Source organism: Candidatus Saccharimonadales bacterium (assembly GCA_035697325.1).
Classification (GTDB): domain Bacteria; phylum Patescibacteriota; class Saccharimonadia; order Saccharimonadales; family Saccharimonadaceae; genus JALRBM01.
Genome location: DASSDB010000002.1, coordinates 55382 through 110874 on the forward strand (window position 1 = coordinate 55382; position 55493 = coordinate 110874).

At 47.6% G+C, this 55493-nt stretch carries 66 protein-coding genes and 1 tRNA gene (2 of these 67 running past the window's edge); 19 read left to right on the top strand and 48 right to left on the bottom strand.

All coding sequences use genetic code 11. From position 1 onward, the window contains the following. Window positions 1–1891, bottom strand: partial view of a hypothetical protein gene (locus VFH06_00640; protein ID HET6746596.1) — the 5' portion only. 38 nt of this gene lie to the left of the window's left edge; 1891 of the gene's 1929 nt are visible here — the first part of the coding sequence; the start codon lies at window positions 1889–1891; its stop codon lies off the left edge, out of view. Between the two features lie 158 nt (window positions 1892–2049). Here VFH06_00640 and VFH06_00645 point away from each other — a divergent pair, with 158 nt between their 5' ends. From VFH06_00645 to VFH06_00660, 4 genes are all read left to right on the top strand, one after another. Then, on the top strand, window positions 2050–2643 hold the full coding sequence (locus VFH06_00645) for an IS1595 family transposase (GenBank protein HET6746597.1): 594 nt from the start codon (window positions 2050–2052) through the stop codon (window positions 2641–2643). A 113-nt stretch (window positions 2644–2756) separates the two neighbouring features. Continuing rightward, entirely contained in the window at window positions 2757–2987 is a 231-nt protein-coding gene (locus VFH06_00650) for a hypothetical protein (protein ID HET6746598.1), read from the top strand. A 100-nt stretch (window positions 2988–3087) separates the two neighbouring features. Further along, complete coding sequence (locus VFH06_00655; protein HET6746599.1) at window positions 3088–4248, top strand: methyltransferase domain-containing protein; 1161 nt, start codon at window positions 3088–3090, stop codon at window positions 4246–4248. Beyond that, complete coding sequence (locus VFH06_00660) at window positions 4245–4652, top strand: PPC domain-containing DNA-binding protein (GenBank protein HET6746600.1); 408 nt, start codon at window positions 4245–4247, stop codon at window positions 4650–4652. Before VFH06_00655 ends, VFH06_00660 begins: the two co-directional genes overlap by 4 nt. Window positions 4653–4707: 55 nt before the next feature. On the opposite strand, the gene VFH06_00665 is transcribed toward VFH06_00660, so the two are convergent. The 3 genes from VFH06_00665 to VFH06_00675 form a co-directional block, all read right to left on the bottom strand. Further along, window positions 4708–4983 (bottom strand): DUF3892 domain-containing protein, encoded by a 276-nt coding sequence (locus tag VFH06_00665; protein ID HET6746601.1) that lies wholly within the window; start codon window positions 4981–4983, stop codon window positions 4708–4710. 317 nt (window positions 4984–5300) lie between these two features. Then, entirely contained in the window at window positions 5301–6008 is a 708-nt protein-coding gene (locus VFH06_00670; GenBank protein ID HET6746602.1) for a hypothetical protein, read from the bottom strand. Continuing rightward, window positions 6005–6220, bottom strand: coding sequence for a helix-turn-helix transcriptional regulator (locus VFH06_00675; GenBank protein HET6746603.1), 216 nt, complete (start codon window positions 6218–6220; stop codon window positions 6005–6007). Before VFH06_00675 ends, VFH06_00670 begins: the two co-directional genes overlap by 4 nt. A gap of 384 nt (window positions 6221–6604) precedes the next feature. Between VFH06_00675 and VFH06_00680 the strand changes: the two genes are divergently transcribed. The 4 genes from VFH06_00680 to rpsT all read left to right on the top strand — a co-directional run bounded on the left by VFH06_00680 (window position 6605) and on the right by rpsT (window position 8432). Then, window positions 6605–7048, top strand: a complete 444-nt coding sequence (locus tag VFH06_00680; GenBank protein ID HET6746604.1) for a hypothetical protein — start codon at window positions 6605–6607, stop codon at window positions 7046–7048. Then, entirely contained in the window at window positions 7035–7418 is a 384-nt protein-coding gene (locus VFH06_00685) for a JAB domain-containing protein (GenBank protein ID HET6746605.1), read from the top strand. Before VFH06_00680 ends, VFH06_00685 begins: the two co-directional genes overlap by 14 nt. 63 nt (window positions 7419–7481) lie before the next feature. After that, on the top strand, window positions 7482–7712 hold the full coding sequence (locus tag VFH06_00690; protein HET6746606.1) for a hypothetical protein: 231 nt from the start codon (window positions 7482–7484) through the stop codon (window positions 7710–7712). Window positions 7713–8042: 330 nt separating this feature from the next. After that, a complete protein-coding gene (gene rpsT / locus VFH06_00695; GenBank protein HET6746607.1) occupies window positions 8043–8432 on the top strand; it encodes a 30S ribosomal protein S20 in 390 nt (129 codons plus the stop codon). 33 nt (window positions 8433–8465) lie between these two features. Here the strand turns inward: rpsT and holA are convergent, their stop codons facing one another. Beyond that, a complete protein-coding gene (holA, locus tag VFH06_00700; GenBank protein ID HET6746608.1) occupies window positions 8466–9380 on the bottom strand; it encodes a DNA polymerase III subunit delta in 915 nt (304 codons plus the stop codon). A gap of 55 nt (window positions 9381–9435) precedes the next feature. Here holA and VFH06_00705 point away from each other — a divergent pair, with 55 nt between their 5' ends. Then, window positions 9436–9993, top strand: coding sequence for a hypothetical protein (locus VFH06_00705; protein HET6746609.1), 558 nt, complete (start codon window positions 9436–9438; stop codon window positions 9991–9993). Here VFH06_00705 and VFH06_00710 read toward each other — a convergent pair. From VFH06_00710 to VFH06_00750, 9 genes are read right to left on the bottom strand one after another with little or no spacing between them, the layout of a single operon-like run. Then, complete coding sequence (locus VFH06_00710) at window positions 9980–10831, bottom strand: hypothetical protein (protein ID HET6746610.1); 852 nt, start codon at window positions 10829–10831, stop codon at window positions 9980–9982. The two genes, VFH06_00705 and VFH06_00710, sit on opposite strands and share 14 nt — an antisense overlap. A gap of 1 nt (window position 10832) precedes the next feature. Beyond that, the gene (locus tag VFH06_00715) at window positions 10833–11438 is read right to left on the bottom strand and encodes a hypothetical protein (protein HET6746611.1); all 606 of its coding nucleotides are present in this window, start codon (window positions 11436–11438) and stop codon (window positions 10833–10835) included. A 9-nt stretch (window positions 11439–11447) separates the two neighbouring features. Then, window positions 11448–12173 carry a hypothetical protein gene (locus VFH06_00720; protein HET6746612.1) on the bottom strand — a complete coding sequence of 242 codons (726 nt, stop codon included), beginning with the start codon at window positions 12171–12173 and terminating at the stop codon, window positions 11448–11450. A gap of 13 nt (window positions 12174–12186) precedes the next feature. Then, complete coding sequence (locus VFH06_00725) at window positions 12187–13119, bottom strand: hypothetical protein (protein HET6746613.1); 933 nt, start codon at window positions 13117–13119, stop codon at window positions 12187–12189. 39 nt (window positions 13120–13158) lie between these two features. Beyond that, window positions 13159–14346: a hypothetical protein gene (locus VFH06_00730; protein HET6746614.1), complete on the bottom strand. Its 1188-nt coding sequence runs from the start codon at window positions 14344–14346 to the stop codon at window positions 13159–13161. Window positions 14347–14350: 4 nt separating this feature from the next. Beyond that, entirely contained in the window at window positions 14351–15064 is a 714-nt protein-coding gene (locus tag VFH06_00735; protein HET6746615.1) for a hypothetical protein, read from the bottom strand. After that, entirely contained in the window at window positions 15064–15270 is a 207-nt protein-coding gene (locus VFH06_00740) for a hypothetical protein (GenBank protein ID HET6746616.1), read from the bottom strand. The genes VFH06_00735 and VFH06_00740 overlap by 1 nt, the downstream gene beginning before the upstream one ends. Before the next feature lie 53 nt (window positions 15271–15323). After that, window positions 15324–16379, bottom strand: a complete 1056-nt coding sequence (locus tag VFH06_00745) for a hypothetical protein (protein HET6746617.1) — start codon at window positions 16377–16379, stop codon at window positions 15324–15326. A gap of 13 nt (window positions 16380–16392) precedes the next feature. Then, window positions 16393–17511 carry a hypothetical protein gene (locus tag VFH06_00750; protein ID HET6746618.1) on the bottom strand — a complete coding sequence of 373 codons (1119 nt, stop codon included), beginning with the start codon at window positions 17509–17511 and terminating at the stop codon, window positions 16393–16395. A 27-nt stretch (window positions 17512–17538) separates the two neighbouring features. Here VFH06_00750 and VFH06_00755 point away from each other — a divergent pair, with 27 nt between their 5' ends. Further along, window positions 17539–18738, top strand: a complete 1200-nt coding sequence (locus VFH06_00755; protein ID HET6746619.1) for a hypothetical protein — start codon at window positions 17539–17541, stop codon at window positions 18736–18738. On the opposite strand, the gene mutM is transcribed toward VFH06_00755, so the two are convergent. Genes mutM through VFH06_00775 form a run of 4 tightly spaced genes read right to left on the bottom strand, consistent with a single transcriptional unit; the run spans window position 18739 to window position 21241 of the window. Further along, entirely contained in the window at window positions 18739–19605 is an 867-nt protein-coding gene (gene mutM / locus VFH06_00760) for a bifunctional DNA-formamidopyrimidine glycosylase/DNA-(apurinic or apyrimidinic site) lyase (GenBank protein HET6746620.1), read from the bottom strand. Window positions 19606–19607: 2 nt separating this feature from the next. Further along, entirely contained in the window at window positions 19608–20042 is a 435-nt protein-coding gene (dut, locus tag VFH06_00765) for a dUTP diphosphatase (GenBank protein ID HET6746621.1), read from the bottom strand. Then, window positions 20039–20617: an HAD-IA family hydrolase gene (locus VFH06_00770; GenBank protein ID HET6746622.1), complete on the bottom strand. Its 579-nt coding sequence runs from the start codon at window positions 20615–20617 to the stop codon at window positions 20039–20041. The genes dut and VFH06_00770 overlap by 4 nt, the downstream gene beginning before the upstream one ends. A 24-nt stretch (window positions 20618–20641) precedes the next feature. Continuing rightward, window positions 20642–21241: a hypothetical protein gene (locus tag VFH06_00775; GenBank protein HET6746623.1), complete on the bottom strand. Its 600-nt coding sequence runs from the start codon at window positions 21239–21241 to the stop codon at window positions 20642–20644. A 259-nt stretch (window positions 21242–21500) separates the two neighbouring features. Here VFH06_00775 and VFH06_00780 point away from each other — a divergent pair, with 259 nt between their 5' ends. Beyond that, a complete protein-coding gene (locus VFH06_00780) occupies window positions 21501–21779 on the top strand; it encodes a hypothetical protein (protein ID HET6746624.1) in 279 nt (92 codons plus the stop codon). 144 nt (window positions 21780–21923) lie between these two features. On the opposite strand, the gene VFH06_00785 is transcribed toward VFH06_00780, so the two are convergent. Then, a complete protein-coding gene (locus VFH06_00785; protein ID HET6746625.1) occupies window positions 21924–22427 on the bottom strand; it encodes an HIT domain-containing protein in 504 nt (167 codons plus the stop codon). 211 nt (window positions 22428–22638) lie between these two features. On the opposite strand from VFH06_00785, the gene VFH06_00790 reads away from it, so the two are divergent. Further along, window positions 22639–23058: a hypothetical protein gene (locus VFH06_00790; GenBank protein ID HET6746626.1), complete on the top strand. Its 420-nt coding sequence runs from the start codon at window positions 22639–22641 to the stop codon at window positions 23056–23058. 46 nt (window positions 23059–23104) lie between these two features. Here the strand turns inward: VFH06_00790 and polA are convergent, their stop codons facing one another. Then, the gene (polA, locus tag VFH06_00795) at window positions 23105–25654 is read right to left on the bottom strand and encodes a DNA polymerase I (protein ID HET6746627.1); all 2550 of its coding nucleotides are present in this window, start codon (window positions 25652–25654) and stop codon (window positions 23105–23107) included. Between the two features lie 34 nt (window positions 25655–25688). Here polA and VFH06_00800 point away from each other — a divergent pair, with 34 nt between their 5' ends. Next, window positions 25689–26261, top strand: a complete 573-nt coding sequence (locus tag VFH06_00800) for an AAA family ATPase (GenBank protein HET6746628.1) — start codon at window positions 25689–25691, stop codon at window positions 26259–26261. Between the two features lie 83 nt (window positions 26262–26344). Here the strand turns inward: VFH06_00800 and VFH06_00805 are convergent, their stop codons facing one another. The 4 genes from VFH06_00805 to dnaG form a co-directional block, all read right to left on the bottom strand. Continuing rightward, window positions 26345–26527 carry a hypothetical protein gene (locus VFH06_00805; protein ID HET6746629.1) on the bottom strand — a complete coding sequence of 61 codons (183 nt, stop codon included), beginning with the start codon at window positions 26525–26527 and terminating at the stop codon, window positions 26345–26347. Between the two features lie 171 nt (window positions 26528–26698). Continuing rightward, on the bottom strand, window positions 26699–28033 hold the full coding sequence (locus VFH06_00810; GenBank protein HET6746630.1) for a hypothetical protein: 1335 nt from the start codon (window positions 28031–28033) through the stop codon (window positions 26699–26701). 55 nt (window positions 28034–28088) lie between these two features. Next, window positions 28089–29081, bottom strand: coding sequence for an RNA polymerase sigma factor RpoD (gene rpoD, locus VFH06_00815; GenBank protein ID HET6746631.1), 993 nt, complete (start codon window positions 29079–29081; stop codon window positions 28089–28091). Continuing rightward, window positions 29074–30816, bottom strand: a complete 1743-nt coding sequence (dnaG, locus tag VFH06_00820) for a DNA primase (protein HET6746632.1) — start codon at window positions 30814–30816, stop codon at window positions 29074–29076. The genes rpoD and dnaG overlap by 8 nt, the downstream gene beginning before the upstream one ends. Window positions 30817–30889: 73 nt before the next feature. On the opposite strand from dnaG, the gene VFH06_00825 reads away from it, so the two are divergent. Continuing rightward, window positions 30890–31459 carry an alpha/beta hydrolase gene (locus VFH06_00825; GenBank protein ID HET6746633.1) on the top strand — a complete coding sequence of 190 codons (570 nt, stop codon included), beginning with the start codon at window positions 30890–30892 and terminating at the stop codon, window positions 31457–31459. A gap of 95 nt (window positions 31460–31554) precedes the next feature. After that, window positions 31555–32160, top strand: coding sequence for a hypothetical protein (locus VFH06_00830; protein HET6746634.1), 606 nt, complete (start codon window positions 31555–31557; stop codon window positions 32158–32160). On the opposite strand, the gene VFH06_00835 is transcribed toward VFH06_00830, so the two are convergent. From VFH06_00835 to VFH06_00845, 3 genes are read right to left on the bottom strand one after another with little or no spacing between them, the layout of a single operon-like run. Continuing rightward, a complete protein-coding gene (locus VFH06_00835) occupies window positions 32157–32498 on the bottom strand; it encodes an MmcQ/YjbR family DNA-binding protein (protein ID HET6746635.1) in 342 nt (113 codons plus the stop codon). The genes VFH06_00830 and VFH06_00835 overlap by 4 nt on opposite strands. Further along, window positions 32495–33037 (bottom strand): oligoribonuclease, encoded by a 543-nt coding sequence (orn, locus tag VFH06_00840; protein ID HET6746636.1) that lies wholly within the window; start codon window positions 33035–33037, stop codon window positions 32495–32497. Before orn ends, VFH06_00835 begins: the two co-directional genes overlap by 4 nt. A gap of 43 nt (window positions 33038–33080) precedes the next feature. Next, window positions 33081–33398 carry a hypothetical protein gene (locus VFH06_00845; GenBank protein HET6746637.1) on the bottom strand — a complete coding sequence of 106 codons (318 nt, stop codon included), beginning with the start codon at window positions 33396–33398 and terminating at the stop codon, window positions 33081–33083. A gap of 326 nt (window positions 33399–33724) precedes the next feature. Between VFH06_00845 and VFH06_00850 the strand changes: the two genes are divergently transcribed. Continuing rightward, window positions 33725–33862: a hypothetical protein gene (locus VFH06_00850; GenBank protein ID HET6746638.1), complete on the top strand. Its 138-nt coding sequence runs from the start codon at window positions 33725–33727 to the stop codon at window positions 33860–33862. A 7-nt stretch (window positions 33863–33869) separates the two neighbouring features. On the opposite strand, the gene msrB is transcribed toward VFH06_00850, so the two are convergent. The 20 genes from msrB to VFH06_00950 form a co-directional block, all read right to left on the bottom strand. Further along, on the bottom strand, window positions 33870–34262 hold the full coding sequence (msrB, locus tag VFH06_00855) for a peptide-methionine (R)-S-oxide reductase MsrB (GenBank protein ID HET6746639.1): 393 nt from the start codon (window positions 34260–34262) through the stop codon (window positions 33870–33872). A 4-nt stretch (window positions 34263–34266) separates the two neighbouring features. Continuing rightward, the gene (locus VFH06_00860; GenBank protein HET6746640.1) at window positions 34267–34668 is read right to left on the bottom strand and encodes an MscL family protein; all 402 of its coding nucleotides are present in this window, start codon (window positions 34666–34668) and stop codon (window positions 34267–34269) included. A gap of 8 nt (window positions 34669–34676) precedes the next feature. Next, entirely contained in the window at window positions 34677–36329 is a 1653-nt protein-coding gene (gene argS, locus VFH06_00865; protein ID HET6746641.1) for an arginine--tRNA ligase, read from the bottom strand. A 90-nt stretch (window positions 36330–36419) separates the two neighbouring features. Next, entirely contained in the window at window positions 36420–36701 is a 282-nt protein-coding gene (locus VFH06_00870; protein ID HET6746642.1) for a hypothetical protein, read from the bottom strand. A 70-nt stretch (window positions 36702–36771) separates the two neighbouring features. After that, the gene (locus VFH06_00875; protein ID HET6746643.1) at window positions 36772–36894 is read right to left on the bottom strand and encodes a hypothetical protein; all 123 of its coding nucleotides are present in this window, start codon (window positions 36892–36894) and stop codon (window positions 36772–36774) included. Between the two features lie 50 nt (window positions 36895–36944). Then, on the bottom strand, window positions 36945–38582 hold the full coding sequence (locus VFH06_00880) for a CTP synthase (protein ID HET6746644.1): 1638 nt from the start codon (window positions 38580–38582) through the stop codon (window positions 36945–36947). 91 nt (window positions 38583–38673) lie between these two features. Next, window positions 38674–39669: a serine hydrolase gene (locus VFH06_00885; GenBank protein ID HET6746645.1), complete on the bottom strand. Its 996-nt coding sequence runs from the start codon at window positions 39667–39669 to the stop codon at window positions 38674–38676. A 78-nt stretch (window positions 39670–39747) separates the two neighbouring features. Continuing rightward, entirely contained in the window at window positions 39748–41034 is a 1287-nt protein-coding gene (locus VFH06_00890) for a glucose-6-phosphate dehydrogenase (protein HET6746646.1), read from the bottom strand. Window position 41035: 1 nt separating this feature from the next. After that, entirely contained in the window at window positions 41036–42337 is a 1302-nt protein-coding gene (locus VFH06_00895) for an Nramp family divalent metal transporter (protein HET6746647.1), read from the bottom strand. Then, entirely contained in the window at window positions 42334–42930 is a 597-nt protein-coding gene (locus tag VFH06_00900) for a class IV adenylate cyclase (GenBank protein ID HET6746648.1), read from the bottom strand. Before VFH06_00900 ends, VFH06_00895 begins: the two co-directional genes overlap by 4 nt. Window positions 42931–42938: 8 nt before the next feature. Then, entirely contained in the window at window positions 42939–43991 is a 1053-nt protein-coding gene (locus VFH06_00905) for a ribonucleotide-diphosphate reductase subunit beta (protein HET6746649.1), read from the bottom strand. A gap of 19 nt (window positions 43992–44010) precedes the next feature. Continuing rightward, entirely contained in the window at window positions 44011–44190 is a 180-nt protein-coding gene (locus VFH06_00910; protein HET6746650.1) for a hypothetical protein, read from the bottom strand. Window positions 44191–44209: 19 nt separating this feature from the next. Beyond that, on the bottom strand, window positions 44210–46612 hold the full coding sequence (locus VFH06_00915) for a ribonucleoside-diphosphate reductase subunit alpha (protein ID HET6746651.1): 2403 nt from the start codon (window positions 46610–46612) through the stop codon (window positions 44210–44212). Between the two features lie 272 nt (window positions 46613–46884). Continuing rightward, complete coding sequence (locus VFH06_00920) at window positions 46885–48015, bottom strand: hypothetical protein (protein HET6746652.1); 1131 nt, start codon at window positions 48013–48015, stop codon at window positions 46885–46887. Window positions 48016–48125: 110 nt separating this feature from the next. After that, on the bottom strand, window positions 48126–48299 hold the full coding sequence (locus VFH06_00925; protein ID HET6746653.1) for a hypothetical protein: 174 nt from the start codon (window positions 48297–48299) through the stop codon (window positions 48126–48128). A gap of 83 nt (window positions 48300–48382) precedes the next feature. Continuing rightward, window positions 48383–49429 (bottom strand): alpha/beta hydrolase, encoded by a 1047-nt coding sequence (locus tag VFH06_00930; protein ID HET6746654.1) that lies wholly within the window; start codon window positions 49427–49429, stop codon window positions 48383–48385. A gap of 110 nt (window positions 49430–49539) precedes the next feature. After that, window positions 49540–49629: transfer RNA gene (locus tag VFH06_00935), tRNA-Ser, on the bottom strand. A gap of 15 nt (window positions 49630–49644) precedes the next feature. Beyond that, window positions 49645–50433, bottom strand: a complete 789-nt coding sequence (locus tag VFH06_00940; GenBank protein ID HET6746655.1) for an HAD family hydrolase — start codon at window positions 50431–50433, stop codon at window positions 49645–49647. After that, window positions 50430–51380, bottom strand: coding sequence for a hypothetical protein (locus VFH06_00945; GenBank protein HET6746656.1), 951 nt, complete (start codon window positions 51378–51380; stop codon window positions 50430–50432). Before VFH06_00945 ends, VFH06_00940 begins: the two co-directional genes overlap by 4 nt. Continuing rightward, a complete protein-coding gene (locus VFH06_00950) occupies window positions 51373–52029 on the bottom strand; it encodes a hypothetical protein (GenBank protein HET6746657.1) in 657 nt (218 codons plus the stop codon). Before VFH06_00950 ends, VFH06_00945 begins: the two co-directional genes overlap by 8 nt. Before the next feature lie 148 nt (window positions 52030–52177). On the opposite strand from VFH06_00950, the gene VFH06_00955 reads away from it, so the two are divergent. Together VFH06_00955 and VFH06_00960 are read left to right on the top strand one after the other, a co-directional pair. Continuing rightward, on the top strand, window positions 52178–53023 hold the full coding sequence (locus VFH06_00955) for an ABC transporter ATP-binding protein (protein ID HET6746658.1): 846 nt from the start codon (window positions 52178–52180) through the stop codon (window positions 53021–53023). Further along, on the top strand, window positions 53020–54252 hold the full coding sequence (locus VFH06_00960) for an ABC transporter permease (protein ID HET6746659.1): 1233 nt from the start codon (window positions 53020–53022) through the stop codon (window positions 54250–54252). Before VFH06_00955 ends, VFH06_00960 begins: the two co-directional genes overlap by 4 nt. 42 nt (window positions 54253–54294) lie before the next feature. Here the strand turns inward: VFH06_00960 and VFH06_00965 are convergent, their stop codons facing one another. After that, a complete protein-coding gene (locus VFH06_00965; GenBank protein ID HET6746660.1) occupies window positions 54295–55344 on the bottom strand; it encodes a bifunctional phosphoglucose/phosphomannose isomerase in 1050 nt (349 codons plus the stop codon). A 95-nt stretch (window positions 55345–55439) separates the two neighbouring features. On the opposite strand from VFH06_00965, the gene VFH06_00970 reads away from it, so the two are divergent. Then, window positions 55440–55493: the start of a hypothetical protein gene (locus tag VFH06_00970; GenBank protein HET6746661.1), read on the top strand. It continues 435 nt past the right edge of the window; 54 of the gene's 489 nt are visible here — the first part of the coding sequence; it begins with the start codon at window positions 55440–55442; its stop codon lies beyond the right edge, outside the window.

The window sequence follows — 55493 nt, forward strand, 5'->3', positions numbered from 1 at the left end:
TTGATTGCGGAGCCGGCTGTGATGGTGCAGGCGCGCCAAGTACTTCTTCAAGCTTTTCGGGAGGAAGGGCGCCTGAAGGTTGTGAAGGTGCCGGAGCTGCTCCTCCTGGTGCGGGAGGAAGCGGAGGTAGTGTTGAGAAGTCGGGCATTGGTGGAAGCGGAGGTAGTGCAGCCGAACCGGTTTCAGCAGACTGGCTAGGCGGAATCATGGCTTCAGGTTGAGGCATCGGCGCTTGCGGCGCAGCACTAAATGCAGCATCAACCGCCGCCCTTGCCTCTTCGTGCTGAGGAGCGCGAGTTTTAGCGTCTAAGTCGGCTAATGTTTCGTTAGGAGGTTGAATAGGTGGCGCATACGAAACAGGGGTTGTCTCGGGCTCGGCAGCAGGTGCCTGAGGTACAGGTGTAGGGTTTGGCACTGGTGCAGGCGCTCCCGGAGAAGCTTGGCTGAATGGATCGACGACAGGAGGTTCATATTCAGATTGGGCCGCCGCATTAAGAGGCGATTGGAAGGTAGGCGACGAATCTCCGACGTACGAATTGCCGCCATGAGTCAGAATTGTGTGATTTTGATCGTTCTGGACCTCTTTGCGTTTGTCTTCGGCCGCTTGCTCTGTTGTTGCATTGAGAGTACCACCAAAGCTTGGTTCGATCGTTTTATCTTTAGGCGCATTATTTACTTCGGCCGGACCGATGGCGGGTGCGCTTGCGGGTGGCTGTACTGCAGCATCATCTACCTCTTCGCTGGCTGCCGCAATGTCCTTTTGAAGATCAGCAAGCGAAGGTGTTGCTGCTGCCGCGGGGGCGACCTTATTTAATTGCTGAGCTAAGTTTTGTTCGGCTGCTTTGGCCGCTTCAGATTCGAGTTCTTTTGGCACCTTCTCTGCCTGTTTTGCCAACTCTTCTTCGGCGCGCTTAGCGGCAGCCGTCTGTTCATCAGAGGCGGTTTCGGCTGCTACTTCGTCGAGGTCACCTTGCTTTTCATGCGAAATAGTCAACGAACCGTCATCGGCAGGCTTAGGTTTTTTCGCCTCGTTCTTTTTTGCCGGTTTATTGCGCAAAAGCTTAGTAGACTGACCTTCCGCAAGATCGGTCGTTCCGTCAGAATTGTTATTTCCGGCGCTACTGCCGATTTCATGGGCTTCTTCAAGCTTTGAGGCAATCAGTTGCTGGTTTGCACCGGCTGTCATAAGCTGACCGGCTACGGTCATGGCCTTTGAAGAAGTGAGGCTATTGCTGAAACGATCAGTCGCAGCAACGATGCCTGTGAGGAATGCTGTTGCGATCTGTTCATCCAAAAGCGCTTTGTCGCTCTTTAATGAATCGGTAAGAGATACGAGCATCTCACTCAAGCTACTAGCATTCTGTTCATGCCAATCTACACTCCCGAGCTGGCTTCGCATATCGCCCACGGTCATTGTAGCTACCGTTGCGTCATGGAGGATTCGTCCGTGCGCTGCGAGAGCTTCATCGAGATCATCTTGACTTTGCACACCGAGCCCCAAAACAAGTTCTACATTGTAATCACCCTGGCTGAATTCGAGGTCATCTCCCGTGATTGTTGTGCGGTATGGTGTAATGAAGATTTTCACCACGTCACCTTCTACTTTATAGCGAAGGTGGTCGGCCTTCTCTTTATCAAGTGCGATGATAAAATCGCGCAGACTATCGACTGTCGCCTCAAAGGTCTTTTCGGGATCAAGAAAGGTAATCGCAGGGGGAATCGCACCACTAAATACAGCTGTGGCATGCTTTTTCATCTTATTGAGAAGTACTGTCAAGCCAAGAGCAGCACTCAGCTCGTCTACTGAAGGGTTACGACTTACCGTAACAAGAATATTGCTACTGTCTTTTATCTTATCGACGATTTGCTGCTTAGCACCTGTATCGTTCATCTTTAGAGTTACCTTGCTTTTTATTTCTATAGAGTTTGAGGTTACTATAGCATAAGTATTTTTACTGCGTCAACAAAAACTCTTGTTTTATTTACACAGTAGAATTAATAGGCAATTATATACTTGACGTTACCACTCACCCCTGATACACTAGAGATATGGAAGCATTCAATCTCATTCAGTTCTACAATTCATTCGCCACGGAAGAACAGTGCCAAAAGTTCCTATTTGAGCAGCGGTGGTCTGAGGGTGTCATTTGCCCTAAATGCGGTGAGATTGACGTTAAGTACTATAAACTGGCGAGCGGCCGCATGAAGTGTGCAAGCTGTCGCAGCCCATTTACCGTCCGTATGGGCAGTATCTTTGAAGAAAGTCCTGTGCCGCTTCAAAAATGGTTCTTGGCGATTTATCTATGCACCAGCCTCAAAAAAGGCGTGTCTTCCATTCAGCTTAGTAAGTATATCGGCGTTACTCAAAAGACAGCTTGGTTCATGCTCCAACGCATCCGTCACGTATTTGAAAGCGGTAGTTTTGAAAAACTATCCGGCGAGGTCGAAATGGATGAAGCATATATAGGCGGTGCGGACAAAAACAAGCACCATAGCAAGAAGCTCAAAACCCTCACTGGCAAAGGTGCGCAAGGCTTTGGCAGCAAGAATAGCAAGACGCCTATTGTTGGCATGGTTGAGCGTGGCGGTAAGCTCCGAGCAGTTGCCACAAAAGACACGGGTAGAATTTTCTCAACGAGCTAAAGCCATCTCTCTACTTCACAAAGGAAAACGGCGATCAAATCACGGGCTACCTGCTTGAAGTACTTGACCCGCTCATGCCGAGATATGCGGTTAGGAAACGAGTTAAAGACTACGTGGAATATCTAGCGAGTGGTGATTGGCAAGATGAAACAGGGTATGGAGAACCGCCCGTTGTTCTTATCGCTTGCCCGACTGTAGCCGACCTTATGTATTGCAAGAGACGGGCGAAGAAAGAGACTGAGGACAATGACCTAAGTGAAGCTGAGGCATCGCGTATTCGTTTTGCCACTATAGAAAAGGTTAGGCAACTTGGTGTGACGGCTAAGATTTGGGAGGAGGTGTAGCTATTTTTGTAACTCGCTTTTGCCAAGGGCAAATGCGAGTTGGTCACTTTTTACGAAGGAAAAGTGACATATCAGCCCCTCTATACGGTATTATGGAATAATGAATGATACACCTTGGCAAGATCTTCACAATCGATACAAAGACCAAGACTGGATAGATAAACCGTCGTTATTTGCGCAAACCGCAATAACCTATTTCCCATCCAAAGGCCGCGTGCTTGATCTTGGCGCGGGTCAAGGCCAGGATAGCCGCTACTTTGCCGAACACGGTTATGATGTTGCGAGTACCGACCTTGAAGAAACGGCGCTTGAGCAAAGTAGGTCAAAATTGCCAGATGAGTTAAAGCAAAAGATAACTATCCGAAAGATAGACTTGCGCGAAGAGCTGCCATTTGAGGATGGCGTGTTCGATGTGGTGTATGCTCATCTTTCGCTGCACTATTTTGACTACGAAACGACCGTGCGTTTATTTGACGAGATACAACGCGTAATGAAGCCCGGCGGAATATTAGCTTTCTTTACCAACTCAATACATGATCCACAGTACAACACCGGCACCAAACTCGAGGAAGACTATTTTCAGATTGGCGACAAGGCAAAACGATATTTCAGCGTGAGTACTGCCCGAGCTTTTACTAAGTACTTCGACGTATCACTACTTGATGACCAGGGCGAAACATACAAAGACAACGCCATAGGCGTACACAATCTCATCCGCTTTATTGGCGCTAAGCGAGCGCACCAGCCCTTCACAATGGCTATTCCGTACTGTGGTGCTATCGTTGAGCGAGAACAAAACGGCGAAAAAGAGGTGCTCATGCAAACCCGCTGGAAGCCTCACCGTGACCCTGTCTACTCGGGCACACTCGAATTTCCGGCTGGCGTTCTGGATAAACCCTTTGAAGATGTCCATGACGCCTTAGCGCGTGAGATCAAAGAAGAGGCCGGTCTGACGCTCAAGGCTATTAAGCAAGATAATCGGACACCGGCTCTCGGCACCGGCAAAGATGATAGTGTCATCGGCTTTCGCCCCTATTGCTGCACACAACAACTCAATAACGGTAAACCTTGGATCGGCTTTGTTTTTATTTGTGAAGTAGAACCTGGCGAGCCTACAGCACAACTAAGTGAAGCCAAAGATGCCAAATGGATGAAGGTAAGCGAAGTCAAAGAGCTATATGAAAAGTCGCCAGAAAAGTTCTTTGGCTTAGAGCTTCCAGCTTGGCACTATTACTTCAATGAGATGGGGGAACGGGCATGATACATACTTTCCGCCTCAAACCCGGCGCTGATCTTAAAACCGAGATCGAAAACTTTGTAAAAGCCAACAATATACAGGCAGGTTTCATCGTGACTTGTGTAGGTGGTCTCAGCCAAGCTTGTATGCGTATGGCTGGCGCCCTGCCTGATAAGCAAGACATCCGTACCTACGAAGGCGACTTCGAAATAACTTCACTCGTAGGAACTGTAAGTGTTAATGGCGTCCACCTCCATATGGCTGTATCAGACAAAGATGGCCATAGTTTTGGCGGCCATCTCAAAGAGGGTACCATCATCCATCCGACTGCTGAGATTGTGATTGGAGAGGATGAGTCTGTTACCTATACGCGAGAACTGGATGAAGAAACTGGTTTTCCAGAACTGGTTGTTAGGACAAATAAATAAAAATGCTAAACAGACCCTACTCAATAACAAGGCGGGGTCTGTTTGGGTTACTTAACTAGTACTGAGGTAGCGAAAGAAGGTTATTCGTCCACGTTTTGTCGGCATAAGTCTGTAGATATTTGATGCGGCCATTGTCACGTATACCGCACCAGACCGTATGAGAGCCGTCGGGCACATAGGCTTTCTCGTTGTTATCCTCGAGCCATTTAATAAATGACTCACGTTCATAGACACCCAATGTGCCATCTTTCTTCGGGCAACCGTAGTGCGAGATCGCCTCATGGGGGCTATTCCGGTCGGGTTTCCGGATATGTGTAATTTGAATCGACATGCTTTATCTCCTCTCGAGATTTAATTTGGTATACTCGGAGGGTGACGCAAAAACGCGCCACCCAAAATCTAGTCGCTGGGCATATTTACTCTTGGATAGGTTGTAAGCCTGGCGACTTTAGTTTTTGCCGCGTTTTGCAGCGCCAAGGACGAATACTAACGCCCAACCAGAACTAAAGTTATGTTCTTGGGTGTAGCGAGCGGGACCGTTGATGAGGGTGTCGATGAATTGCTGCATGTTCGGTAAACCTCTTGGAGAAGTCAGCGCCACACCCGTCGCTCGATTGTTAATCTGTTACCTATAATAACATCTACGAGTTACTTTTCTACCGGTTGTGATGGGTCTGGCTCTTTGCAATACTGCGTTTCAACCATATACGACTGACCACCGAGCCACATGTTATTGTCTCCAGTGAAATCTTCGACCGAGAAACGCTCTTGCTTCATTGCATCGCCCAAAAGATATACTCGCTGTTTTTCAACCGTAGGAAAAATGATTTCGGCTATATCTTCAGAATAATGCGATACACTTCCGTTTTTTGAGTCAAGCCGTGCACTAAATACTTCTCCTTGCTGGACAATAGCATCTTCTCCAAGCAAGGCTACTATTTCCTGCACAGAGTGATCCGGGCCATCAGCATCTGTTCGTGCACCCGTAGCGTGTTGTCCTTCATATAGGCCAAGCACGATACGTGAGGTACCTGGTTGATGAGCCTCACGCAAGTGCACGGCACCCAGCTTCTCTGCTAAATACTGTACACCAGCCTCACATTCTACTATTCCTGGCGGCAGGCCATATTTATTGCGTGGGAAGCGAGTACGAGTAAACGACGTAACATTGCCAGTATGTGAATCTCTCGTGAGCGTACCGGTGTAGCGATGTTGCGCTTCTGCCGCGGCCGCTAGAGTTGTTACGATGAATTCATCGTAAGGCATATCAAATTCAAGTCGAGCACTCCATTGTGGAATAGGCTCAACCTCTCGGAAGGTTGGTGGTTTATAAAACTCAGGGCTTTGACCGGTCACAATCCTTTAAACAGCTCCTCTAACGAAACGCCAAGCCCTTTAGCAATTGCCCCTATAACAATAAGCGAGCTATTTTGCTCGCCGCGCTCAATTCGGCCAATATAAGTCAGGTCGAGATCACACTTATTGCCAAGCGCTTCTTGTGTAAGGCCACGCTCTAATCGGAGCTGACGCACTCTTTTGCCAAACTTTTTTACAACGGGCTTTGTCATCTACTACTAGAGTAGTTCTCTGGCATGAATAACTCTACGGACGATATGTATTATTTTATCTTGAAAGTACTTGCCTATACGGATTATATGTCTTACTATGAAACTAGGCTTTGTTTTTTAAAGCGGACAATTTGGAAGACCTAACCCATATTCTTTTGAGTATGGTATGGTCTAAAATCCCTGACAGATACTGATCCCGTCGTTCAGCATCTGTCAGGTCATGCGCCGAAAGGTTCATGGGGTGAAAGCCCGCTGGCGGCGGGTTCTGTGTTTTCTCGCCGTCCTAACAAGAAAGCCTGACAGCAATTATGACGAAACGACTAGAGGCAGTCGCAGCGACTGCTATTTATTTTGTACTTTTTTGCGGGAGGCCGGAGGGTAAATATGCATGGCCTATTCGTTGAAAAGTACTCACTAAATCACAAAGCTTTATCCCAACAACTAGCCAGGCATATTGCTGCGCATGGCCCGCAAGGAAAAGCTGCGATTGTTACTGACAAACCAATGACCCTACTTGCATCTGTTCGCAAACAATGGCTTAAGCTTATTCGTTTAATGGAACGTGAGAGATCAAGTACGCTCAACCCTGTCCGAAAAGAGCAGCTCGAAATACACCTCGAATGGATGCGTCAGCTAAGCTTTACGGCAAAAGCACCGGAAGACATACTTGAAGCGGGCATAACCTTTGCGACGGCTGACGATTTTGTACGTACTCCACCCGACTGTCGGATGATTTACATAACCTACAGTTTTGAGCGCGAAAAGCTTCACATGCTAACGAGCTGGATGCCGAGAAACGGCGTTGTGGTTATCTATGGACAGGACTAAGCCATTCACTACAGTCGAGGATATTCTACTGCATCTCAAGTTTATTCGTACCAAAAAGCAGGAGTATATTCTCTGCCTATCCCTGGATAGCGGAAATCGCCTCATAACTCGTCGAGTAGTGACGATTGGCACGCTTACATCATCACTTGTACATCCGCGTGAAGTATTCGCTGGCCCGCTGAAAGATCGGGCAGCTAGCGTGATTGTGGCACATAATCATCCATCCGGCGACCCTCATCCGAGTCGTAAGGACATTGAGGCTACGCAACAGTTAGTGGCGGGTGGGATCTTGCTGGGCATTCCGCTACATGACCATATTATTGTGAGTAAGGAGGGTCATTATAGTTTTAGAAGCAGTCATATGCTTTGATATTCTTAATTTGTTCGGCGGGCACCTAAAATCAATAATGCCACTCTTTGCTATAATCAAGCTATGGCAACAGATAAAAAGCCGACCAAGGAAGAAATCAAAGAGCTAGAAGCTCAAATTAAACGCGACCAAGAAAAGCCTGTGCGCGAAAACGAACGGCGCGCAAGAGTCGGCAGTAGTTTCAAAGACGCTGTCAAAGAAATGTCCAAAGCACCACCAATAACCAATAAAGATGTAGCTAAATGGGCCAAAGAACAGCGTGAAGAAACTGATAGCTTAGAGAACGATAAGTAGCTTTTACATTCTGAAAATGATACCTCTGTTATGATTGGTAACGTCAAGTATATAATTGCCAATTAATATTATGTACGGTAAAATCGTCGTCACGGCACGAGGAAATGTCGGTCAATCCTTGAAGGATATGGCTTTCACCATGGATATAATCCCGGCCGTCATGTGCAACCTGAATATGCGAGTGATTATCGCGTGTTCGCTTGCTTCATATCCTTTATGCGCATCGTACAGCAAAAAGGCTACAACCGTTCCGCCTCTTTACTTTTTCACTATTTTCCTCTATAATCTCACTTTGATTGTACTAACAAGCTTTTAAGAAAAAGGATATACATGCCAATCATCAAATCAGCTATTAAACGAATGAAGCAGACCGCGAAGCGCCGCGAGCGCAACGTTGGTATTAAGCGTGACATTAAATCTGCGGTAAAAGCATTTATTGCAAAGCCAACGAGCGAGGGTCTTTCGGCGGCTCACAGCGAGCTTGATACGGCCGTTAAAAAGAAGCTTCTTAAGAAAAACACTGTTGCACGTCGCAAAAGCCAACTTGCGAAAGTTGCGAAAGACGCCGGCGTCAAACTAGCCGCAAGTAAAAAAGCAACGCCAAAAACGGCCACAGCTAAAAAGCCTGCTGCCAAAAAAGAGACCGTAGCAAAAGCACCGGCTAAAAAGACTCCTGCCAAAAAACCAGCGGCCAAGAAGCCTGCTGCTAAAAAAGCCTAAGCACTTTTTCGCTTTACCTAAACAGCCCTGAGACTATTGGGCTGTTTTTGCTACCTTCAAAAGCGCGCGTTCAAGAAGCAACCAAGGTTCAGCAACCGATGTTTTCATATCGGCATCAGCTTCAGCGAAATGCGCCAGAATTTCTTTACCTCCACGACTACTAAGGCGCTTGGCGGGTTGACTTAACTTTGAGATGACAAAAGGATGGACACCCAAGTCAGAAGCCACTACCGCATCAGGGACTTCGCCAAATGCTAAGGCAAGCAGCTGAAAACTCTGCCCACTCACCAGCCCAAACAGTCGATAGGGATCTTCTTGTTTTTGAAGGACACGAAGCATTTCCTTTACTTCCTGTGCATTACCTTTTAAAGCCGCTTCAAAAAGGCGAAAGGCGTTTTCCGTTTCGTTCGGCTCTATTATTTCCCTGATTAGTTCCGGCGTAATCGTATCGAGAAATTGTAGTTTTTGTAATGCCTGCCATAATGCCCACTGATCGACTCCCACCCATGCCACAAGTGCATGTGCACTTTTCTTATCTAAAGAGCTTCCTAAGGCCCCAGCTTCTTGTACCACCCAAGTCTCGGCCTTACCCGTGTCACGTTCCGACCATACTTGCGATTCATGGACGGTTGCAACTTTTTGAAGTAATTTGTACGTTTTCGTGCGCTTATCTGGTTTGGCGTCAACGAGTACCAAATGAACGTCATCGCTCACCCGGGAAAGCCACGCTTCAAAATCATTCCATAGCGCTTTATTAACTGCCATATTTTTTATAATGACAAGGCGTTTACTAGCAAATAATGACATGCCCATAAGAAGATCTGGCAACTGCTTTACTTCCAATGTTTCGCCGTCCACCCTCTCGGCCGTACCGTCAAAGTCAGCAATGATGCGCATCACTATGCGTTCGTTTTCAAAGCTATTTTCACCTACGATAAGACTTATCATCTTCTTCTAGTATACGTCACATCAGATCGTCCCCATATCCTGGTATACTAATATCATGAAAAAACGGAGGCAGTGGCGAAAACTAACCGTGGCGATGCTTTTTGCGATAGAAAGCATACTCCTCTCTTGTCCAGTATCGGCCTCTCCGTTTGGCCAGGGGAAATTTGGCGCTGATGTCCCCTTCGGGTCAATGACAAGTATTTCTATTAATCTTGGCGGTAATGTGGCCTTATCGCTCGCCCCAAGTGGCGGCAATTTAAGTGGAAATAACTCGCATGTTGTTACTGTGACATCTACCGATGTCGTCGGGTATTACCTTTATGCCCACACCACCGACGGAACAGCTATGACGAATGAAAGCGCATCGATTCCTGCAAGCAGTAATTCCTCAGACGCTCCCCTTAGCATCGGATCATGGGGGTACAATACAACCGGCTCTACGAGTGATTTTTTGGGCATGAATGCATCGAGTGTTTTATTAAAGGATGCCGCCGGCCCCTACAAAAGTGGTGACCCCACCACGGTGACATACGGGGCGCTTGTTAGCAATACCCAGGCCGCCGGGACATATTCTATCGGAGTTACCTACACCGCGGTTGCTAAGAATCAGTAGGTTGTTTTCTTCGCTTGAACAAGAGTATACCCAACCAAATACTACCCACAACTAACGCGATCGACCATGGCGGAACATAAAGACTGTATTGTACGCGCCGAGTGTCGTGGCCATCTTCATCTCTATACCCTATTGCCGCCTGATACACTCCCGGCAATAGTGGCGCAGGCATCGTCTCCTCAACGGTTCGCGTTGTGTTTGGTAGCAGGACGTGAGCTACTTCGTTAGGCGGTGAACCCGGGAATGGCAAAATACCTTTCATGACGCCCGATGTATAGGCAACAAAGTGGGTATTGCCCGTATTTTTCGCATCCAGACTGAACGGAATATCTCCTCCAAATGATATCCACGGTATACTCGACTGAACGATAGAGCTCTCCTTGCTCAGTTCACCGCTTGCCGTGATATACAAGACAGTCGCCGCACGCACCTTCTCTCCCTCCACTAAAGAGGTAGAGGCAAAAAGCGTAAAATAATGACCCCCAGGAGCTGCGTCGGCAGGCGCCACCACTGTGTAGGAGATCGTACGGCTTTCGCTCTTTTTCAATGTAACTTCCGTTTGCTCAAAGTGCACCCAGTCCTCCTTAGGAAGGTCGAACATGTAGCTATATGTATAATCAGCAACAGAAAAATGCTCAACCGAAAGCGAAACGTCCATGGGTTTCTCGGTTAAGTTGGCTATGGTAATAGAACTCTTGGTAGTTTTTCCGGGATCTATCGTAAGGAATTGACGCGGCGGTGTAATGAGCAGCCCCCGATCAGCGGATAACGCTCCGACCTTTGGGGTAACCGCAAAAAACAGCGCGAGGATTCCGGCAATCACCCCTATCCGTTTCATGTTACTCTTTCGCCGGACGTTTTATAAGCTGGACCTGAATATCGCTGACAACATTCATGTAGTGCTGAATTGCAAACAGTTGCGTCTCCTGGCTGCGACTCTGCCATTCCGGCAATATCACATAGCCATAATTGAAATCGAAGTCACAAGAAACAGGATAATGATCGAGTTTATTATCAATGCGCCATTGTTTATTCAAATACAAAAAGCTGGCTTCAGAAATTGCCCTGGCGTGCGTTGGGTCTTGCCAGGCACGCATGCTCGAATAATACGGGCACACAATGCGGGCGAATCCTGAGGTGGCAATATTCGGATTGTTTTTATCGAATGTGGCGGGTTTTAAAATACGATAGATTTCATCAAAAAACTGAAAGAAAGGATCATCCCGGCTATCGCCATGTGGAATATGTTCGACAAAATTTGAACACTCAATTTCGTCAACCGAGTTATCGGCAAATTGGCTCCACGGAAATGTGAGTAAATCCTGTACATAGTCCGTGTCTTTTGTTTTGACGATATCAACGCCTTTAAAACCTTCGGGCTTGTTACCGCCACAGGCAAGTGAAAGCTTAAGTGGTGCTTCTTTCTTCTGTTTCTTAGCTGGCATAATCTCTCCTTACCACATTATCTGATTAACCGTATCGTAGTGGCCCACGCGGACACGTGCATCGCAGGCAAATTTATAGCCCAACTCGCGTGCCTTCTGGAAAAACCAAAGATCTTGGGTGTACACCTGTACACTCCCGTCTTGTGCTACTTCTTGCTTCGTCTTAAACCAATTACCATACTCAAAGCGTTTGTCTTTCAACATCTCCAACCTAAAAAGCGTAAAGCCCATGCCCAGACCATTACATGGCGTGACAGCTCCCGGCTCGGGAATCTGCGGAATAAAGTTAACAGGCATTACTTTCGGGTCGCCATAGCACATTGGCTGACCACCTTCACCTTTTGTCCAATACAAACCACCCACGGCATCATAATCATCGATTGCTTCGTAGAGCTTCATAAGGCCATCTGCGGGGGGCGCATTGTCCTCCTCGAGGGTTAATATAAATTTGAACTTACTAAGTTCGGGATTTTCGAGAATCATCTGGATAACGTGATTATACGCCTCACCTACCTCCATACCCTCCATAAAGATCGGCCCAAGTACCTTTTGATTCATTGGCCGGAGCATCCCCTGCCAGCTCTGTACAATTCGTGCTGGAATCATTCCGCGTGTTGGGCAAACGATAATTGTTGAGAGATCACGGTAGGTTTTTTCTTTTTCCAGCCGCTCCGTATATTCACTGGCATTGTGAATCCCAGCATTATCGGGAACAAGAATTTGCGGTTTGGTCACTTCAATCTCCTCATTAAGCAGTCAGCCAGCCGACACTTATTAGATAGGGTGTAAACATTACGTCAGCACCGTATGATGTACCCAACGAATTTATAGCGTAGGCACGTGCATGATATAGTATACCATTGCTTAAGCCTGTCATGGAGACCGAGTAGGCCCCCGTCGTTCCCGCAGAAGTTGCCTTGCTATCTGAGGTTGTTGGATTGACGGAGGTACTCCAACACACACCACGTTCGGTAATGGTACTGCCACCATCCGACACCACCGTTCCATTACCTATCGCCGTCGAGCCTGTTATGTTTGTTACCGGCTGAGTAGTAACCGTGGGTGGCGTTTCGGAAGGTTGGGGCTCAACACCGATAAGTACCGCGATCGCATTGCTTGAGCTCGTAACCGAAGCATTTGCTGCGCTATACGTTCCTGAGGCTCCGGGTAGATAATACGCCCCAACACCCGAGTCAAAATCAATTACTTCCGTAAAGTTAGTCGGAGGTGTATGGGTTCCGGCGGAGTCATTATACCCGCTCCATATAAGACCGGGGGCAAACGATGTCGTAAGCTGCGTAGTGCCATACGTCCCAGCCGTTCCCGTCCAGCTTGCAATATTCGAGCCAATCGGATCACCGCTTAGTTTCACTCCCGTCATACAAAAACAGTGAACATGCGACCACATGGGCGTCCCCCATGAAAACATGTAGGTGCCTGCGTCAGAACCTGTCAAACGTTTCCAGTAAATATCAAGCTTGGCATCTCCACTAGTGACCTGTGAGCCCACATGCGTAAAGCCCGAAGGTGGAGTGACTGCGGGGTTGAGTCCCGAGGCCCATCGCGTCAGAACCGCGACAACCACGTCATCGGTTGTTGCTCCACTTGGTACCGCTGGTGACTGCTGGGACTGATCGGTGTCATTTCCCGTATTTGAAGAGGAACGAAAGCCTACCGCCACAGGATACTTCCTTTCATTTCCCTACATTCTTCAATCATATCAATACGTAGCATTATAAATAGCATTATAAAAGTTAGCACGCATCGCATACCCGGCTGACGAATTATTGATTTGAGATCCGGCAATACTCGCAGGCCCGGCACTTGTGGCTACAGTATAAATACCCTGGAGCATCATCACCTCATTATTGGCATTAGATGTAGCGCTTCCAAGTGGCGTCAGAACACCTTGCCCCGCCGCGGTACCAAGAATACTGTTGCCCCACATCGTAAAGGTAGCACCCGTAGCCGTCGTTGCGCTTGAAATCACCGCAGCAGCCCAGTACTCACCTGGGGTTATATTGACATTCATAGGTACCGTCAACTCTCGCATACCGGTAAGGCTCGTCAGCCCGCTCGTGGCGCTGCTTGCCGCTTGCCACGAGAATGCATGGAGCGCACTCCCCGAAGAAGCAAGCGAAAGAGACGAGCCGTTCAAACTATACAGTCCCATCCATACGGATAGATTGGCTGATCCCGTTGATGCGGCGGTGCTTGTTCCCAAAGTAAGTGAGCCACCCATTTTCATAGCACTTCCACTAACATTGAACGGTATGTACATATGGTTGAGCGAGAGCGACCCTTGGACATTCGCACTGAGCGCAGTAAAAATACCATTCGGGTAATCAAACCGCGAAAGCGTCGTGCTGGAAGGTGCGACTGGCGCACCAATACTTATTGTCCCTCCGTTGGTTGAAATACTCACTGCGCCTGTTGCCGATAAGCTTGAGGTTTGAGGAACGGAGAAATTGAATGACTGTCCTGTCGTTGAGGCAATCGTCATGGCACCGCCCGCTACGGATAGATTTGCCGTACCACTGGTATATGTCGTTTGCGAGTTGGCAAGTGCTATACCACCTCCACCGCCACCAGCTCCGCCAATAATACTCACGGCGTTGCCGTTTTGCGAAAGCGTAATATTATTACCGCCTGCCAAGGTGAGTGTTCCCGAGCTTACTTGTGCCATGACGCCGGCTGTATTTCCCGAGAGCGTCATGTTGAACAAGTTTTGTGTTTGTACGGTTTGGTTGGCAGCCGAAATGGTAATCGTTGCCGACGATGCGTTCACGCTTTGACTAAGTGTGACGTTGTTTCCTCCAGCAAAGACGATTCCCCGGTTGACCGTGCCTGAAGTACCGCTCGTATTACCGAGGTTACTCATGCCAAATTTTCCAAACAGATACGACATAGGCTTAAATTATATACCAGTTACTTCCATTTGATACTGTGCGAATCGAAAAATACTGCGTATCCAGCACGAAACTCGTTGCTCCATCAATCGTATCGCTTCCCGAGCGTGCCACCGAGCAACTATTAGCCGAGCTATCAATCCGTTTCACAAAAAAACTATATCCGCTAAATGAGGCCGCAGCCGGTAACGTCACGGTAACATTACCGCTCGACGCATCCGCAAAAATCACCACATCGGTACCGACAATCGTGTAATTACTCGTTTTTGTGCTGGTAGCTAGCGTTGTATTAGCATCGGCGTCACTCCATGCCGGAATACCACCGCTTACCCGCAGCGTTTTACCTGTTGGTCCTACCGGCAAGCGTACGAAACTACCTGATGCGTCCCGATAATACAAATCTCCCGTTGCCCCTGACGAATCGTCATATAAGGCAACTTTTTTACGCACCGTTCCGGTGGTTATCGTAAAATAGAGCGAATCAGTATTAAATTCAACCGCGCCAGTCTCGGCTGTGGAGAGAAGTGTTCCTGAAGTAAACTTAAGAGGTGCTGTTCCAGCGGTCGCAGTTCCCGCCCTTATTGTTACCTTTTGGTGGCCCCCGTTGACAGGATTATCAGTATCGTCATTATAGTGTTCCTTCATTAGGTACTGACGAATGATGTCACCCCAAACACCGTCGTCACTATTAACTATAGGAAGTCGCTGGACAGCCATTACACCCCAAACTTTCTCGAACCAAACCCAGTAGATGCCTTCGCCTGGCTCGTATCGGGTGCTTCGGCTGTTCGTTTAGCATGGTTAAGAAGCGCTACGATATTGCTCAAACCAAAGAGAACCAAAAGTGACGCCCCTGCGAATTGCAGAAACTCACGACGTGTCATTTGCTTGTCGAGCAATTTCTTTTGCGTTTTTTTATCCATACCTCTGTCTTATCTATTAAACGCGATAAGACCTCCCTAATGTGTTAGATTGATCACTTACGGAAACTAACGGGACGTTTCTTGTGTCGGCGAGAACGGAATACCTTATAAACAACCGACCATAAACCAAAACCTGTCAACGCTACTACCAGGAATATACCCAAAATAATTTTCCACGGAATAATCCAAAAACCAACTTCTCCAGTTATGGGTATGTCACGCTGGCCATCGTTATATATAGCAACGAGTTTAGCCGTATAATAGCCGATTCGCAGCTTCGAAAGATCTACCGTGCTCCAATCAGATTCGGTATGCGTGCCTTCGGCGTTAGTGCTCGATTTTACCCCAGGAAAGCCATCGTTCCAGTCAATAGCCAAAGTACGAACACTACCAGGCAAGATATATCCTTCATTTTTATTTACAGGAAGTGCCGAAATAGGGTTCGCGTCATTGCTACCCCGCTGAATAAAAACATTTCCCGCCGGCCTAACAATACTGTTACCGGTATTTCTGAGCTGTACATTTATAGTTGCCGGTAAGTATTCGTAAAATGATCTATCGGTTGTGATACTTCCTAGCTCTAACGTGCGCGTTGCGCCCGGCTTATCAATGTTTACTAGCGCAAATACCGCGACAGATCCTTTTAGCTCACGTTGTGCTCCTGTTGGGGCCGGTTCATCTTGACGAGTAATCACAAGAGCGAACGAATAGCTGAAACCTGCTTCTTTTGGAATAGCCAAAGTAACCTTCTCAGTAAACCATTCACCAGGTTGTACAGTGAAATTCGGCGCACTAAAGGATGTCCAATCACCGATTTCACTTGGTTTCTTCGTATCGTCAAACGATACCTGCCCTGAATTGTTATCGATCGAGAACGATCGAGGAGCAATTTTCAATTTCTCAGGAGCAGATCCGGCATTGCGAACCTTAAGCTCATACGACATCGTTTGCCCTGGTTTTATTGTTACGACAAGCGGAGATGGAGAAACCTGTAGGTAAAACTCACCATCGGCCGCAGCCACCTTCTCAGACAAGAGAACGGGACTCGCTCCGACAAGTCCCACTACTACTCCCAAAGCTAAGAGATATTGTCGTATTCGTTTGCTCATAAGGATTACTTTTTTAGAATAGTCCAGCTCCTACTACTGTTATCGTATCAGTATAGTCACTTGCACCAGGAGTGGTCGGATTAATCGCCACGTTGTTTTTAATAGTCAGCACAGCCGTGTCCGCAGTACCGTTCGAGCTAGCTAATGTTCGAAGGCTGGTATCGAGCCCCCCACCTTGCCCCGCCGATGAGCCGACAAATGGTGCTGCGATACTGATCGTTCCAGATCCACCCACTTGTGAGCTGGTGATCCCCGTATTGTAGCCTTCGGTACCAGCCGAGAGCGTACTGTTTGAGCCTGGCGTTGTTGATGCGATCGTTTTTGATGCGGTAGCAGAATTAAGCCCTGTGTTGAGATCTTTTGCCCATACCATCCAGCCATTTTTAGCATTCGTACTCACCGTAGCTGTTCGTGGCGTTGGGCTGGTAGTAACGCTACCCGTTGTGAGCGTGCCCAGAGCATCAGTGCTGGCACTTAGGGCGAATGAAAATGTTGATGGTACGGTCGCAGTCACGGTAATTTGGTCACCTGTCACACTCGACGTGCTAAAACCCGCTGTGTCGATGTTGGTAGGTGTTGTTGTTCGCGTAGTAATGGTGCCCGTATTAGACCCTGAGGCACTCGACTTAACGGTAACAGCTGCGCTGTTTGTCCAGTTAAAGCAGTAGAGCGTGCCCACCGTAAGGTCACCACTTGGGAACGTTACTACTTGGCCCGTCACATTGGTAGCCGTAGCAATACTGGGCCATGCGGTACCACCCGTTGGCCAAGCGAGGTTGGTCGTACTTACCGTGAAGTTAGCGGCGGTGCCGAGTGTATACCCTGTTGGAAATGTTACCTGTACATCCGCCTCTGTAGCCGTAGTAGTTGGTTTAGCGCACACCGTACCTGTCGTAGCTGTGCTAATCTGCATACGATCAAATCGTACAGTTGCCTGCCCTAAATCTGCGGCAGACGCAAAGTTTTGCGAAAACAAAGGCATAAGGAGCGAAAATATGAATACTGCAATTGGTGCAATAAGCCTCGTACTCTTTAAAATAGTTGTTCGACTGTGCTGCATATTCTTTAAAATCCCCGTTGTGTTGGCTTTAGTATAAGCGTTATGATACGTACATGCAATAGAAGAATGCATAGCATAAGCGTAGTGGAATTATAAAACATGAAAATACCCATGACTGTTACTCAAATCACAAGGCTTACCCTACTTCGCGTCATGAGATCATTATTTCTCATAGCCATCCTTGCCGGCACACTCATTCTTGCCCCAAAGATCAATGCCCAATCATACGATGTTACTGCACGAGTTGACTCTCCACTCCCCACAAGCCCGGCCACCATCACCTCTCCTGCTGATCAGCAGCATTTCAACACGTCCCCCATTACCGTCACGGGTACCTGTGATGATGGTACCTATGTCGCTCTTTTTCGTAATGGTGCATTCGCTGGCACAGCGAGTTGCACAGGAGGCTTCTTCACTCTTCAACTCGCCCTGACTCCTGGAAGTAACGTTCTTCAAGCAAAAAACTATAATAATACCGACAATGAAGGTCCTGCGTCACCACCAATTACGGTCTATTACGATATTCCTCTTCCAGAGCCCACACCCCCTCGCAGCGGCACCTCTTTAGGTCTGGAAATAATAAGTATCGATGGTATCCCCTACGGCCCTTACCGTACCTATTCCACTAGTTCTCGTCCGATCATACAAGGCCTTGCGCCCCCTTACTCTACAATCACCATAAACTTTGGACCAGAAGATCTGATTTGTCGTGTGACTGCCGATATTCACGGCAAATGGTCTTGTCGCCTTGCGGAGAATCTTCCTGATGGAACACATCTTGTTACTGTTTCTGGTGTTTCCCCTCAGGGAGTGGTGACAAAACTTCTTCCTTTCACTATTTTCTCTTCGCACGCTACCAAAAGCCCCATCGCTTCGTCTGAGGGGCTTTTCATCCTGTACTTCCCATACAGCTATCGCACCTATAAGGTAAATGAGACTTGGCAGGGTGATATCTCTATACAAGGCGGCACACCCCCCTACATTACTTCCGTCGATTGGAACGATGGAACCATATTTGAGTATAAAAATAACAATTCAAATACTTTTACGATTAGCCACGCATTCAACAAGCCTGGTAATTATCAGCCCATCATATATGCTACCGATCAACACAGCAACAAGTCATCGCTCCAATTACTCATACCAGTTGTGGGTGAAGACAGCCAGCCCGGCTCAAATTCGTCCCTGATAACCGCGATCATTGGTATTGTTGGCGTTATTGTCCTTGCAAGTATTGTGACGGAAGTTTGTATTGTCGCTTCGTCGATCTTCTTTAAGTCATCCGCACCTAAAAAGTAACTACCGCTTTTGGCAATACGGACAAATGTGCGTTCCGCGCCCTGCCGCCTTAAACTTTATAATCGTGGTGCCACAACGCGGACATGGCTTGCCCTCACGCCGAAATACGCAGGCAAAATCCATGTAACTCCCTCGCTTACCTTCGGCATTCACATAATTTTTATCCGTGCTACCGCCCTTCTCTATTGCCAGGTTCATAACCGCGCGAAGTTCTTTGTATAACTGTTTAAATTCCTGGCTATTCAGAGTTCCAACAAGCCGGAGTGGATGAACTTTTGCGCCCCAAAGGCTCTCGTCCGCATAAATATTCCCCACACCTGCTACTACTGTCTGATCCAGCAATGCTGCCTTGATACTTGTTTTTGCCCGGCGCTTGAACCGCTCCTCAAAAGCTTCTGGTGTAAAGGTTGCCTCAAGCGGCTCCGGCCCTGCTTTTTTCATAAAATCAATGTTCGGCACCTCCAGGGTCGGCAACAGCTTTACCCATCCAAACTTCCGCTGATCATTAAAATAGAGGTGAGAGCCATCTTCAAATGTAAAAATAACCCGAGTTGAGCGGTCGGGCAGTTCGCCTATCAAACTATCGTTCGGATGCCCAGCACCAAAAACAGCCTCGCCGCGATATACCAATTGCCCAGTCATCTTTAGGTGGATTACCAATGTATATCCTGTAGATAAGTCAATTAAAAGTACTTTAGCGCGGCGGCGTACATCTGTTATTTTTGCCCCAAGCAAAAAGGCCTTTACATCTTTTTCGGCATTCGGAAAACTCTTTGGTGTATCGTGCGTTACTTCGCGTACAGTTCTTCCAATTATCAAGCTTGCAAGCCCACGACGTACCGTCTCAACTTCTGGTAGTTCGGGCATTGTTACCTTCCCGTGTGGCCAAAGCCACCTTCGCCACGAGCTGTTTCATCCAATTCGCCCACCTCCTGCCATTCAGCCTGCGTACACTGAGCAATCACTAATTGAGCGATACGGTCACCATCCTGAATTTCGTATGGTTCGTGAGAAATATTAGCAAGCAGCACCTTCACCTCTCCCCTGTAGTCCGCATCTACGGTACCCGGCGAATTAACTACTATAATGCCATGCTTGAAAGATAAACCGCTCCGCGAACGCACCTGTAATTCATATCCAACAGGCACCGCTATAAATAACCCGGTAGATACAGCTACTCGCTCAAACGGCTCCAGCTTTATAGGACCATCCGGCAGAAACGCATGCGCGTCCATGGCGGCTGCATGTTCAGTCTGATACGACGGAAGTGAGTGATGTGATTTGTTGATAACTTTTACTTTCATAAGATCTCCTTTTCCGCCGCAACAGCTCGCACAGCCTCTTTTAATTGATGGTTTGACACGAATAGCACTCCTTGCATACCCGCCGTTTGAGCACCTTCGACGTTATCTTGTCGATCATCAACCATAAGGCACTCGTAGGGTTCTAGGCCCAACCGCTCCGCCGCCCGTTCAAAAATGATCGGATTCGGCTTAGTAACTCCTTCTTCTCCCGAGAGAACGACGACGTCGAACAAATCGTGAAGCTGGTGCTCGTCAAAAAAATCCTGAATCCACCCTCTGCCTATGTTGCTAAGGAGTGCGATTTTGAAATGAGGCTTTATATCCCGTTTCAACCAATCAATAATCTCATCATTAATTACATATTCTTTCTGGAAAGCATCGGCCGTTTCAGCCTCACTTACCCCTGTTATTTTTGCAACGCTCGTGATATAGTCATCTTTTCCGATAAATCCATGATCAGAGAGTTTATTGAGATCATATAATTCATCGTGAAGTTTGGGAAAATTAGCAAAATACACTTTGCTTGCATCCACGTACAGCACGCCAAAACAGTCTAATATAATACCGCGTATCATATGTTTAGTATACGCGGTATTACTCTATAAATCGATCTTGCTAAGAAGTGTTTTTTGGTCAGGTATCTGCCCGAGGAATAGGCTCTGCAATTGTTTTACACTCGCCTTCAATGACCCCGGCGAGCCCTTACAGTCTGATGTCCATAGATGTTTTACAGAATTTCCGTTGTCCATAATGTCGAATTCATACACGAGCCCCGTTGCACAGATACCACGAATATCGTCTTGGTCACCGGTAAACGGCGTACCTTTTGATAGATTAGCCTTATCGAGAGCATGGGTAAACTCTTCATATGCTTTTATGTTATTGCCCAGTTGGCTAGATGCGATTGGCTGGTCAAGATACCCACTATACGTTGTAAGCGTACGGGCACTTGGTGTCACAAGTACCTGATAAGAGCGAAAGTTTTCATCGGCTACAATCTTACCCCGTACCGTCATACGAACGCTATGCGTATCAGACGAATTAAGAAGCGCCTGTTGGCTTGTATCGGTCGTCGGGGATGGCTGGTCACCACCTCCAAAAATTGCTCGGCCAACAGAGACAAGCGCAGCAATGGCGATCGCAATCACCACAAGAACGATAATGACAGGAAAAATCCGTGCTCGATCACCTCTATACATAAGCTCATTGTATCACTTTTATGATTATGTGTCAATCATGTGTATTGACAGGGATTCAGTTAGACATTACGGTATACAGTGTCATTATACTTCGAGCACGAGGAGAAATCACGTGAGGGAAAAGACACATGGTTCAAGGACCTGGGCACCCTTCGGAATGAATTGATTCAGGAAGAAGTATCCAGAGAGGAAGCAAGGGATAAGCTCTTCGCTCTGGCAAACACCGTCAAGGCCCGGGAAGCCTGAAGGGGTGGGCTGCATGAGTAGGAAAAGCAAAGAGGAGCTGCTAGAGCAGCTGAACGAGCTTCAAGTTCAGATGTCGAGCGGACAGGTCTCGAAAAGCGACGCCGCAAAGCAGTTAGCAACCTTGGTCAATGCTTTCAAAGCGTTGAATCTGACCAACTCGCTGACCGATGCCGATTACTTCGTCATCACCGATTTTCTTGTAGCAGACCTCAACAAGACTTCCTCTATTGAGGTTGAGCAGTACGGCGGCCTGCTGAGTCATGCGATCAGGGCCTTTACCCAATACGAGTAGGTTAGATCGACTTTACGCCTTCTTCATATCGGCAAAGATATGAACGCGACGCCGGGACTACGAAAATTCCCGGCTATTTAAATTCTTATAAAATTTTATGGTTCGGCCTCCCCTGACGGAAGGCCGAACCATTAGTGGCAATCGTTATTGCTGACAGTACGGATCGTCCGCGAACATCCGGCGGAAACCCCCTCGAGAGTTCACCACGTCACCTTCCTTGCGGGGGATAATATGCTGATGAAAATGCCCCACCGTGCGGCCAGCTGCTTCGCCGTCATTCACAGCAAGTGTCCAGCCATCGATCACGAAACTACCCCGAGGAGACTTAAAATGCGCCGTCTCGATCAGTAACCTTGACATGGGGTCTGCTCCGCCATACATCCTACTCAGCATCTCTTCATATAGATCAGCCGGTTCAATTCTAGCGATAGCCCCCATTACTTCGCGAACAAAGAGCTCCTTACCTTTCAGTTCATCAGGGCTTAGGTCCATAAACATATTCACATGACGAACAGGAATGACTTCGGCATGCCCTGGAAGCGCAGGGTATGGATCCCATCGGGCCGCCCATAGGCCATCTGCACTGCGTTTGAAGATCGAGGAAGATTGTCCTTCAACTTCGCGGCAGAAAACACACTCACTCAACATCTCTTCCCTTCAGCCCGCTTACCAACATTTCCACTATACCATATGAATAGTTGCATTTTGAGTACGTCTATTATATAATCATTTTTTGTCAACATCAACCCTCCGAAAGAGAGGTATCGTTGTGAGAGGCAAATTGCTTTTGCTCGCAACCTGTGCGGCCATCGCACTTTCCAGCGTCACCGCTTGTAGCCCGGCATGGCCGAGCGAGGATGTGCAGGTACAGCAGTTCGTTCAGACCCTCCAGAAGGCGGGCCACCGGATCGACCAGGTCTCCGACGTCACACCGGCCCGGCTGAATGCCGGCTGGGAAACGGAGACCAAGGAAAAGACCCGTAAGGTCAGCGGCAAGGCCTACAAGGTCACGAAGAACACCAAGGTCGCCGAAGTCGTCGTGGTCGCACCCAGCAGCAACTGCAAGTTCGAGCTCGAGCTCCCGCTCAACCGGCAGCCGACCGACGCGTACTACGCCGACGAAGGCCGAAGCCCGGAGGGCAAGGAAGCCAACCTCGACTCGCGCTTCAACACGGATCGCCCATCACCGGCTGCATTACAGGACTACGTGAAGACTCACCGCGACCTGGCCTTCTGCGCCGGCAAACCGTTCGCTCCGAGCCCGCACGCCAACGACTGATGTGACAGCCGGCTTCTCTCTAGGGGGAAGCCGGCACGTCAATGAATTACAATTCGCCCCAGTTTTTACCAGTCGAGACATCGACTTTTAATTTTACCTTGAGATCAGGGTAGATATTTTCCATCGTATCCTTCAAGAGTGCGGCTATCTTTTTGGCATTATCTTCGGGGCATTCCACAAGAATACTGTCATGAACTTGCAATACTTGCTCGCCCAAATCGCCAATTGTCTCATCAACTTTCAGCATTGCCATCTTCATCAAATCGGCTTCGGTCCCCTGGATCGGCATATTAGCCGCGGCGCGCTTGGCCCCTTCACGCACCATAAAGTTAGAACTCTTTACATCCGGTGTAGGACGTCGGCGGCCAAACAGCGTCTCCACATATCCTTCTTCATCGGCTTTTTTCAGGGTGTCATCAATATATTTGCGGATCGGCGCACGCAATTTGAAGTACTCATCAATAAACTCCTTGGCCTCAATGAATGTCATATTCGCTGCCGCCGAAAGCCCGTGCGGACTCATGCCGTACATGATACCAAAATTGATCACCTTTGCTGCCCGGCGCTGATCTTTCGTCACCTTATCAAGCGGTACACCGTACACATCACTCGCTGTTTTTGCATGAATATCCAGATCACCGTTGAAATCAGCGATCAACTGCTCGTCATTTGCCAGTACAGCCGCAAGCCGCAATTCAAATTGAGAATAATCGGCACTCACAAATACATTACCCTCTTTGGGCACAAATGCCTCACGAATGCGCCGCCCTAGGTCACTCCTTACCGGAATATTTTGCAAATTAGGATTATTACTCGAAAGCCTGCCCGTTGCTGCTACGTCTTGGCGGAAATCGGTATGAAGACGAGATGCCTTATCTGCTTGCTCAGGGAGCGTATCGACATATGTGTTCTTTAGCTTGGCAAGCTCACGTGTGCGCTCGATAAGTTCGATGATTGGATGCTGCCCACGCAGTTTATCAAGCTCTTTCTGACCGGTACTATAACCTGTTTTCCCTTTTTTAATACCAGCTGTTGGTAACTGTAATTTGGTGAATAATACTTCGGAAAGCTGAGCTGGGCTGCCAATATTAAATTCGTATCCTGCCATTGCATACATTTCTTGTTCGAGTTTTTTATGCTCGTCACCAAGTTCTTGGCTCATAGTACGAAGAAGATCCTTATCGATTTTTATACCACGAGATTCCATGCGGTATAGCATGTACGTGAGGGGGAAATCCATTTCGTGAGCCACTTTGGCAACACTTGGCTCGTCCTTAAAGCCAGCAAGTTGCTGATCATACACATGCCAGAGTGCTGCTGTTACCTGCCCCGCATCCGCCTCGTTTAGCTCTTCGCCAGCAAGACCAGAGACGGATCGGTCACGACCGAGAGGGTCAAGTAAAAATGCCCCTTGGCGCAAATCGTGCACATCACGAAAACGAATTTCCACGCCCTGGCTATGCGCCGCATGATACATCGCTTTTGCGTCGTAGGTTACCACTTTGGCAGTTTCCAGACTATGCCATAGCTCGGGCGCCACTGTCTCAAGAGAAGAAAGTGCCACGGTTTTTTTATCTGTAGAGAGCCATACCTCGCTATCATACAAATGAACCAGGATAGGGGTTTTACTATCCAGCTTCACTTCTTTTGGCCACGGCACGGTATCAAGACTTTCAGCAGCGCTGGGCGCTTCAGCGATATCAAATAAACTCCCTTGCCCCGTATCTTGCATGTGTTTTGGCAAGCGACGAAGGAGCGAATGGAACTCAAAACGTTTTAATAATGACGTTACCTTTGCAACATCAACATTATGCGTATCCATCGTTTTGGTATCGAGATCGATGGGCGCGTCGAGCCAGATCTCAGCTACTTTCTGGCTTAAGTAGGCCGACTCTTTCCCAGCTTCAAGCTTTTTTGCTACCGATGGCTTGATATCATCAAGGTGATCATATACCCCATCGAGTGTTTCATAATCTTGTAAGAGTTGAATCGCCGTCTTTTCGCCGATACCTGGCACACCTGGGATATTATCACTACTATCTCCCTTTAGCGACTTGAGATCGAGGAATTGTTTTACCCCTATACCGTATTTTTGTTCAAAATATGCCGGATCATACTGATCGATTTCACTAAAGCCCTTCTTCAGCGCATAAACATGCGTAAGAGGCCCGACCGTCTGGAGCAGGTCGAGATCACCCGTAATCAGGCAGGCTTCAATATTTTTTTCTGCCGCTTTTTTAGCAAGTGTTCCCATAATATCGTCGGCTTCGTAATCATCAAGCTCATATAGCGGCCAATTAAAGGCAGCGAGTAACTCGTAAAGCAGCGGAATTTGTTCGTAAAAATCAGGCGGTGCCGGCTTTCGCCCTGCTTTGTAACCTGGGTAAATCTCTTTACGCTTACGAATATTCGTACCGCGTTTGTCCCAGGCGACCGCAACATAATCTGGATTAAGCTTTTTAATGACTTCCAAGGCAAGGCTGGCAAAACCATAGACACCACCAGTCGGTGTTCCATCCTTCAAGCTCAGGCCCGGCATTGCATAATAACCACGGTAAAAAACAGATTTTCCATCAATAAGAACAAGACGTTTCATATATTAAGTATACGTCATCTGATACACTGTAGTCATGAAACATCACGAAAATGTCAAAATTGTTGCATTCGTTGGACTGGCCGGAAGCGGAAAAAGCACAGCAGTTGAATATCTTACCCAAAAGAATTACCCAAAAGTATATTTTGGTGGCGTTATTTATGACGCCATGCGCGAAGCGGGACTGACTCCTGGCGACTGGGCAGTCGAGACTCCCTTTCGGGAAGAAATACGAGAACGCGAAGGTAAAGATTTTGTCGTGCTCCGCATCAATAAACAAATAAAGGATCTCATTGCGGCGGGGCAACATCGCATCATTGCCGATGGTCTCTATAGCTGGACCGAATATAAGATCATGAAGCATGAGTTTCCCGGTGAGTTGATAGTGGTCGCAGTTGTTGCGCCGAAGCATCTCCGTCATAGCCGGCTAGCCAATCGTCCTGAACGCCCTCTCACCTCTACTGAAGTCGATCAACGCGACTGGGCCGAAATCGAAAACTTGGAAAAGGGTGGCCCGATCGCTATTGCCGATTATTATGTGACAAACGACAGCACTGTCGAGCCATTTTACAAACAAATCGATACAATTCTCAAGGACATCGATTTTTAAACAAAAAGAGAGGCCCGTATTGCTACGGGCCGTTGCCACCTGAAAGGTAGCTCCTCTACCCCGGGGGTAGGTTGAAAAGCGGATCAGACGGCGACGAGAGCGCGACGGTTGCCCTTGAGGCGACGCCGGTTCGCGGCCGACCCCGGCAGCTGCTGGAGCGACGGTGCCCCGCTGTAGCCGGGGCCGCCCGCGTAGTCGCGGCTGCGTTCGTTGAAGTAGGTCCTGGCGGCGACGAACACGGAAACGGCGGTCTTGTCCTTGGCCATTACATCCTCCTCGGTAGTGATCTACTTTGATTAAACGATATCATAATTACTAATATAAGTCAAGAGCTCTCGTCATCTTACCGTATGGTAACCAACCTAAAAAGGCGGGAAAGCGACGGTGGGCGAATTGGAGCCCGATCACTGACTACCAAAGTCAAAAAGGGGTCGTGCTTACTCTATTTTCTTAAGTCTTGCTGCCACCTGCTCGGCATATGGTGTCAGCTTCTTCGCCATCGCGGCTGTATCTTCAAGTCCGGCATTTTTTTGTGCTGTACGATCAAACATAAGCTCAACCACAAATCTTCCTTGGCGGAAAAATACAGTATTCTGATCAGCTGTATCACGGTACGCAAAGCCCTCATCTCCTACGTTCATCTCTACCCTGTCTGCAACATCGCTTCCCGTGTTTTTCATGACATATTTTGCTGCTTCATCACCGCTGAAGCTCGTAACGGTTATTTCGAGTTCCTGATCGAATGGCCCCGAAAGAAGTGCCGAGCCCACCCCTGTATTTTGCCGAATACAAGCCGTCTGAATCGAATTATATAATGTTCCATTTACCGGCAATACTCCTGTGCTACTCGCCCATGATTCGGTTGCATATATACTTGCGTCATACCCCGTCAGACTCTTTATATCGCCGTTAGTAACAAGATCACAAGCACGAGCAAATTGCTTTTTGTAGGTAGGGCTGTCATATGTAAAAACCGGTGCGCCTTTTGGTGATGCGGAAAGCATTTTTATATTCTTAGCTGCAACCTCCAGAAGTCCTCGTTGCTGCTCTTTAGAGTCATATTCAAGGGTACCATTAAACAGAACTTGAACAGTCGTATCGTTTAGCGCCAGCATATAACGATGTGCCCCGTGCTCATTATCTTTATCTTCGTAAAGATCGACCCCGTCCATACTCTCCGTCTTGGTATAGTTACGCTCTAACTCATGAGAAATTGCATCCTGCGTAGTGAATGGTGGTTGGTACACGCTTAGTTCAAGAAATCCTTCTGACTGCAAGCTATACTGACACTTATTGTCCTCGCTTGGCGACGGAAGTGTGTATTCACTTGGCTCAACGCCTTTTTCTCCTACACCATCGATGTAGGTTGTCTCGACACCCTTGGCGTCGTTTCGCGCTGCTATATAAGCCTTCAATGTATTTAAATCGCTCAGGGTAATAACATTACAGGCATACATAACCTGACGTGACTCCGCTGTGTATACTTTGCCTGTTTTTGTTGAGGTAAGTGCCAGCGGATCACCAATTGCCGCTCCGAGCTCTTTAGGATCATAGCCTGGCCGATTGTGATAGAACGCGGAGTCACGACCTGCCTTTGGTGCGTTACTCTGTGAGAGCAGCGCGATAATGCCAGCTATTACACCTGCAATAACAACGACAGCGCCAATAATAATCACGATAATTAGTTTTGCGTGACTTTTTGACTTCTCAGGCGATGCCTCCCCTGGCATCGAAGATTGTGGTGACACGGGAGTATTTTGCCCTGGTTCCATATGATATCCTCCGAACACTACTTATGCTCTTATCATATCACATGGGAAATGGAGGTTATCCGATGTAGTCGTGAAGTTTTTTGGCGTCTTTATGTTTACGAAGTTTTGCAAGCGCTTTCGCCTCGATTTGGCGGATACGCTCACGAGTCACGGCAAATTCCTGGCCAACTTCTTCAAGAGTATGGCTTTTACCGTTTTCAAGACCAAAACGCATTTTGATGATTTTTTGTTCGCGCTCGGATAGTGTGGAGAGGATTGATTGAACTTGTTCTTTAAGGAGTTGACTCGCTGCTGAATCTTCGGGACTGGCGCTATCTTCATCTTCAATAAAGTCAGCCAACACGGAATCTTCTTCTTCACCATCACGGCCCACACCGGCGTCAAGGCTCGTAATGTCTTGTTTGATCTTCATGACGTACTCAACCTTTTCAGGTTCCATCTCAAGCTCACGCGCCAGCTCTTCAATCGATGGTTCACGGTTGAGCTCTTGAGTCATGCGACGCTGGGTACGAAGCAGCTTATTGATGGTTTCTACCATGTGAACCGGAATACGGATGGTACGGGCTTGGTCGGCAATCGCACGGGTAATCGCCTGGCGAATCCACCAGGTGGCATAGGTACTAAACTTAAAGCCTTTATCCGGGTCGAACTTTTCAACCGCCCGTAAAAGCCCCGTGTTTCCTTCTTGGATAAGATCGAGAAAATCAAGTCCACGGCCGCTGTAGCGCTTTGCAATCGATACGACCAGACGCATATTCGCCTCGGCCATTTTATCTTTGGCGCGTTTATCACCGGCTACAACCTTTTGCGCAAGTGCAAGCTCTTCCTCTGCATTCAAAAGAGGAATTTTACCAATTTCGCGGAGGTAAAGCCGCACGCTGTCATCTGAAATATCATCAAAATATTCGGTGCTATTCAGAGCATCGACATCGTCTTCTTCTTCGTCGATAAGCTCATCAAGTGCCGGTTCGTCGAGTTCGCCAAGCGGTCCACCGCTTGCATCAACAACTTGATCGTCATCTGCTGGGGTTATATCATCTTTAGCCACGAGATATCTCCTTTATTAGCGCATTGAGCTGAGTCCGAAAGGCAGTCGCCTTCTCGTCATCGCCTTGCTCTTCTGCGTCCCGTAATTGATTTATTAGTTGATCGCGCGTTTGTTTCTTGTGTTCATTTACCGTTTGGCGGAGCAATCGAGCCGTTTCCTGGTAACGATCATGATCGTTCCAATCGGCGTAGCGAGCGTCGGCCTTTAATAATAGTATTTTCACATAGGTATCGTATTTTTTCAAGGGGTCGGGAGTATTCCCCGCTTGTTTACCAGGTTGACTAGCTAAAAACTTCGCTACGGCCCGGCGCTCATCGCTAGAAAATATTGCCGTATCAATTTCTGTAAACAAACTTTGGCTTGCGGCATCAATCAAAGCCACCGCTAGAAGATTATCTTGATACGAAGAAGTATCAGGTAAGGTTTCGCTAGAAGAAATGTGTACTTTTTTAAGTGGCTGTTCTTTTGACTTTCCCTTTTCAAGCTTGGCTTTTACCGCCTCAAGAGACGACCCTACCATTGAAGCAACTTTTTGTTCATAATGATCACGCTCTACCGGGTCACTCAATCCTTGCACAACTGCTAATGCCGCGGTGGTAAATGTTCGTTTCCCCGTAGCTGTCGTAATATCTTCACGCACTTTATACTGGTCGAGTATCCAATCTACCGCAGGCACCGCTGTCTCTATCGCCTTCTGCCACAAAGAAACATCCTTTTGAATGAGCTCGTCTGGATCTTTAGCACCTCCTGGCAAGGTAATGATAGTGAGGTCAACACCAACTTGGCTCGCAAGAGGAATCGCCCGTTCGGTCGCCGCGAGCCCCGCTTTGTCCCCATCAAAAGCCAAGCGAACATTTCCGGTAAGACGACGAAGAGCTTTGAGATGAAACTCAGTCATAGCTGTGCCAGCAGTTGCAACAACAGAACGAACACCTGTCTGATGACTACTCACGACATCCATATTCCCTTCTACCACTACTGCGTAATCACCCGTGCGAATCGTCTCTTTTGCCTGGCTTAAGCCAAACACATGGCGTCCTTTATCGTATAAAAGTGTTTGCGGCGTATTGAGATATTTTGGCGCGTTCGGGTCATCCGTAAGAATACGCCCCGTAAAACCAACCACCTGTCCCGTCGGATCCATCAGCGGAACAGTCATTCTACCTCTGAAAAGGTCACCGCCAAAACGATTAGTCAGACCGGCATCGGTAAGTTCTTTTTTACTGAATCCTTTTTTACGCAAAAACTGCACAAGCGCATCACCTGTCGCAGGCGCGTACCCAATTTTAAATTCCTGAACGATCTGCTTGCTGAGACCACGTTTTTTGATCACGTACTCCAAAGCGTGGGCGTTTTTTAGAAGACTATGCTGAAAATACGAAGCTGCCAGTTCATTAGCTTCTAGGAGCCGCTTTTTTTTGCGAGCAATCTCACCACTGTTTTTTGATTCGTAGGGCGTAAGATCAACGCCGGCACGGCGAGCCAGGTGCTCAAGAGCTTGACGGAAATCCATTCCCTCTACTTCCATCACGAAACTGAACACATCACCGCCTTTATTTGAAGAGAAGTCATGCCAAATGTGTTTTTCGGGACTCACAAAGAAGCTCGGTGTCTTTTCACCCGAGAAAGGACTCAAACCTTTAAAGTTACGTCCAGCTCGCTTCAGCTGAACATATTCCCCTATAACGTCTTCTATATTAAGCCGAGCCCGTACTTCTTCTTTGGCATCCTGCATAGGTTTATTATATCATATCTACCTCTGTAAACAGTAATTGACAATTTGCGTTACACATGGTTTCATAGAATTCGTGAAGACCGTACTGTTCATCCCAGGATTCAGGAAATCACCAGAGGATCACGCCATCGTTCTGAAGACGATACAAAGGAGAGGATATGAGGTTCGACCCGTAGCAATACAGTGGAGTGGAACCACGATCGACGACTGGCTCGGTCAAGCACAAACCGTTTACGAAGAATACGAGCCCCGGGATGCTATCTTGGCGGGACACTCCTTGGGCGCCGTAACGGCGTTTTCGCTGGCAGCCGAGCGCGGGCCCTCGGCATTGTGGCTCTTCTCGCTTTCCGGCCGATTTGCCGAGGACATTTCTCGCATGACAGCTGAAAAAATCGCCTTCCTCGGCCCCATGATCATAGAGGCATTCGCCCAAATCAAATTCGAAACCCTGGCTGAAAAAATTACCTGCGATACGCTTCTGTTTTTTGGGAGTAAGGAGCGCCAACAGCATCCGGAACTCGTTTTTCGGGTCGAAGAGGCACATCATCGACTCGGAGCAAAATCAACGCTCATTGAAGCCGAGGGTGCCGGCCACGGCATCAACCACCCGTCATATCTACGAGCAATCGCCCATTCGATCTAGTACTGTCTTCTGATGAAGTGTCCGCATAGATCCACTGCGGACACTTCATCTGGAGTCTAGAGATTATTTACGCAATATGGTTAAATACAAGCAGTATGAACCCAGACCAAAACCAATATCCCATTGACTATCTCAACCAGATTGCGCCTCAGCAACCTAAGGCTGGTATGAGCCGCAGTAAATTCCTTTTATTGATGGGTGGCGGGCTATTTTTAATAATCATCGTTGTTGTTTTAATGCTCAGCGCGGGTGGGGGTGGCCCAAAAGATAAGATGCAAACTCTCGCAGCGCGCATGATCACACTGCAAGATATCAGCAAGAAAGCCCAGCCAAATCTCAAAAGTAGCGCTCTTCGCGCCACCAACAGCAGCTTGACTATTCTGCTCACCAATGCCAATCGTGATATCGCCGATCCTTTGAAAATAAACGGCATTGATGTGACGAAACTCGATAAGAATATCCAAGCCAAAGAAGATGGCCAAGCACTCAAAGATAAGCTCGAGGATGCACGACTTAATGCTGTGTATGATCGCACGTACGCCCGTGAAATGACCTATCAACTGCAAACAACCTCTGCACTCATGGGAGACATCTACGACAACAGCAACAGCAAGTCACTCAAAGATTTTCTCCTTGCAACGGATAATAACCTCCAGCCTATCACCAAATCTCTAAGTGAATTCAGCGACACCGTTAATTAAACGGTACCTGTCACCAAATTGTAGCTCAGGCGAGCCAAGTCTTTGATCTCATCATCATTTAGTTGGCCACTGCAAATGATCGTGTTCCAGTGCTTTTTATTCAAATGATATCCGGGCAGCACCGACTCGTATTTTTCACGAAGATGCTCAGCCAGTACCGGATCGCATTTTAGGCTCACCCGAAGCGGCTTGCTATCGTCGGCAATGATTGCAAAAAGCTTCCCCTGGTCGGTTTCTTTGTGGCCAACCTTATATACGGATATTCCCTCGCCAAAGGGAAAATCCAACCATGTGTTGGGAAACTCCAGTAGGTACGACTCGAGTTCTTTATGCGTCATATCTTTACCTTTCCTAGATAATACTCCAATTCCATGATACTCCCGCGGATATCACCGAGCGCACGGTGTTCTTCAGGCTTGGCAAACTTTTTTTTGTATTTGCCTTCAAATACTACTTTCCAGGCACTCACATCGAGCATGCGGTAATGCAACCGCGCGTCAAGACGAGGCCACTGCGCAACGATAAACCGTCTATCCATATGGATAGAGTTGCCACCAAGCAGCACGGGCACATCTTTTTTAAAATGAGTATCGATAAACTCCAAAAGATCGTCCTCAACCTCACTCAAGTCCTTGCCGTGTTGATTTTGTTTTAAAAGTCCGTCGCGAGCTTCAGGGTTAGCATCCCAAAAAATACTGTTAGCCGCAAGCCGCTCCTGGAGCGTCATGTCTTGATTTTTGATGATACCCTCGTATATGGCTACCTCATTAAATTCCCAATCAGTGGCAATCGCCGCAACTTCTAAAATAAGATCATTGCTAGCATCAAGCCCAGTCATTTCCAAATCGAGCCATAAAATTGTTGCTTTTTTAGTCATAATTTCATTATACAGATTTTGCCACAAGGTTAGTGCCTCACTATTAGAAGCCGTGCGGCCGAGGCTTTAAAGCGTCTAGGCGAACCAGGCCGGTGCTTTCGTCGTCATGCTGCCGGGCGTAGTGGTTGGCGTGCTTACCCCAGATCACCGTCCGTCTTTCGATGGGCACGATGATCTGAGGCATGGCCCGCTCGAAATCCGTGATGGTCACGATCGGCTCTTCACCGCACTCCCACGGTTCGATCTCGTCCAGCACTTGTTGCACTATGTACCCCCGGCTCTTTCCGGGCTTGTACTGATACGGGATGTCGGCCGTCGGCGGCACTCGCACGGGAGTACCCCGATATTCCCAGAACACCATTGAAACTCCTTGCGTCTACGATGCGACGTCCATAGGACAAAACTAATCGTATCACTTTTTGTAGTTTTTGCATGCTTATTGCTCAAAATAATGAAATATGCTCTGATATTATTTCATGGCAGAAAAAATCCCTAAAGTACTCATTCTCGGCCCAATTACCCCCACTACCGACTCTATTCGCGGGGACACACTTGAATACGCCAATCTACAAAGTGCTGTGGACACGCATGCACCCCATGAATATCGAAGAATCCGTGAATTTTGGGATGCGGAAGAAGATTCCTTGACAGAGCGTGGAGCGGCGCAGCAACTTGCCTCACAGTGTCATGGAAATAGGCGCTTACATTACTGAGCAGCTTGAAAGTGGCGCGTCGGTAGAAGCACTCATTGAATTTCTCGTGCTTGGAAAGTTCGACCCTACCAATCCCACACATGTACAATTTGTACAAGAGCACGTAGCATAAAACCTGGTTATTTCTTATCTGGAGTAAATGTAAGGCTAAGCGAATTGATACAATAGCGCTTATCGGTCGGATTACTGAAGCCCTCGCCTTCAAATACGTGTCCTAGATGACCGCCGCAATTGTTACAAGTTACCTCCGTACGCGACATATCCAATGTATCATCCATATGAAATTCAACACTTCCAGGTTTCGCATCGTAAAAGCTTGGCCACCCACACCGTGCATCAAATTTCGTCGTACTGTCAAACAGCACTTGGCCGCAAGCCGCACAAGCATACACGCCATCGGCATACAGCCCATCGTATTCACCACTGAATGGCGCTTCTGTAGCCTTTTCTCGGAGTACGGCAAACTGTTCAGGCGTTAATACTTTTCGCCATTCGTCGTTCGTTTTTTGCATATAGCTACTCCTTTTTCTTATCGAGCTTGTCAAATCCAAATAAGTGAACCACTAGATAAATCGTCAGCGCAATTACAAGAAAATTAATGAGGTCATTGAGAAATGTCCCATAATGAAGCACTGCATCCTTGCCCTCGATAGTTCTTCCCAAATTCACCGAAAGTCCCTTCAGTCCATCAGCCGACCCCAAAATAAATCCAAGCGGCGGCATAACTAAATTATCAATAAGCGATTTCACAAGTACCGAAACCGCACCACCTATCACCAGCCCCACCGCTAAACCAACGACACCTTGAGTGCGAATAAAATCAAAGAAGCCATCCACATGCTTGGTACCCCGCGCACGAAGTGCGGCAGTTCGTGAAGTCGGTTTAGTGGTTTTTGTTGCTTGCTTTTGTTGTGCCATAGGTTTCCTTACATCTTTTCAGGAACTTCGATACCGAGCAGGCCAAGTCCTTCTTTTAACACTTTGTGGTAGCGGCGTACTAATGTCATTCGAAGTACTTCGCGCTCATCACCAATTACACGGCTGTGTTCGTAAAACCTATTGAAGCTCTGCGAGAGTGCATAGAGGTAACTACAAACATGATGAGGCGAACTATCGGCTAAGCTTTGGGTAATGGTCTCGCCCCACTGCCCCAACTGCCAAGCAAGAGCACGCTCATATTCATCAAGTTCATTTGCCGTTTTTATCACCTCCTCGGTTGTCGCTTTGGTAAGAATACTCGCGGCACGAACCGCAGCATACTGAAGATACGGACCGCTGTTTCCTTCAAGACTCACGGACTGCTCAAGATCAAAGGCGATATCACCACCGATACGGTTTTTCAAAAGCGAATATTTTAAAGCACCGAGCGCAATCTGCTGGCGAGTTTTTTCATCATGTGCCTGCACCGCTTCGCTGGCTACATTTAGAACATCTACGGCCCTGGCTACGTTACCAAGCCGTGAACTCATTTTTTTACCGTCACCAAATCGTACCGTTCCGTTTGCAATATGCATTTGTTTGGCGCCAAGTTCGGGATCAATCAGCTTCAAAGCCGCAAACACGACCTTCATATACTCCGACTGGTCGTTTCCTGTCATGATAATACGCTTATCGTAACTAAAATCTTGGGTTTCTAGCTGGATAACACCCAGGTCCTTCGTTTCGTAGGTAGGCAGCCCCTGAGACGTCACGAATACGCGCGTATGAAGGCCCGAAATTTCTTCAGGAAGAATAATTGCTTCGTTACTTTCCTTAAATACATCACCTATGTTGCCCTCAACCAGCTCAAGTCCTAGCATAGAAGTCGTGCTTTCAGGGTAGAACTTGTTGAAGGGTTCTGCGTTAATTTTTGCATAAAACGCCTTGAAATAATCATAGCTCCACTCACGACATATCCAATAAATACGCGCGAAATTCGAAGTCGTGTCACTGTTTGCATGGAGCTGATACACTTTTTTGTTCAGGGCCATAATTTCAAGTTTTGCCGCCTCGTCTTCTTCGTAGGCGCGCGATCCTGCAACGTATGCTTTACCAAGCCAAAGCGAACGACCATCCTCTGCAATACCTTCTAATTTCTCTGGATGCTCGCCACCAAGCTCTTGAATTAAGCCCCACATCGCTTTCCCTACGTGGAGCCCTACGTCGCCACCAAAATTTGCTCGGTACACTTCGGTACCAGCATGTTCGTACATTCTTCCCAAAGCATCGCCCAGAAAAGTCTGGTACATGTGCCCTGTGTGAATCTCCTTAAAAGGGTTTGGGCAAGAATACTCAAGAAGGATACGTTTTACAGGGGATTCAATCGATGTGTGAAGTGCTGCTCGAAAAATCTCCTCTGCCGAAAGACGAATATTTATAAACCCTGGACCGGCAACATTGACTTCGGCAAACGCTCTACTTTCCTTCAGCTTTGCCGCGATTGTTTCGGCAATTTCCTTGGGATTCTTCCCTAATTTTCCGGCAAGTTGCAAGGCGACATTAGTGGCGTAGTCACCAAATTGCGCATCGGGACGCGTTAAAACAACTTCTTGCTGTACACCAAAAAGTTCAAAGATAATCGTGCGGACTTTTTCTTCCATCATCCCTATTATAACAGAGGCGCTCTAGAAGCATAAAAAGAAGGGCCGATGCCATCAAACGGATGATGGCATCGGCCGAGATGAGACGGCTCAGGAGTAACGGCGAGCGATGTCGAGCTCTCGCCGTTCTCGCTCCGGAAGCTCTTCTTCCGGTACCTCTCGAAATGCCAGCCCTCGTTCTATCAGGGCTTGTCGAAGGTTTTCCATCAGCACCTCGTCAGTACTGCCGTAGTAACGTGTACTTTCGGGGTCATGGCCCTTGAGGTGATAAATGCGATCCCCCCTCCCCGTTTGCATCGGCGGAAGCGCTATCAGGACAGGCTTCAGTACGTGGTCCGGAGTTTCGCCGTGCTCAAAAGCAAAGAAAAGCAACTGACTTTTCCTTTCTCTTCTCGCAACAGAATTGCCGCAAGGATATCATCGCATTTTTCCCTTAAGAATACTAGCTTTCGGAGTCGACAGACTCGGTGTTTGATACGGCGCTTAAGCCTTTTACCGTGTGAAGCAGGATACGTAACGCATCGAGATCGTCGCTGTTGGTAGTGGTGTTTTGTTCTTCGGTCATGTTTGTCTTTGCTTATTGTGATTGTCATATTAACATTAGCATTTTTACCACTATTTGTCAATTAATGCTGTTTGCGTGGGTTGAGCAATTTTGGACGAAGAAAGGCCTGCTGCGACCAGTCCCTTAAATAACGAGTGTGCATTCCCCGGACGACTACGAAATTCCGGATGTGCCTGAGTCGCAACAAAGTAACTATTACCCGGCGCCTCAACGTACTCTACTAACTTGCCATCAGGTGAAGTTCCGGAAACGATCAAACCCCCTCTCTTAATTTCAGCTAGAAATGTCTGATTTACTTCATAACGATGCCTATGCCGTTCGATCACTGTAGTTTTGCCATAAGCCTGCGCTACCTTTGAATTTGGCTGAAGCTTAGCCTCGTAATTACCCAGTCGAAGAGTACCACCTGTTGACTCTTTTCCAGCCTGACCCTCCATAATATACACGACGTCATGATTGGTTGAAGCAAATTCTGTGCTATGAGCCGTTCGGAGTCCCGCCTTCCTGGCAGCAGCGATGACGGCAACCTGAAGACCAAGGCAAATCCCCAAATAAGGAACGTCGTTATCGAGCGCGTAGCGTGCTGCGGCGATTTTGCCATCTATACCTCGCGCACCAAAACCACCAGGTACAAGCAGTGCGTCAACGACAGCAAAGTCATCATCTGTCGCCGTTTCGGCATTAATCCATGCCACCCGTACTCGTGCCCCTTCTGCCCATCCTGCCGCCCGTAAAGCCTCAACTACGGAGAGATAGGTATCTTCGTTATCCATATACTTCGCCACCAACCCTACGGTCACCGGAGGGGATTCAATAGATTGCGCTTGTATAATTTTTTGCCACGCCGAAAAGTCAGGTTCTTTAGTAAAGCCCGAAAACTCCGAAAGAATTGCGCTAAGACCGCTTTTAGCTATTGCCATTGGTATGCGATATACCGTGTCGACATTTGGCATCAACAAGACATTCTCCTCAGGCACCCCACCGAATAAGCTTATTTTAGCGGCCACGCCGGCCGGCGCAGGATCATCCGTACGCACCACGACACAATCTGGTGTGATACCAAACCCTCTCAAATCGTTGAGTGCGTTTTGCGCAGGCTTGGTTTTAAACTCTTTACTCGTACGAATAAAGGGCACATACACTACATGAACAAACAAACAGTTTTGCCTACTAACACGCTGAGAAAATTCACGAATAGCTTCAATATAACTCAAAGCCTCGTAGTCGCCCACCGTTCCACCAATTTCAACGATGTGGATGTCGCTTCCCTCGCCCGCCTCCAGGATCGCCCGCTGAATTGCTCCCGTTAGATGTGGTACAAGCTGCACTGTTTTGCCACCTAACTTCCCTGCTCGTTCTTCCTCAATAAGGTCAAGTAGAAGACGGCCGGAAAGCGTTGCGTTTTTCTGAGTCAACTCCAGATCCAAAAAGCGCTCATAGTGACCAAGGTCAAGATCCGTTTCCGCACCATCTTTGGTCACAAAACACTCTCCATGCTCCGCAGGATTCAAAAGGCCCGCATCTACATTGAGATACGGGTCACACTTTTGAATCGAGACGCGGGCACCTTTAGCCTGCAAGACGGCACCTATGCTGGCTGCGGTTATCCCTTTACCTACCCCCGAGAGTACACCCCCAGTTACAAATATATATTTTTCTTTTTGCCCCATGTTGATTGTTTTCTCCATGGGATTTCATTATAACATTAAAAAGTGATTAAACGCTATATGTAGTGCATTGTAATCTTCACTATACCCTACATATGGTATGTGTAGTGATTTAAAAAACTAGTCGGCCGTTTTCAACTTCTGGTGCGTCTTGAACTTTCAGCTGATTCTGCTGCTCTTGAGGCTTTGGTGCGCGATCACCTTCAAAACGGAGCATATCGCGGCCAAATGCCTGAAGTGATGTAGTCGCTTCATTGGTGATAGGCCCAGCAGGCTGCTCATAATTAGTGGTCATGAGAACATAGCGCAGCATATGACCAGTTTTCTTGTTTTCGATAATTCCGACATCATGGCGGTTATTCCCCTCAGGATCGTTAAGCTGGCCTTGTTTATCAATAACCAAGATGTTCTCTTTGTCTTTGACTTGGCTGCGCGGACCGTAATCGTCGAAGATATTCGTAGCCAAGGCATTTTTAACGAATGCCGTGTAAGAATCGTAATTGCTCGCAAGCTTTTGGATAATAAAGTCTATTTCTGAAGCCGTAGTGTAACCAAGCAAGAATTTATCCGTTCCTGCGACTGGCTCCAGCTTGGTCACTTTTAACTCAGGATACTCTGTGAGATAGCGCTGATTCACCGCTTCTGCTCCGCCCAAGGCCTTGTTAACGATGGCGCGGACCGCCGTGTTACCGGAGCGGTTTAACATATCAAAAAGAGCATCTTGTACTGTTGCTGTTAGTGGCGAGCTGTCCGAATCGTATATACCGGCGCCTGCCCGGCGATCACTCGCCGTCCAACTAAGTTGCGTATTGAGTGTGATTTTACCCGCTCGAAGATCTTCAAGTAATAATGAGGTTACAAATAATTTGCTGTCGCTGGCAGCCCAGTGTACATAATCGGTATTATGCGAATAAACAGGCTTCTTATCAGTCATGTCATAGACGATCACGCTTGTATCGATGCCTTTTTGCTCGTTTTCTTTAACTTGCCGCGCAAGCTGTAGTTTTAATATCAGACGCTTCGCGTACCAAGAAGCATCTTGGTGGTGTCCTTGTGAATTGTAAGACGACGAATCGTCCGCCGTTATAGGTATTACTGGGGTGGTCATCCGCTGCTCCTCCTATTGTGTTTTAAAGCGATCATGCCATTGCACATTTCTTAGCATAACAAGGATGAATGGCGGTTGTTAGCCTTGACTTTGGCTTAAAATAGCCGCTATAGAGGCCTCCTTAGGATAAACCAGAAGTGGTGTATTTTCCATTTCCCACGCATCCAAAACGGGTTGTAAAACCTGCCAGCTCGCTAAAACCTCCCCGCTACTTGTGAACAAACTTTTATGAGAGCGGATGGCGTCAACAAGAACTTGTTCGTAGGCATCGGGCAAAATCGCATCTTTTGGATACGAAAAGGCGAGATGACGCGGTTCGAACTCGCGCTCATAGCCTGGTTTTTTAGCGGAAAGCTCGATCTCAACACCTTCATTCGGCTGAATCCGCAGCACAAGACGATTCGCTTGGGCATCGTGGGTCTTCTTAAAATTGATTCGAATTTCCGTTATCTTAGTTTCTAAAGCCTTGCCCGTTACGAGCCGTAAAGGTACCCCCCTCCAAAGAGGATTGTCCGAAGCTAATTCCACACTGACAAACGTTTCTGTAAGGCTACCCGGGTTATTTACCTCTTTGGCGTACCCCTCATATTGGGCGCGAACAGCAAGTGAGGGATTGGCGCCACGAAGCTGGCTCAGCGCTTCAAGGCGTTTTTTTGGAATATCATTCCAGTCGAGACTGCCGGGAATTTCCATCAATACCAGCGCCAGCAGCTGCATCAAGTGCCCCTGGAGTACGTCGCGAAGTGCTCCGGTTTGCTCGTAAAACTGCCCTCTTCCCTCAATACCTATTTTCTCGCTGGCAATCACTTCAATGTCGGTAATCGCCTGGTTGTTCCATATATGACTAAACAACGCGTTTCCTGCCCTGAATGCTGCGATATTTTGAGCCATTTCTTTAGCCAGATAGTGGTCGATCCGGTACACCCGGGCATCATCAAAATAACTATCCACGTGTTCTTTCATAGCCTTAGCCGAGGCCAAGTCAACACCGAAAGGCTTTTCAAGCAAGAGTTTCGTATTTGATGTATTCAACTCCGCTTCACCCAGTAGCGATACGATTTGGCGCGTAGCCACTGGTGGAACAGAAAGATAAATAAGGAGTTGCTCTTCGGGCTTAAGTGCTATATGTTTGCGCAGGCGGTCATACTCGGTCAGTGTAGCCATATCCATAGAAAAAAGTGAGGTTCGCTCTTGTAACTCTGGCGTGTTCCCGAGTAACTCATCGAGATCAAGTCCGCCCCTGGAAACACCGATGATTTCCATATCCGAAAACTGATCGTGGCGAATGATCGATTGAAGCGCCGGAAGCAATTTGCGCCGCGAAAGGTCACCCGATATACCAAAAATCAACAGCTTCGTCTTCATTTTATAATCCTCCTATAGCGTTTCTCACAAGCCACATATTTAATCCGGTAATTACAAAAGCAATCGAGAAAACGGTCGCTTTCATCCAGGGCTTATTCACAAAGCTTCCCATATATTTTTTACTGCTCGTAAAGTAAATCAATGGCAGTACAGCAAATGGCAGCTGAATACTCAGAACGATCTGACTGAATATAAGAAGCTGGGATAAGCCAGATCCGCCGAATAAAATCGCAATACAGACCGCTGGAATGATCGCAAGTGACCGCGTGATCAAGCGGCGCAACCATGGCTTCAGTTTTACTTTTAAAAATCCTTCCAGAATAATCTGTCCGGCAAGCGTTGCGGTAACCGTTGAGTTTTGTCCCGAGGCAAGCAGTGCAACCGCAAAGAGGATACTGGCCGCTCCTACACCAAGTAGTGGCGCAAGTAACTGATAAGCTTGGTCGATCTCGGCTACGTCGTTATATCCCTTGGAATAAAATGTCGCGGCAGAAAGAATAAGAATCGCCGCGTTCACAAAAAACGCGATTGAAAGCGCGATCGTCGAGTCGATTGTGCCAAACTTGATCGCCTCTCTCCTTCCTTTCTTATGGAGTCCGTGTGCCCGCGTTTGCACAACGGCCGAATGCAAATATAAGTTGTGCGGCATAACCGTCGCACCTAATATTCCTACCGCAATAAAGAGCATTTCCTGATTAGTAAACAACTCTGTCGATGGTACAAACCCTTGAAGCAGCGGTGCTATAGCCGGTTGCGAAAACAGCATCTCAAGCCCGAAGCAGACGACGACGGTGATAATGAGCGTAATAACCAACGCCTCAAGCCAGCGAAAGCCTTTCTTTTGCAAAAATAATAGCAGGAGGACATCGAGTGCCGTAATAATCACACCGATCGGAAGTGGAATATGAAAAAGAAGCTCTAACGCAATCGCTGTACCGATCACTTCTGCTAAATCACAAGCAATAATCATGATTTCGGCCATAGCCCACAAAAACTTTGTTACCCAGCTAGGAAGGTTCTCCCGGCAAATCTGCGCCAGGTCCTTGCCTGTCACCACACCGAGCTTTACGGTAAGATGCTGCAAAAACATCGCAAAAATACTTGAAATCAAAATAACGAAGAGCAGCGCGTACCCGAACCGCGACCCACCAGCAAGATCGGTTGCCCAGTTGCCCGGATCCATATAACCAACGGCCACAAGATAGCCCGGCCCAGAAAACGCGAACATCTTTTTTAAAAACGAGGCCTTATCAGGAATTGTGATTGAACGATGGACCTCGCTTAAGCTTTTTGGTGCGCTCACTTTTTATTCTTTCCACTAATGATGTCCGGAACCGGCTCGCCAAACACGATGCGGGGAATATTTACTAATTGACGAGCTTCTCCATCAGGATACTGATGCTGATACGCAGCCGTCGTCGAACCGAATACAGCCTGCTCCCACTCAAAGCCAAGAAGATCCGCTATACGTTTTACCTCATGTTCGTTCGGACCTTCAATCTCGATATACGGGTCGAGCCACGGCCATTCATCCAGTACCACTTCAACATCGCCAAGTCGCCACGTTTCGCGGCGTGACTCCTGGAAAGATTTGTGAGTTAACCCGGCAAGCCGAAGGATTTCTACCATGCCATCAAAGTCGCTTACAGTAACCTCTAACTCTTCTACACCTGAAATTGCCGTGTGATCATGAAATTGTTTGTATGTCAGCGTCACCTTGTCGCCTTCATCACGGACACGGATGAACGCATCTTTTGCCTCCAGTTCAGGAGGTTCGATAATCACACGGCGCATCAACCGCATAGGTTGTTCTAATGTGGCACCAGCAGCCTTTAACCGTTCCCGGAGCTCGTCAAAATTAACGTTAAGGAATTTCACTTCGGTCTCGGTTTTCATGGTTACCTCTATTGGTTCAGGATACTATTACTTGGGTCGTTCTCGTCGCGATCGGCGCTCGGACTTTGACCCTTTTTCGTACTCGCACCACCAGCATTTACCTCATAGCTGGTATTCGTACTTTCAAAGAAGTTTACGAGCTCAAGCGTATCGTTAGCCGCTGCCATCCACTTAGCAGGGTTACTTACCTTGTAGTGGGGGTCGAATCCAAGCTCTTCAAGGCGCCTATCTGCCAGATATTTCACGTACTGATTGATATAATCGCTGTTAAGCCCTAGTATGCCGTTTGGAAGAAGATCGCGGTTATACGCTTCTTCCATCTCAACACCATCGAGGATCATCTGCTTGATTTCAGCCGCAAATTCCTCAGTTTGAAGATCTTCATTTTCTTCCAATACGGTGAGGATCAGGTTGATACCGAACTTGAGATGCAAACTCTCATCACGAACCACCCAGTCGATAAGTGAACCGAAGTTGCGGAGCAGGTTACGCTGACGGAACGAAAGTGCCACCATAAAACCGGAGTAGAACCAAATTCCCTCAAGGATAATATTGTAGGCCACAAGGTTACGAACAAAGTCCTTTTTGCCTTCCGTTGTCGTGATATCGAGCGTGTCTTCGGTCATACGCTTGATAAACTTTGTTTCAAATTCTTCCTTGCGTGCCATAGATGGTGTTTCCACGTGAGCAGCGTAGGCTTCATCACGATTAATCGGAAACGTCTCAAGCACATACTCGAAAGACATACAGTGGTTGGCCTCTTCCCACATTTGCTTGGCAAGATACAAGTGACATTCTGCGGCATTCACGTAGGGATACACACCAAATGCAAGGGCTTTGTTAACAAGTAGCTCGTTCGGGTTGAAATAGCTCATGAGAAACGTCAGTGCGTGGCGCTCTTCATCACTCATCTTCTTCCAATCTGCCAAATCTTGCCCTAATTGGATCTCATTTGGAAACCACGTGTTTGAAACTGCCTGATCATACAGATCCATCGCCCACTTGTAATGAATGGGCTTGAGCAGTAGCCCGTCCTGAATCCCGGTTCCTAAAATTGCCATATTTCCTCCTTATACCTTCTTACTGACAGCCTTCACACATCGTCAGGTCGGCTGGATCGAGCGGAGCGGCGACGGTGCCGTTTTGTGCCGCTTCCTCGTTTGCCTGCGCCTGCGCGTTTTTCATTGCGAGGTCAATTGCAGCCAGTTTTTCCTCGAGTGTCATATCGTCATTGATGATTGTACTTGCGTTCATGCCCATTGTTTTATCCCCCTAATTTCTATACCGTTTGTTTTGCTTTAGCGAATCCGAAACCTGTTTTTCGCGGACCACCGCCTAAGGCTTCTGCTTTGTTTACTTTGACCGTGCTCTGCTCAGCCTGGTGGCGTGGTTTTACGTGCAGATAGTAAGTCGTTTTAAGACCCTTCTTCCAGGCAGTACTGTAAATATCAACATACTCATCAATATCGCGGGTCTCAAGGTACATATTGCGACTAATTGCTTGGTCGACCCATTTTTGTGCACGAGCAGCTACTTCGATAAAAGCATACGGACTCAGCTGGAAGCTCGTTTTGTATACATCTTTAAGATGTTTTGGAATTGCATCAATTTGTTGTACATCACCTTGCAAACGAAGCACGTCTTCTTTTACATCATCCCAAATACCGAGTTCTTTCAGGTCGTTTACAAGGTTGACATTTACTTCAAGAAATTTACCGTTCAGTGTCGCACGAGAGAAAATTTGCGCAAATTGCGGGTCAAGCCCAGGTGTCGTTCCGGCAATATGTGCGATATTGGCAGTCGGTGCGATTGCCATCAACGTTGCATTGCGCATACCCTTCTTCACCTTCTTGCGGAGCGCTTCCCAGTCAAGGCGGGTCTTGCGATTGACGTCTACTTTCACGTGGCGGTCCTTAGCAAGCTCATCGAGCGTATCAATAGGGAAGATTCCCTTGCTCCAGCCGCTTCCCTTGAAGGTTTCATAGGTACCACGGGTCTTGGCCATTTCAGCCGATTCATCGATCGCGTGGTAGCTAATGAACTCGGCGATTTGGTCAACAAGGTCATAGGCTTCTTCAGATTCGTAGCTGTAGCCAAGCTTCTCAGTCACATCTGTGAATCCCATAAAGCCGAGGCCAAGTGCGCGGTTCTTAAGATTAGAGTTCATAGCCTCAGGAATTGGCGTGTTGGTGATATCACAAAGGTTATCAAGCTGACGGATCGCACTGCGGGTTGAGGCAGCCAGGCGGTCCCAATCCCACGTTTTATCTTCCTTAAGGTGCGCAGCAAGGTTAATACTTACGAGATTACATACGGCCGTGTTGTCTTTATCCTGTGGCAGCGTAATTTCCGTACAGAGGTTTGAAAGGTGAATCGTACTCGTATTATTGTTGAGCGCACGAACATTAATCGTGTCCTTCCAAGTAAGCCATGGGTGACTAGTTGCTTGAAGTGTAATGAGGATTTGACGGAATTGCTCACGGGCTTTTACTTTAGAAAATTCACGCATCTGCCCTTTTTCAGCTCGCTTGATGTATTCAGCATAGCGCTTGGAGAATTCCTCACCGTAAAGTTCAGGGAGGTCTTCTACTTCGGCCGGGTCAAACATATACCAATCTTGGTCTTTTGAGACACGCTTCATAAATTCATCGCTGATGAAAACGGCTGTGTTGGCAAGACGAGTACGAAGATACGGGTCACCGGAGTTCTGCTTGAGGTCAAGGAACTGCGGAAAGTTGAGGTGCCAATTTTCCATGTAGAGCGCCGCCGCACCAGCCTTCTTGCCCTTGCGAGAAACAGCAAAAAGCGCAGTATCGACCATTTTCATGAATGGAATTGGACCGGTCGATTCAGTGTTGGTCGTTTTAACAGGACTACCTGCGGCACGAAGTTTGTTGAGGCTGATGCCGATACCACCAGTACCCTTCGCTATCCACATCACATCACGAACGCCCTTGGCGATCGATTCCATGTCATCTTGTACTTCGAGAAGAAAACAGTTTGAAAGCTGCGGGAACGAACCACCAGCGTTTACACGGGTGCTTCCGCCCGGAACGTAGTCCAGATTACTCATATGACGATAGAAATCAAGCGCGGCTTCGGTTGGGTTTTCCTCATTAAAGCTAAGGCCCATCGCGATACGCATATGGGTAAACTGCGGCACTTCAATTGGTGCACCACTTTGCTTACGAAGCGCATAGCGGTTCTTATTGGTCACCACCCCCAAATATTTGCTCAGTTGATCGCGGGTCGGATCAAGCGCTTTGGCAAGTTTTTTAATATTGAATACTTTATTGTTCATGCGAGTATCAAGCAGCCCATCGCTAATACCTTGCTTGATAAACTCCGGAAATTTCTCTTCGTGAAGTTTTTTTAGCTCTGCTTCACTTTCGTAGTCACCTAAGATATTTTTGTAGATATTCTTTAAAAGCAGACGTGCGGCGATCTTATCAAAATCGGGATCATCTTTGACGTTCTGAAGCGCCGTATGTATTACCGCTTCATCCAGTTGCTCCGTGGTAATACCGTCGAATAATGTCAGTTGCAGCTCTGTGGCTACTTGCACAACCTTGCTGATTTGGTCTGGCAAGCCCTCACTTGCGGCAACCAATGCGAGGTTGATCTTGTTTGCGTCAAATGGTTCGCGGGTGCCATCGCGTTTTACCACGTGAATTCCACTCATGTTATACCCTCTATGCTACTTTATGTTCTACCCTAGTTCCACGCCCAAGTCTCTCAAAAATGGGTGCAAGAAAAATACCGCCGTAGCTGGTAACAGATACCCTCCTTGCCAAATGTGTGTTTTTATTGAACTACTACATATGTAGTGTCTGAATATGACTATAGACCCTACATGTATGGTTTTCAAGTAGTTGGGCAGTGTTTTTATTACCACGAAAAAAATAACACCTTATAGCGTTATGTTTGTTATTTACAACACTATATGTAGCGTATTTATTCAGGTTGTGACGGCTCTCGGGCTGCTGCGTCCTTCTTTAGTTCTCTCATTTGGACGCCCATTTCTTTAAATGCCCCCGAGTCGCCCCCTGCCTCAAATCCACGATCGGGGTGGAGTTTTGATTGCACCTTGCGCTCTACTTTACCTAGCTGAGCACTGTTAAGCGACTCTATGTCAGAAGTTTCGTAAAGGTTCTTGGCAACCGCTCGAATTTCCTCAGCGGCCTTTGTTACGTTTCGCTGCTCATACTCTTTATATGCGTCCTTTTCAGCCTCATCCCGTGTCACTTTCTCGCGGTAGGTGCGGACTTCGTCACTTTGAGGAGTGGCAGTCTGTTTTACTTCCTCGTAGGATTCAGTTTTCGGTTCGTAGAAGTCGTAGGTAGAACTCTCAGTACGAGGAGTACGCTTTGTATATTCATCTGCCTCATGTATGGTCGCATCAAAATAACTGGACCAATTAAAGGTACCGATGGGTTCGTCTAATATCTTCTGCGTACGAATTCGATCATAAGAGCCGAGATCTTTTATGGCGAACCCACCAAGATTGCGGCGATAGCTGATATCTTGCCGCCCTTGTTCACGTTCCGCTTGTCCCACTTCATCAAGAAGACGATTAGTTTTACCGTCGATAAGCGGCACACCAGCCGGAAGCTTTTCGCGCAGTTCTTTGATTTGCAAGTCAGAAAGTTCTTCATGGACCAAGATTGCTGACGGAATTTGCGTCTCGCCGTCTACATCCAAGTGGCTGCCGTCGTACAGTAATGTAAGGTTTGGTGAAAGCTCATCCTTATTAATCGTTTGTCGCATATCCATATCGATAGATGACATGAGACTACCCATACCAAGCTTTCCGTAACCTCGCTCGCGTATATTGGACTTACTTTCTCCCTTTTCTTCTTGAGCTTCTCGAGCCAAATGCGAGAGTCCGGCAAAAGATTCTTGAGTAATTGAATTACTGTTCACCTCTACCATGACTGTGTCACGAGGAATAACGGCAAAATTACCTATGCCCTCAGATCCTGCTAAAAGCGAATGACGCAAAGTGCCCGAAGCAAAGGGGCTTTCCGTGTCGTAAAATTGGTAGGCTTCTCGATTGGATATGTTTATTTTTTCGCTGATGGGCATTTATAATAATATAATCACAAAATACCGCTTATGTCAATATACAGTTGGTTGTTGGTAGTTTGGGTCCGTCGTTCGCTGACAAAAATCACGAACGACGGACCCAAATGGCGTCAGAGCAAGTCACCTCCACCGTCGTATCCTCGGCAGCCGTCCTCGAAGACCTCACCCGGTGTTTCCGGGGCAAAGATCGCCCCGCCACACCCGTCGAATGAGGCACCGCCACCCAGCTCGCTACCGAGCAGGGCATCGCCTGTCCTGGCAGCCTCATCATGCGTGGGTTGCATAGAGATACTCCCTTGTAGAGTTGATAGTCGGCCGACAAACCAAAGAGATAATATACCGAATTACGGTTGTGATCAATACTCTGCTACTGTGTGCGAGCTTTAATAAAATCAACCACTTTGCTCATCGCCTCTTCGCCGTCCTCTGTATCAAGATTGAATTGGTACTCGTGCGGAAGCTTCGGTTGATGATCGTCGGCAAAGAACGAAGTAGTTACCGGTACATGCTTATCACTCAGTTCTTTTGCAAACGGTTTGGATTGGTCGTTGGTGAGTGGATCGTTGTTACCTCCGCTTATAAAGGTGGGCGGAAATTGAGACGTCACGTGATAATACGGAGACATCTGGCGAATGATTGGATCTGAATAGTCCTTTGTGCCAGAGTATGCCCAGAGGGCCGTATCATCGCCCCATCCTATTATTTTGGGAAGTTCCGGCGCTGGTTGCGTAAGGCCGAACATTTTGTATATACCACAGAAAAGAATCACTCCTTTGAGCTGCGATGGTTTTAGTGTCGGTTCGATTCCTACCTCGGCTGCATAAAACGGATTGGTCACGATGGCTGCCATTTGACTAGAGATCTGGGCGCCGGCTGAATCACCAGCGAGAAATACCTTGTTCATATCTGCATGAAAACGGCCTTGATTTTTGTCAAGAAAATCGTATGCCTCATTTAGCTGTTTTAGCGGAGTGGGATAGGTTTTTTCGGGTGCAAGGGTGTAGTTAGGCGCGATAACAGTAAAGCCCTTGGCAGCCAAGATTTTAAAGTAGGTAGCCCAATCGTCTTTGCCGCCAGAAATCCAGGCACCACCATGGGTCCATATGACCACCGGTAGCTGTTTGTCCGTATTGCCTATATTTGATGGAAAGTAAACATCGAGAAGCATTCCGGTAGAATCGTATTTTTCATTGGCAAGCCGTGTTACGGGTTGTTGGGGAGTGTGCTTTTCGAGAGCCTGCTTAGACTTGGCGCTGTCTAAATCGAACACGGTTCGGATAAGCAATGCACCTGGCCATGGTGTTACCTTGAAAAGTGTCATTACAATAATAATGACCGCAAGTATGCTACCCGTTATCCACAGCAGCTTCTTATGACGTTTATAGAAAGGAACGCGTTTTTTTGATTTTGCCATATACCCTCTTTTCCGTTTATGTTTATTGTAGAAAAAATAACGCGAAAAAACAAAACTTTGCCCTATATAGTTAATCAAAAGAAAAGAGCCCTAGTCTAGGACTCTTTTCTTGGCGGAGAGACAGGGATTCGAACCCTGGGTACCATTGCTGGCACACACGCGTTCCAGGCGTGCCAATTCAACCACTCTTGCACCTCTCCACAGGTTTTATAACCCTATTCTACCAGATTAAAATGACGTAGTGCATAGGTGAGGCCATCCGGCGTATCTGATACGGAAGGAACGACAAGATCCGCTTTGGCCTTAAGGAGCGGATCGGCATTTCCCATGGCGACGGTTATGCCGCGCTGTCTCATAGCGTGGATGGCATCAAAGAGAGGGCCATCACCGGAGATATCATCTCCTATACCAACGGCCTTGCCATCGCTTAAACCGGCCAATTCAAACACTTTCGCAATTCCCGTTCCTTTATTAATTCCATTCACCGTTATTTGAAAACACCCCAAAGTCTCACTATTTTCATAGCGCATAAAACGAGCCTGTACTTCGTTCATACTTTCAAACAACTCCTCGAGCCATGGCCCTTCTTCTAGAGGGTACACACCAAAGACAGAGGGCGACTCCTCCGGATAATTAAAACGTGTATCGATACTGGCCGGATCTGTCTTGATGCGCGCCTCCAGAGTTGAAGTCGAAATTTCGATGCATTTTCTGCCGGCTTTACGCATGATTTCTGTTACTGTATCGCGCTCGAGCCAGTTTTTCCAGACTACTTCCTCGGTCGCAAGGTCAACGGCAGTTGCACCACTATCGAGGGAGCCAAGATCAACGAGACGGACACCATGCTGAGCAATTTTACGCATAAGGGGTAAGTTGCGAGCTGTCGCCGGAATAGACGGAACTTCGAGGGCATTTAGAGCCTCTTTTGAGGGAATCGTCTTTGTAAGATGGTCGTACGCCGTATTATCGACATCCCATGCTACCACATCAATACGCTCACTCATTGCTCGCTACCCCGATAAACATTTGGAAGCAATCGGCGAACCACTTCGAGGTCTTTAGGGCGATGAAAACGAAGTTGTCCTTTATCTTCGGGGGCTTCTGAAAAAAGGCGATCGAGCGTCATTGGAAGACCTTTAGCATTTGTCACTTGCCTGTCGGCATCCGTAACATCAGGGGTGATGCGCCCCGTCGCCATATCGACGTACTGCGCGGCAGGGTGCTGCGTGTGCGCGCCAGCATCAGCGCGGAACACGGCATCAACATAGTGCTCGGCTCTATCTTTATACTGTTCAGGAAGCTCATTGCGAAGCATCGCAAGCTCACGCTCGGCATCGTACATTGCCTCTTCGAATGGCAGGTTTTTGTCGTGATATTTACGGATAGCCGTACCAACCATATCTCTTAAAGAAAGTTGCTCAATAACTTGTTTTTCATCATCTGTTAGTACTTCGGTATGAGGTAGGATATTGCGTACAACTTGTAAATTGTACTTTTTTTGATTGCGACTATTACCGTCGAGAGCCACCCCATACGATTTGCCACCATCTTGAAATATAGTAGTGAACACACGAAGTATTCGATCGCGCGGTTCGGCCAGGTCTTGATCGAGCGTATGATTATAAACATTTGTCACAGATTGATTATGCTCGCCAAGGCGGCGGGGGCGAGGTATTTTTATGTCACCAGCGAGCATCCATGCCATAAGAAGCGAGGTTGAGCCCAGCTTGATCATTTGGTTACCCGTTCTTTCGGCGGCTCGCTGTATATCGGCTTCGCGGGGCTGAGCCATATGCTCTTTAATAAAAGCATTGAATGTCTCCGGATCAACAAGCGGCTCGCCTTCACTAAGACGATGGCTGATTTCGCGAGTTATAGCCTCAGGAATTTCGCGCGGACCGGCCAGAATCTCTCTTGTCTGTTCCAAAGAGATGGAACGAGGTTTATTCATTGTTCACGCCCCTGTTATATACTTGCGTTCGTACGTTCGTAATAGAGGGAGCAAGCCGATCTTGATCCATTTGCTCGGCAATGGCCAGGACATCCTCAAGGGCTCCATCGTTAAGTTCGGCAGCAGAGATATCAACAAACGTTCCTGGTTCATGATACATAACTGGATGTTTTGAATTTGGGAGATAGCGGATAGAAAAGAGGTCGGCTGCGGTTAAGCGAAGTGCTTGGCGCCCTGATTGCCTGAATAATGCCTCCACCTCTTCCATGGTGAATTCTTCGTTAGATTCATCATATTCACGACGACGACCAAGCGGGACTCGCGCTGCCGGGACATCTTCGGACCGGGGTACCCATAGTTCGGTCCGGCCAATACGATCAACGAGCTCCCCGTAGTCGTCCGCTTCAGGCGTGCCCCATGATTTACTTGGATCGAGACCAAATACCACTTCTTTTCGCGGTCCGAACCTCCCCTCACCTACAACTCCACCGATTATGGGCAGGTGTGGATCGGCAGTCTTTAACGCATGTCGAACAAGCCGGTCAAGCACTTTACCCCGATTAAGCTCTTGCCCCTCTGGTATTTCCAGTCGTGCTGAAAAAGTGTAATCAACCCCTTCACCAAGCGTATAAGAATGCTTTTCTGCCATCAAATTCCCCCTTTAGCTTTCATCAAATGTATACTGAATACACTTATCATACACATAAGCATTTTGTCAAAGAGCCGCCCTGAGTTGTATAATTTACGCTACCTGGACGGTTGCTTTTCAAGAGAAGACGCTCCTATAATGGGATAGTATGTCACACACCGACGTTTCTTCACCAGTTATTGAACTCCGCGGCCTTACGAAAACATATGGCCTGGGTGATGCTGAGCATCGGGCGCTAGACGGTGTCGACCTTACAATTGAGCGTGGTGAGTTTATCACTATCATGGGGCCAAGCGGATGCGGTAAGACAACGCTACTCAATATTCTCGGCCTTCTAGACCGTGGCACCGAAGGAGATTACCTGCTTGATGGTGGCTCTATGGAAAAAATTGGGAGCGCCAGGCGCGCCCGGATCCGAAGTCAGCAAATTGGTATCGTGTTTCAGAATTTCAACCTTATTAATCGTCTCTCTGTTATCGAAAATGTCGCGCTGCCGCTTACGTATCGCGGTATGCTTCGGACCAAACGGCTCCAGCAAGCAAGCGATATCTTGAAGAACTTTCACCTCTCGGAGCGTGAATATTACATGCCTTGGCAGCTATCTGGCGGACAGATGCAACGCGTTGCAATTGCAAGGGCGCTTGTGAGTAACCCTTCGATCATCCTTGCGGATGAACCGACAGGTAATCTTGATAGCAAATCGAGCCATATTATTATGGAAGAGCTCTCAGACATCCACAAGCGTGGCAATACTATTATTATGGTCACGCACAATCCCGCACTCACAACCTATGCCAGCCGCGTTATCCACATGCTGGACGGGAAAATCGACAGCGATACGAAGATCCCGATCCAGACTGAAACTTCAGCCGAGAAGGTTCCCTTAGGAGCCAAGCGAATCGTAAAAGAAAAAGCTGAGAAGAAGCCAGCGAAAAAACGCAAGACCAAAGCCAAGGCAAAGGCAAAGCCAAAGACGAAAGCGAAGAAAGCATGAGCAAACTCCTTATCGTTGATCATATACAAGGTGCGATCCATTCACTAAAAACCACTCGCACTCGCACTTTTTTGACAACACTTGGCGTGGCAATCGGTGTAGCAAGCATCACGACTATTCTTTCGCTCAGTGGTGGCGTGAGTCAAATGGTTAATCGTCAGATAGATGGACTTGGCGGCAACATCGGCGTTATCCGCCCTGGAAGCCCGGAAAAAACAACGGATATTCTCAGCAATCCTACAATTGATAGATCTTATACAGCCAGTACCCTTACCGAAAAGGACCTAGATGACATAGGAAAGGTTGATGGAATTGATGCGGCCGCTCCTATCATGGTAGTAAACGGTACAATGAAAGCCGGAGATACGACCGTCTCAAATGGGACGGTGGTCGCCACCACCCCCGATCTAAAGGATATTGCCGGCTTACCTATTCGTGATGGCCAGTTTATCGATAGCGTTACGAATCGTGACACTGTTGTTATCGGTAGTCAGCTTTCGGTTGATTTATTCGGTACTGACCAGTCTATTGGACAAACGTTCAAGATCCGCGGGCAGACGTTTACGGTGATTGGGATATTGAAGCGGATAAACAATCCTATTAACTTTAATAATGTCGACTTTGACCGGACGGCCATTATTAGCCTTGAAAGCGGAAAGAGCTTTCATCAAGGTGTCGCCGAAATCCAGCAAATCGATCTTCGCGCAAGTGAGCCTAGCAAGCTGGCGGCATCGTTAAAAACCGTTGAGGAGCGACTTCAAAAAAATCATGGTGGTGAAAAAGATTTTTCCGTACTCTCCAACACGCAAATTGCTGAACCATCCAACCGCTTCTTTGTCGCTCTTACGAGCATTATGACTATCATCGCAGCAATTTCACTTTTAGTAGGCGGCATTGGCATTATGAACATCATGTTAGTAGGAGTAGCAGAGCGAACACGTGAGATCGGGTTGCGTAAAGCGGTTGGCGCCAGCAATGGCAATATTATCTGGCAGTTTCTTATAGAAGCGCTGATCATCAGCTTGCTCGGCGGCATCATCGGGTACGGAGCAGGATATGTGTTTGCCTTTGCTATTAGCACCTTCTTTACCTTCAGCCCAGCCTTTACGTGGCAGATTGCGCTTTGCGCCTTTCTTCTCTCGGTTGGTGTCGGTACGATTTTTGGCATTTATCCTGCAATACGAGCCGCCCAGAAAGACCCTATCGAATCGCTGCGGCACTATCGATAAGCGAAAGAGGCTCAGGAACCCGGGCCTCTTTGTTTTAACAAGCTACTTGGCTTTAGCTAATTCACTCTTTAGTTTTTCTACGAGATCAACAGGCGTCGGATCGACCCCATTAAGAATGGCAACGTAAATACTGGTGAAATCAGCTAAAATACTTGCCCAGAGATGTTGTTTTATGGCCGTATCACCTTCCAACTTAATTGTGTGCGCCTTGGGACGCAGCCCGGAGAGAAGTCTATCGGTAACTTCGAACCGCTTTAAAATCCGCGGATTCTCTAAATGGCTTACGAGATCAAATACCACGAATGGTTTTTCTACTGGATGCGATGACCAGCCAATGAACTCATTGTGATTAAATTCTGGCAGTTCGTTACAAAATGCTACATTTTTAGCGTTTTCGTTCCAACTGATCTTCCACTTGTACGCCGAGGGAAACATCAGGCTACCAGCGTAAATCACAGGGGTTTTTCCTACCGCAAGCAAAGCAAGTTGCTTGGCATAGTTTTTAGCTACCGTCACATCCGACTCCCACTGGCGGGTTTGTTCGTGTAGCCAATCGGCTGTTTCGGCGATTTCGTCAAACCGGGTCTGGTCGACAACACCAAAGTGAACAAGTATTTTAACCAGTGCCCTTAAGTTGTAGATGGCTGCCATACGAGGTTGAATGTTTGCCGGTAAAATAATTGAGGTTATACCGCCCTCAAGCGCCGCTTCCTTCAGCCTGCCTCCCGAGGCGATTATGGCAAGCTGGGCGCCAGCTTTTTTAGCTTCTTCAAGGCCGCTTATCGTTTCTTCGGTGTTACCAGAGTAGCTGCTCGCAATAACGAGTGTATTTTCGTCAACATATCCGGGCAAATCATACGTTCGCACTACCTCGAACGGTACTTTCAAATCGCTTTTTAGCCACGCTTTCGCAAGTACCGCGGCCAATGCCGACCCACCCATACCTGCTACGACTACCTGTTTGATCTCGCGACCGTCGTGCTCTTCGTTAGTAATTTCCGCGATAAATTGCGCTTGGGTATATTGGCTGGCTGCCACCGCAAGTGCACCGGAAGGATCGCGTTGTTTTAGGACATTGTCATCATCTAACATCAAACTTCTCCTATGTTATAGATAGCCTTGCAGGCTTCACTCTTTCTATGATACAGTATTTACAAAAGAAGCATAAGTAATAACCAGAGGTGGGCATGGATATTCAACCAACAAATCAGCAACCAATCAGTGATGACCAAGAGCTGGCC

Excerpts from the sequence above, each read along its gene's own strand:
- VFH06_00655 (HET6746599.1), top strand. The coding sequence starts at position 3,088 with ATGAATGATACACCTTGGCAAGATCTTCACAATCGATACAAAGACCAA.
- VFH06_00950 (HET6746657.1), bottom strand. The coding sequence starts at position 52,029 with ATGGCAGAAAAGCATTCTTATACGCTTGGTGAAGGGGTTGATTACACT.
- VFH06_00785 (HET6746625.1), bottom strand. The coding sequence starts at position 22,427 with ATGTTGAGTGAGTGTGTTTTCTGCCGCGAAGTTGAAGGACAATCTTCC.
- VFH06_00745 (HET6746617.1), bottom strand. The coding sequence starts at position 16,379 with ATGAGCAAACGAATACGACAATATCTCTTAGCTTTGGGAGTAGTAGTG.
- VFH06_00680 (HET6746604.1), top strand. The coding sequence starts at position 6,605 with ATGCATGGCCTATTCGTTGAAAAGTACTCACTAAATCACAAAGCTTTA.
- VFH06_00810 (HET6746630.1), bottom strand. The coding sequence starts at position 28,033 with ATGGAACCAGGGCAAAATACTCCCGTGTCACCACAATCTTCGATGCCA.
- VFH06_00740 (HET6746616.1), bottom strand. The coding sequence starts at position 15,270 with ATGGATAAAAAAACGCAAAAGAAATTGCTCGACAAGCAAATGACACGT.
- VFH06_00880 (HET6746644.1), bottom strand. The coding sequence starts at position 38,582 with ATGGAGAAAACAATCAACATGGGGCAAAAAGAAAAATATATATTTGTA.
- VFH06_00775 (HET6746623.1), bottom strand. The coding sequence starts at position 21,241 with ATGTATAGAGGTGATCGAGCACGGATTTTTCCTGTCATTATCGTTCTT.
- VFH06_00645 (HET6746597.1), top strand. The coding sequence starts at position 2,050 with ATGGAAGCATTCAATCTCATTCAGTTCTACAATTCATTCGCCACGGAA.
- VFH06_00915 (HET6746651.1), bottom strand. The coding sequence starts at position 46,612 with ATGAGTGGAATTCACGTGGTAAAACGCGATGGCACCCGCGAACCATTT.
- VFH06_00925 (HET6746653.1), bottom strand. The coding sequence starts at position 48,299 with ATGCAACCCACGCATGATGAGGCTGCCAGGACAGGCGATGCCCTGCTC.
- VFH06_00850 (HET6746638.1), top strand. The coding sequence starts at position 33,725 with ATGGAAATAGGCGCTTACATTACTGAGCAGCTTGAAAGTGGCGCGTCG.
- VFH06_00845 (HET6746637.1), bottom strand. The coding sequence starts at position 33,398 with ATGGTGTTCTGGGAATATCGGGGTACTCCCGTGCGAGTGCCGCCGACG.
- VFH06_00800 (HET6746628.1), top strand. The coding sequence starts at position 25,689 with ATGAAACATCACGAAAATGTCAAAATTGTTGCATTCGTTGGACTGGCC.
- VFH06_00930 (HET6746654.1), bottom strand. The coding sequence starts at position 49,429 with ATGGCAAAATCAAAAAAACGCGTTCCTTTCTATAAACGTCATAAGAAG.
- VFH06_00955 (HET6746658.1), top strand. The coding sequence starts at position 52,178 with ATGTCACACACCGACGTTTCTTCACCAGTTATTGAACTCCGCGGCCTT.
- orn (HET6746636.1), bottom strand. The coding sequence starts at position 33,037 with ATGACTAAAAAAGCAACAATTTTATGGCTCGATTTGGAAATGACTGGG.
- rpsT (HET6746607.1), top strand. The coding sequence starts at position 8,043 with ATGCCAATCATCAAATCAGCTATTAAACGAATGAAGCAGACCGCGAAG.
- VFH06_00660 (HET6746600.1), top strand. The coding sequence starts at position 4,245 with ATGATACATACTTTCCGCCTCAAACCCGGCGCTGATCTTAAAACCGAG.
- VFH06_00910 (HET6746650.1), bottom strand. The coding sequence starts at position 44,190 with ATGGGCATGAACGCAAGTACAATCATCAATGACGATATGACACTCGAG.
- VFH06_00735 (HET6746615.1), bottom strand. The coding sequence starts at position 15,064 with ATGGCTGTCCAGCGACTTCCTATAGTTAATAGTGACGACGGTGTTTGG.
- VFH06_00940 (HET6746655.1), bottom strand. The coding sequence starts at position 50,433 with ATGAGTGAGCGTATTGATGTGGTAGCATGGGATGTCGATAATACGGCG.
- VFH06_00685 (HET6746605.1), top strand. The coding sequence starts at position 7,035 with ATGGACAGGACTAAGCCATTCACTACAGTCGAGGATATTCTACTGCAT.
- dnaG (HET6746632.1), bottom strand. The coding sequence starts at position 30,816 with ATGCAGGATGCCAAAGAAGAAGTACGGGCTCGGCTTAATATAGAAGAC.
- VFH06_00945 (HET6746656.1), bottom strand. The coding sequence starts at position 51,380 with ATGAATAAACCTCGTTCCATCTCTTTGGAACAGACAAGAGAGATTCTG.
- VFH06_00750 (HET6746618.1), bottom strand. The coding sequence starts at position 17,511 with ATGCATTCTTCTATTGCATGTACGTATCATAACGCTTATACTAAAGCC.
- VFH06_00885 (HET6746645.1), bottom strand. The coding sequence starts at position 39,669 with ATGACCACCCCAGTAATACCTATAACGGCGGACGATTCGTCGTCTTAC.
- VFH06_00920 (HET6746652.1), bottom strand. The coding sequence starts at position 48,015 with ATGCCCATCAGCGAAAAAATAAACATATCCAATCGAGAAGCCTACCAA.
- VFH06_00875 (HET6746643.1), bottom strand. The coding sequence starts at position 36,894 with ATGACCGAAGAACAAAACACCACTACCAACAGCGACGATCTCGATGCG.
- VFH06_00905 (HET6746649.1), bottom strand. The coding sequence starts at position 43,991 with ATGGCAATTTTAGGAACCGGGATTCAGGACGGGCTACTGCTCAAGCCC.
- VFH06_00710 (HET6746610.1), bottom strand. The coding sequence starts at position 10,831 with ATGAAACGGATAGGGGTGATTGCCGGAATCCTCGCGCTGTTTTTTGCG.
- polA (HET6746627.1), bottom strand. The coding sequence starts at position 25,654 with ATGAAACGTCTTGTTCTTATTGATGGAAAATCTGTTTTTTACCGTGGT.
- VFH06_00805 (HET6746629.1), bottom strand. The coding sequence starts at position 26,527 with ATGGCCAAGGACAAGACCGCCGTTTCCGTGTTCGTCGCCGCCAGGACC.
- dut (HET6746621.1), bottom strand. The coding sequence starts at position 20,042 with ATGAAAGTAAAAGTTATCAACAAATCACATCACTCACTTCCGTCGTAT.
- VFH06_00960 (HET6746659.1), top strand. The coding sequence starts at position 53,020 with ATGAGCAAACTCCTTATCGTTGATCATATACAAGGTGCGATCCATTCA.
- VFH06_00705 (HET6746609.1), top strand. The coding sequence starts at position 9,436 with ATGAAAAAACGGAGGCAGTGGCGAAAACTAACCGTGGCGATGCTTTTT.
- VFH06_00830 (HET6746634.1), top strand. The coding sequence starts at position 31,555 with ATGAACCCAGACCAAAACCAATATCCCATTGACTATCTCAACCAGATT.
- VFH06_00665 (HET6746601.1), bottom strand. The coding sequence starts at position 4,983 with ATGTCGATTCAAATTACACATATCCGGAAACCCGACCGGAATAGCCCC.
- holA (HET6746608.1), bottom strand. The coding sequence starts at position 9,380 with ATGATAAGTCTTATCGTAGGTGAAAATAGCTTTGAAAACGAACGCATA.
- VFH06_00835 (HET6746635.1), bottom strand. The coding sequence starts at position 32,498 with ATGACGCATAAAGAACTCGAGTCGTACCTACTGGAGTTTCCCAACACA.
- argS (HET6746641.1), bottom strand. The coding sequence starts at position 36,329 with ATGGAAGAAAAAGTCCGCACGATTATCTTTGAACTTTTTGGTGTACAG.
- VFH06_00780 (HET6746624.1), top strand. The coding sequence starts at position 21,501 with ATGAGTAGGAAAAGCAAAGAGGAGCTGCTAGAGCAGCTGAACGAGCTT.
- VFH06_00730 (HET6746614.1), bottom strand. The coding sequence starts at position 14,346 with ATGTCGTATCTGTTTGGAAAATTTGGCATGAGTAACCTCGGTAATACG.
- VFH06_00890 (HET6746646.1), bottom strand. The coding sequence starts at position 41,034 with ATGAAGACGAAGCTGTTGATTTTTGGTATATCGGGTGACCTTTCGCGG.
- VFH06_00965 (HET6746660.1), bottom strand. The coding sequence starts at position 55,344 with ATGTTAGATGATGACAATGTCCTAAAACAACGCGATCCTTCCGGTGCA.
- VFH06_00675 (HET6746603.1), bottom strand. The coding sequence starts at position 6,220 with ATGACAAAGCCCGTTGTAAAAAAGTTTGGCAAAAGAGTGCGTCAGCTC.
- VFH06_00900 (HET6746648.1), bottom strand. The coding sequence starts at position 42,930 with ATGAAAACCGAGACCGAAGTGAAATTCCTTAACGTTAATTTTGACGAG.
- VFH06_00690 (HET6746606.1), top strand. The coding sequence starts at position 7,482 with ATGGCAACAGATAAAAAGCCGACCAAGGAAGAAATCAAAGAGCTAGAA.
- msrB (HET6746639.1), bottom strand. The coding sequence starts at position 34,262 with ATGCAAAAAACGAACGACGAATGGCGAAAAGTATTAACGCCTGAACAG.
- VFH06_00715 (HET6746611.1), bottom strand. The coding sequence starts at position 11,438 with ATGCCAGCTAAGAAACAGAAGAAAGAAGCACCACTTAAGCTTTCACTT.
- VFH06_00770 (HET6746622.1), bottom strand. The coding sequence starts at position 20,617 with ATGATACGCGGTATTATATTAGACTGTTTTGGCGTGCTGTACGTGGAT.
- VFH06_00860 (HET6746640.1), bottom strand. The coding sequence starts at position 34,668 with ATGGCACAACAAAAGCAAGCAACAAAAACCACTAAACCGACTTCACGA.
- mutM (HET6746620.1), bottom strand. The coding sequence starts at position 19,605 with ATGCCCGAACTACCAGAAGTTGAGACGGTACGTCGTGGGCTTGCAAGC.
- VFH06_00755 (HET6746619.1), top strand. The coding sequence starts at position 17,539 with ATGAAAATACCCATGACTGTTACTCAAATCACAAGGCTTACCCTACTT.